This window comes from Desulfocastanea catecholica, assembly GCF_054657295.1.
The window spans coordinates 115343-173013 of the sequence record NZ_BAAHYZ010000003.1; the positions used below are offsets into that span (position 1 = coordinate 115343).

The 57671-nt window shown below is 52.7% G+C and carries 51 protein-coding genes (2 of these 51 running past the window's edge); 33 read left to right on the forward strand and 18 right to left on the reverse strand.

Annotated elements, in window-relative coordinates:
• The 4 genes from ACYQ8U_RS03855 to ACYQ8U_RS03870 form a co-directional block, all read left to right on the forward strand.
• Nucleotides 1–1671, forward strand: the 3' portion of a protein-coding gene (locus tag ACYQ8U_RS03855; RefSeq protein ID WP_459944195.1) for an efflux RND transporter permease subunit. Its footprint begins 1638 nt before the window's first position; the window shows 1671 of its 3309 coding nt (coding positions 1639–3309); the start codon falls outside the window, past its left edge; its stop codon occupies nt 1669–1671.
• An 80-nt stretch (nt 1672–1751) separates the two neighbouring features.
• Nucleotides 1752–3173, forward strand: a complete 1422-nt coding sequence (locus ACYQ8U_RS03860) for a TolC family protein (protein WP_459944196.1) — start codon at nt 1752–1754, stop codon at nt 3171–3173.
• A 45-nt stretch (nt 3174–3218) separates the two neighbouring features.
• Nucleotides 3219–3695 carry an alpha/beta fold hydrolase gene (locus tag ACYQ8U_RS03865; protein ID WP_459944197.1) on the forward strand — a complete coding sequence of 159 codons (477 nt, stop codon included), beginning with the start codon at nt 3219–3221 and terminating at the stop codon, nt 3693–3695.
• 194 nt (nt 3696–3889) lie between these two features.
• Nucleotides 3890–4771, forward strand: a complete 882-nt coding sequence (locus tag ACYQ8U_RS03870; protein ID WP_459944198.1) for a universal stress protein — start codon at nt 3890–3892, stop codon at nt 4769–4771.
• A 13-nt stretch (nt 4772–4784) separates the two neighbouring features.
• Here the strand turns inward: ACYQ8U_RS03870 and ACYQ8U_RS03875 are convergent, their stop codons facing one another.
• The 7 genes from ACYQ8U_RS03875 to ACYQ8U_RS03905 form a co-directional block, all read right to left on the reverse strand.
• A complete protein-coding gene (locus ACYQ8U_RS03875) occupies nt 4785–5579 on the reverse strand; it encodes an ABC transporter ATP-binding protein (RefSeq protein ID WP_459944199.1) in 795 nt (264 codons plus the stop codon).
• On the reverse strand, nt 5576–6463 hold the full coding sequence (locus ACYQ8U_RS03880) for an ABC transporter permease (RefSeq protein ID WP_459944200.1): 888 nt from the start codon (nt 6461–6463) through the stop codon (nt 5576–5578). Before ACYQ8U_RS03880 ends, ACYQ8U_RS03875 begins: the two co-directional genes overlap by 4 nt.
• A gap of 15 nt (nt 6464–6478) precedes the next feature.
• Nucleotides 6479–7441 (reverse strand): ABC transporter substrate-binding protein, encoded by a 963-nt coding sequence (locus tag ACYQ8U_RS03885; RefSeq protein WP_459944201.1) that lies wholly within the window; start codon nt 7439–7441, stop codon nt 6479–6481.
• Nucleotides 7442–7612: 171 nt separating this feature from the next.
• On the reverse strand, nt 7613–8386 hold the full coding sequence (gene gloB, locus ACYQ8U_RS03890; protein ID WP_459944202.1) for a hydroxyacylglutathione hydrolase: 774 nt from the start codon (nt 8384–8386) through the stop codon (nt 7613–7615).
• Between the two features lie 191 nt (nt 8387–8577).
• Nucleotides 8578–9054 (reverse strand): periplasmic heavy metal sensor, encoded by a 477-nt coding sequence (locus ACYQ8U_RS03895; protein WP_459944203.1) that lies wholly within the window; start codon nt 9052–9054, stop codon nt 8578–8580.
• Between the two features lie 302 nt (nt 9055–9356).
• Complete coding sequence (locus ACYQ8U_RS03900) at nt 9357–9761, reverse strand: RapZ C-terminal domain-containing protein (protein ID WP_459944204.1); 405 nt, start codon at nt 9759–9761, stop codon at nt 9357–9359.
• A gap of 80 nt (nt 9762–9841) precedes the next feature.
• A complete protein-coding gene (locus tag ACYQ8U_RS03905; RefSeq protein ID WP_459944205.1) occupies nt 9842–10762 on the reverse strand; it encodes a nitroreductase family protein in 921 nt (306 codons plus the stop codon).
• A 168-nt stretch (nt 10763–10930) separates the two neighbouring features.
• Between ACYQ8U_RS03905 and ACYQ8U_RS03910 the strand changes: the two genes are divergently transcribed.
• Entirely contained in the window at nt 10931–12328 is a 1398-nt protein-coding gene (locus ACYQ8U_RS03910) for an MATE family efflux transporter (RefSeq protein WP_459944206.1), read from the forward strand.
• Here ACYQ8U_RS03910 and ACYQ8U_RS03915 read toward each other — a convergent pair.
• Both ACYQ8U_RS03915 and ACYQ8U_RS03920 read right to left on the reverse strand, forming a co-directional pair.
• On the reverse strand, nt 12319–13491 hold the full coding sequence (locus ACYQ8U_RS03915; RefSeq protein ID WP_459944207.1) for an MFS transporter: 1173 nt from the start codon (nt 13489–13491) through the stop codon (nt 12319–12321). The genes ACYQ8U_RS03910 and ACYQ8U_RS03915 overlap by 10 nt on opposite strands.
• Before the next feature lie 46 nt (nt 13492–13537).
• On the reverse strand, nt 13538–13927 hold the full coding sequence (locus tag ACYQ8U_RS03920) for a response regulator (RefSeq protein ID WP_459944208.1): 390 nt from the start codon (nt 13925–13927) through the stop codon (nt 13538–13540).
• A gap of 211 nt (nt 13928–14138) precedes the next feature.
• On the opposite strand from ACYQ8U_RS03920, the gene ACYQ8U_RS03925 reads away from it, so the two are divergent.
• Complete coding sequence (locus ACYQ8U_RS03925; RefSeq protein WP_459944209.1) at nt 14139–14936, forward strand: fused MFS/spermidine synthase; 798 nt, start codon at nt 14139–14141, stop codon at nt 14934–14936.
• 5 nt (nt 14937–14941) lie between these two features.
• On the opposite strand, the gene ACYQ8U_RS03930 is transcribed toward ACYQ8U_RS03925, so the two are convergent.
• Nucleotides 14942–15949 (reverse strand): serine/threonine protein kinase, encoded by a 1008-nt coding sequence (locus ACYQ8U_RS03930; protein ID WP_459944210.1) that lies wholly within the window; start codon nt 15947–15949, stop codon nt 14942–14944.
• A 395-nt stretch (nt 15950–16344) separates the two neighbouring features.
• Between ACYQ8U_RS03930 and ACYQ8U_RS03935 the strand changes: the two genes are divergently transcribed.
• Nucleotides 16345–17151 carry a hypothetical protein gene (locus ACYQ8U_RS03935; RefSeq protein ID WP_459944211.1) on the forward strand — a complete coding sequence of 269 codons (807 nt, stop codon included), beginning with the start codon at nt 16345–16347 and terminating at the stop codon, nt 17149–17151.
• Nucleotides 17152–17158: 7 nt separating this feature from the next.
• Complete coding sequence (locus ACYQ8U_RS03940) at nt 17159–17809, forward strand: RluA family pseudouridine synthase (RefSeq protein ID WP_459944212.1); 651 nt, start codon at nt 17159–17161, stop codon at nt 17807–17809.
• A gap of 39 nt (nt 17810–17848) precedes the next feature.
• On the opposite strand, the gene ACYQ8U_RS03945 is transcribed toward ACYQ8U_RS03940, so the two are convergent.
• From ACYQ8U_RS03945 to ACYQ8U_RS03955, 3 genes are all read right to left on the reverse strand, one after another.
• A complete protein-coding gene (locus ACYQ8U_RS03945; protein WP_459944213.1) occupies nt 17849–19066 on the reverse strand; it encodes a class I SAM-dependent DNA methyltransferase in 1218 nt (405 codons plus the stop codon).
• 365 nt (nt 19067–19431) lie between these two features.
• Nucleotides 19432–20694 carry an MFS transporter gene (locus ACYQ8U_RS03950; protein ID WP_459944214.1) on the reverse strand — a complete coding sequence of 421 codons (1263 nt, stop codon included), beginning with the start codon at nt 20692–20694 and terminating at the stop codon, nt 19432–19434.
• A 111-nt stretch (nt 20695–20805) separates the two neighbouring features.
• Entirely contained in the window at nt 20806–22203 is a 1398-nt protein-coding gene (locus ACYQ8U_RS03955) for a cellulose synthase family protein (protein WP_459944215.1), read from the reverse strand.
• A gap of 95 nt (nt 22204–22298) precedes the next feature.
• Between ACYQ8U_RS03955 and ACYQ8U_RS03960 the strand changes: the two genes are divergently transcribed.
• Nucleotides 22299–22451: a hypothetical protein gene (locus ACYQ8U_RS03960; protein WP_459944216.1), complete on the forward strand. Its 153-nt coding sequence runs from the start codon at nt 22299–22301 to the stop codon at nt 22449–22451.
• Between the two features lie 212 nt (nt 22452–22663).
• Here the strand turns inward: ACYQ8U_RS03960 and ACYQ8U_RS03965 are convergent, their stop codons facing one another.
• The 3 genes from ACYQ8U_RS03965 to ACYQ8U_RS03975 all read right to left on the reverse strand — a co-directional run bounded on the left by ACYQ8U_RS03965 (nt 22664) and on the right by ACYQ8U_RS03975 (nt 27419).
• A complete protein-coding gene (locus ACYQ8U_RS03965) occupies nt 22664–23842 on the reverse strand; it encodes a hypothetical protein (RefSeq protein WP_459944217.1) in 1179 nt (392 codons plus the stop codon).
• Nucleotides 23843–23894: 52 nt separating this feature from the next.
• Nucleotides 23895–26333 (reverse strand): TRAP transporter permease, encoded by a 2439-nt coding sequence (locus ACYQ8U_RS03970; protein ID WP_459944218.1) that lies wholly within the window; start codon nt 26331–26333, stop codon nt 23895–23897.
• A gap of 87 nt (nt 26334–26420) precedes the next feature.
• The gene (locus ACYQ8U_RS03975) at nt 26421–27419 is read right to left on the reverse strand and encodes a TAXI family TRAP transporter solute-binding subunit (protein WP_459944219.1); all 999 of its coding nucleotides are present in this window, start codon (nt 27417–27419) and stop codon (nt 26421–26423) included.
• Nucleotides 27420–27910: 491 nt separating this feature from the next.
• On the opposite strand from ACYQ8U_RS03975, the gene ACYQ8U_RS03980 reads away from it, so the two are divergent.
• Genes ACYQ8U_RS03980 through ACYQ8U_RS04000 form a run of 5 tightly spaced genes read left to right on the forward strand, consistent with a single transcriptional unit; the run spans nt 27911 to nt 33274 of the window.
• On the forward strand, nt 27911–28543 hold the full coding sequence (locus ACYQ8U_RS03980) for a (2Fe-2S)-binding protein (protein WP_459944220.1): 633 nt from the start codon (nt 27911–27913) through the stop codon (nt 28541–28543).
• A gap of 12 nt (nt 28544–28555) precedes the next feature.
• Entirely contained in the window at nt 28556–30880 is a 2325-nt protein-coding gene (locus tag ACYQ8U_RS03985) for a xanthine dehydrogenase family protein molybdopterin-binding subunit (protein WP_459944221.1), read from the forward strand.
• 3 nt (nt 30881–30883) lie between these two features.
• Nucleotides 30884–31873 carry an FAD binding domain-containing protein gene (locus ACYQ8U_RS03990; RefSeq protein ID WP_459944222.1) on the forward strand — a complete coding sequence of 330 codons (990 nt, stop codon included), beginning with the start codon at nt 30884–30886 and terminating at the stop codon, nt 31871–31873.
• Complete coding sequence (locus tag ACYQ8U_RS03995) at nt 31870–32739, forward strand: XdhC family protein (protein WP_459944223.1); 870 nt, start codon at nt 31870–31872, stop codon at nt 32737–32739. Before ACYQ8U_RS03990 ends, ACYQ8U_RS03995 begins: the two co-directional genes overlap by 4 nt.
• The gene (locus tag ACYQ8U_RS04000; RefSeq protein ID WP_459944224.1) at nt 32702–33274 is read left to right on the forward strand and encodes a nucleotidyltransferase family protein; all 573 of its coding nucleotides are present in this window, start codon (nt 32702–32704) and stop codon (nt 33272–33274) included. Before ACYQ8U_RS03995 ends, ACYQ8U_RS04000 begins: the two co-directional genes overlap by 38 nt.
• A 63-nt stretch (nt 33275–33337) precedes the next feature.
• On the opposite strand, the gene ACYQ8U_RS04005 is transcribed toward ACYQ8U_RS04000, so the two are convergent.
• A complete protein-coding gene (locus ACYQ8U_RS04005) occupies nt 33338–33583 on the reverse strand; it encodes a hypothetical protein (protein ID WP_459944225.1) in 246 nt (81 codons plus the stop codon).
• A complete protein-coding gene (locus ACYQ8U_RS04010) occupies nt 33583–34884 on the reverse strand; it encodes a porin (protein ID WP_459944226.1) in 1302 nt (433 codons plus the stop codon). The genes ACYQ8U_RS04005 and ACYQ8U_RS04010 overlap by 1 nt, the downstream gene beginning before the upstream one ends.
• Before the next feature lie 360 nt (nt 34885–35244).
• Between ACYQ8U_RS04010 and ACYQ8U_RS04015 the strand changes: the two genes are divergently transcribed.
• From ACYQ8U_RS04015 to ACYQ8U_RS04105, 19 genes are all read left to right on the forward strand, one after another.
• A complete protein-coding gene (locus tag ACYQ8U_RS04015) occupies nt 35245–36210 on the forward strand; it encodes a hypothetical protein (RefSeq protein ID WP_459944227.1) in 966 nt (321 codons plus the stop codon).
• 261 nt (nt 36211–36471) lie between these two features.
• Entirely contained in the window at nt 36472–36759 is a 288-nt protein-coding gene (locus ACYQ8U_RS04020; protein WP_459944228.1) for a hypothetical protein, read from the forward strand.
• A 121-nt stretch (nt 36760–36880) separates the two neighbouring features.
• Nucleotides 36881–37294, forward strand: a complete 414-nt coding sequence (locus ACYQ8U_RS04025) for a cysteine rich repeat-containing protein (RefSeq protein WP_459944229.1) — start codon at nt 36881–36883, stop codon at nt 37292–37294.
• A 129-nt stretch (nt 37295–37423) separates the two neighbouring features.
• On the forward strand, nt 37424–37858 hold the full coding sequence (locus ACYQ8U_RS04030; RefSeq protein ID WP_459944230.1) for a DUF3302 domain-containing protein: 435 nt from the start codon (nt 37424–37426) through the stop codon (nt 37856–37858).
• 1 nt (nt 37859) lies between these two features.
• Entirely contained in the window at nt 37860–38807 is a 948-nt protein-coding gene (locus ACYQ8U_RS04035; protein ID WP_459944231.1) for an HlyD family secretion protein, read from the forward strand.
• A 74-nt stretch (nt 38808–38881) separates the two neighbouring features.
• Nucleotides 38882–40261 (forward strand): TolC family protein, encoded by a 1380-nt coding sequence (locus ACYQ8U_RS04040; protein ID WP_459944232.1) that lies wholly within the window; start codon nt 38882–38884, stop codon nt 40259–40261.
• Nucleotides 40262–40359: 98 nt separating this feature from the next.
• Nucleotides 40360–42060: a SulP family inorganic anion transporter gene (locus tag ACYQ8U_RS04045; protein ID WP_459944233.1), complete on the forward strand. Its 1701-nt coding sequence runs from the start codon at nt 40360–40362 to the stop codon at nt 42058–42060.
• Nucleotides 42057–42890 carry a polyphosphate kinase 2 gene (gene ppk2, locus ACYQ8U_RS04050; RefSeq protein WP_459944234.1) on the forward strand — a complete coding sequence of 278 codons (834 nt, stop codon included), beginning with the start codon at nt 42057–42059 and terminating at the stop codon, nt 42888–42890. Before ACYQ8U_RS04045 ends, ppk2 begins: the two co-directional genes overlap by 4 nt.
• Before the next feature lie 150 nt (nt 42891–43040).
• Nucleotides 43041–43529: a rhodanese-like domain-containing protein gene (locus ACYQ8U_RS04055; protein WP_459944235.1), complete on the forward strand. Its 489-nt coding sequence runs from the start codon at nt 43041–43043 to the stop codon at nt 43527–43529.
• 203 nt (nt 43530–43732) lie between these two features.
• Nucleotides 43733–45022, forward strand: a complete 1290-nt coding sequence (locus ACYQ8U_RS04060) for an alpha/beta fold hydrolase family protein (protein ID WP_459944236.1) — start codon at nt 43733–43735, stop codon at nt 45020–45022.
• A 14-nt stretch (nt 45023–45036) separates the two neighbouring features.
• The gene (locus ACYQ8U_RS04065; protein ID WP_459944237.1) at nt 45037–45804 is read left to right on the forward strand and encodes an MlaA family lipoprotein; all 768 of its coding nucleotides are present in this window, start codon (nt 45037–45039) and stop codon (nt 45802–45804) included.
• Between the two features lie 105 nt (nt 45805–45909).
• The gene (locus ACYQ8U_RS04070; RefSeq protein WP_459944238.1) at nt 45910–46569 is read left to right on the forward strand and encodes a DUF3313 domain-containing protein; all 660 of its coding nucleotides are present in this window, start codon (nt 45910–45912) and stop codon (nt 46567–46569) included.
• Between the two features lie 171 nt (nt 46570–46740).
• A complete protein-coding gene (locus ACYQ8U_RS04075; RefSeq protein WP_459944369.1) occupies nt 46741–47280 on the forward strand; it encodes a lipid-binding SYLF domain-containing protein in 540 nt (179 codons plus the stop codon).
• Between the two features lie 137 nt (nt 47281–47417).
• Nucleotides 47418–49772 carry a mechanosensitive ion channel family protein gene (locus ACYQ8U_RS04080; RefSeq protein WP_459944239.1) on the forward strand — a complete coding sequence of 785 codons (2355 nt, stop codon included), beginning with the start codon at nt 47418–47420 and terminating at the stop codon, nt 49770–49772.
• A 101-nt stretch (nt 49773–49873) separates the two neighbouring features.
• On the forward strand, nt 49874–51700 hold the full coding sequence (locus ACYQ8U_RS04085) for an SLC13 family permease (RefSeq protein ID WP_459944240.1): 1827 nt from the start codon (nt 49874–49876) through the stop codon (nt 51698–51700).
• A gap of 237 nt (nt 51701–51937) precedes the next feature.
• On the forward strand, nt 51938–52963 hold the full coding sequence (locus ACYQ8U_RS04090) for an Lnb N-terminal periplasmic domain-containing protein (RefSeq protein ID WP_459944241.1): 1026 nt from the start codon (nt 51938–51940) through the stop codon (nt 52961–52963).
• Nucleotides 52960–54894 (forward strand): esterase/lipase family protein, encoded by a 1935-nt coding sequence (locus ACYQ8U_RS04095; RefSeq protein ID WP_459944242.1) that lies wholly within the window; start codon nt 52960–52962, stop codon nt 54892–54894. The genes ACYQ8U_RS04090 and ACYQ8U_RS04095 overlap by 4 nt, the downstream gene beginning before the upstream one ends.
• 82 nt (nt 54895–54976) lie before the next feature.
• The gene (locus tag ACYQ8U_RS04100; RefSeq protein ID WP_459944243.1) at nt 54977–57466 is read left to right on the forward strand and encodes a mechanosensitive ion channel family protein; all 2490 of its coding nucleotides are present in this window, start codon (nt 54977–54979) and stop codon (nt 57464–57466) included.
• A 121-nt stretch (nt 57467–57587) separates the two neighbouring features.
• Nucleotides 57588–57671, forward strand: the 5' portion of a protein-coding gene (locus ACYQ8U_RS04105; protein WP_459944244.1) for a winged helix-turn-helix domain-containing protein. The gene runs 2664 nt beyond the window's last position; 84 of the gene's 2748 nt are visible here — the first part of the coding sequence; it begins with the start codon at nt 57588–57590; the stop codon falls past the right edge of the window.

Genomic DNA, 57671 nt, shown 5'->3' on the forward strand with positions numbered 1-57671 from the left:
TTCCAGGGCTGGCTGCTGGTGGTCGGCCTGGAAAAACCTGTGGAGTTCTTCCCCGAAATTGACCCGAAAGGCATGTATGTCAATCTCGATGTCCCTGAGGGGGCGGATCTTGATTATATCGACACCATCACTCAGCGCGTGGAAAAGGCGGTCGCCGGGGTGGCGGATTTTGATGATCCGATAAGCCCGCTATCGGCCCTGAGCCCGAAACCGTACACCACCCCGGACGGCGAACACTACTCCGGGCCAAGTGATCTGGAAAACATTAAAAATGTCTATATGAAGGGAATAGTTTCCGCAACTGCCGGGTCGGCCTTTGCCGCAAATACCCCCAATCACGTCGGTGTTCGTTTTCTCGACCTGAAAGATCGCCGCCAATCCTCCCATGACACCGTCAGCGAAATCAGACAGCGAATAAAGAATATTCCCGGCGGAAAGATCACCATCGCCAATGAGGAGGAAGGGCCGCCGACCGGCGCGCCGATTAACATAGAAATCGCCGGCGACAACTTTGCCGTGCTCGGAGAGATAGCCAAACAGGTAAAGGATATCCTGGTGCAGCAGCCCCATGTGGAAGATGTGCGCGATGATTTTGTCGAAGGAATTCCTTCGGTGCAGGTGCTGGTCGACAGACAGAAGGCCGCCTTCTTCGGCCTGTCCACCGACCTCATCGGTTTTGCCCTGAAAAGTGCCTATAACGGCCTGGAAGTCTCCTCCTATCGCGAGGGCGACGACGACTATGACATCACCGTACAACTGGCCGAAGCGGACCGCCGGGTAGTGGACATACTGCACGAGCTGATGCTGCCGACGCCGTCGGGGCAGATGGTTCCGTTATCGACGGTGGCCAGGGTGAGCTTCGTCGGGTCCATCGGCGATATCAACCGGATCAATAACGAGCGGGTGGTGACCGTGAAAGCCAATGTCGATGAAGAAAAAATCCCCGGCCCGGTTGCCCGGGCCCAGGCTGCCGAATTTCTCCAAAATTTTCCCCTGCCGCCCGGCTATAAGATGACCTTTACCGGCGAATTTGAATTCCAACAGGAGTCGGAAAATTTTCTCAGCAAGGCATTTGTCGTCGCGCTCCTGCTTATCTTCCTCATCCTGGTCTCCATGTTCAACTCGGTGAGCCAGCCATTTATTATCATGACCTCGGTCATCTTATCACTCGGCGGCGCTTTTCTCGGCCTGGCCTTGTTTCAATCGCCGTTCGGCATCATCATGACCGGCGTTGGCGTCATCTCTCTTGCCGGGGTGGTGGTGAACAATGCCATCGTGCTGATCGACTACACCAACCGGTTGCGTGAGCGGGGCATGGCCATCAAGGACGCGGTCATCTCGGCCGGGGCCACCCGCCTGCGGCCGGTACTGCTTACCGCGGTTACGACTATTCTCGGACTCATCCCGATGATTACCGGAATTTCCTTCGACTTTCATAAAGGGGCGATGTCCTGGGTCAGCGAATCGAGCCAGTGGTGGCAGTCGATGGCCATCGTCGTGGTCTTCGGTCTCATTGTCGCCACCTTTCTCACCCTGGTTGTCGTACCGACCTTGTATTACCTTATGGAGAGAACCACCACTCGCCTGACAAGATTAAAAGAGACAATCTATCAATTCTACTGGAAACCCTTTCCCTATCTGGCGGGAAAAACACCACCCGAGGACAACTGATGCGGAACAAAATTCTCGTCATTTTCAGCATACTGCTTTTTCCTGCGTCTCTCACCGCAACTTCAACACATGCAGAAATCATGGAAAAGCTTGACCTCAGAAGTGCACTTGAACAGGCCCTGCGCAACAACCTCAACCTGCAGCTTCGGCGCGAAGATGTCAATTCGGCCGAAGGGGCTGTCCTGAGCACGGCAGGGAAATTTGACATCCTTCTTGAGGCGGAAGCACGTGTACAAACTGAGGAACTGACTCCGATCTTTATCGGCGGGGCGGAGCGAGAGGATAGCGGACGGTGGAATGCCGAAGCTTCTAAACTTTTCAGCACCGGTACCACTATCAGTCTCGGCTGGAATAACAGCCGTTTCCAGAGTAATGGGAGTGGTCTTTTTTTTGATTCCGCCCCTATTTCCAGCCTTGAGGCGGACGGCCTGCTGATCAATCCCTCCTACAATTCCGGTATAACCCTCGGGGTGCGTCAACCGTTATTGAGAGGCTTCGGTGAAGAGACCCAGACAGCCGACCTGCGTGCGTCGCAAAAACAGCTGGAGGCAGCGACCTACCAGGTAAACAGTGAGGCGGCCAATCTCGCCGCCAAGGTAAAGATTGCCTATTGGAATCTGGTCTTTGCCCGGCAGGACATCGAGGTACAGAAACTGTCTCTGACGCTTGCCGCAAAACTGCTGAAGGAGACCGAGACAAAAATTAATGCCGGCAGATTAGCCGAAGTGGAAATCTACCAGCCGCGCTCGGAGGTTGTCAGACGTGAGGAGCAGCTCATCTCCGCCGAGCGGGCCATCGGTGTCGCCGAAGATGAGCTGAAGCTTCTCCTCAACAGCGACAGGTGGCTTATGACCTTTCAGCCGACCGACCTGCCGATCACTGACCCGATCGACCTGGACCTGCCGACTATTCTGGACAATGCCCTGAAAAACAGACCGGATGTTAAAGCAGCCGATCTCCTTACCGAAGCGGCTCTCTATGAGCAAGCAAGAGCCCAAGACGCCATTCGTCCGGACCTCTCCCTGGTCGGTGGTGTCGGCCTCGCCGGGACAGCCGGCAGCTATGGTGACTCGCTGGAGAGCAGTGTCAGTGCGCCGAACAACCTCTGGCAGGTCGGAGTGACTTTTTCCATGCCGTTGGAAAACTCAGTCGCCAGAGGCTCTTACCAGCAGGCAAAGGCCGATTATAACCGGTCGAAAACCAATGCCGAACTTCTTCGGCAGGAAATTCGCCGATCGGTGCGCACCACTGTCAGGGACGTGCACCTGGCGACCAAAGCGCTTGAGGCCACGCGAAAAACCAGCCTTGCCACCCTCAAGCGACTCGAAGCGGAACAGGCTAAATTTGCTGCCGGACGATCGACGACCCTCGATGTATTAGCGGCCCAGGAGGCTTATTCTCGAGCGCTCAGTCAGCAGAACCTGACCAGCGTCAATTACGTTGATATCCTGGCTGAGCTCGACCGCATTCAGGGCCTGGTCACCTTTCCACCTTCCCGTTGATGGCGGCGGTATAACAGTAAAATTATTATCTGAAGGTCTACTCTGATGCACAACACAACCTACTTCCTGCATGGTCTGGACTCCTCGGGCAGCGGCACGAAGGGCCGTTTTTTTGCCCGAAACTTTCCCCACGTTGTCTGCCCCGATTTTACCGGGGCTCTGCCTGAGCGGCTGCAGCAACTGGCGAAACTAGTCGATGACCAGCGGCAACTGGTCCTGATCGGCTCAAGCTTCGGCGGCCTGATGGCCACCTGCTATGCCCTGGCCCATCCTGCAAAAGTGGCCAGGCTCATTCTCCTCGCACCGGCCCTCAACTTTGCCGGATATCAACCACCCGCGCAGCTCCTGTCGACTCCCACCTTTCTGGCGATCGGTGAAAAAGACACGGTGACCCCGGCCGATCTCGTCGTTCCCCTGGCCAAAGCCACCTTTGCCGATCTTCACCTCCACATTGCCGACGACGACCATCTGCTGCATGCAACCTTCCCGCAGCTTGACTGGCAAATGCTCCTTGGCGGCTGAAACGAGTACTGCGCGCCTCGACTTCTGTCATGGTTACTGCAGCATAATGACCTGATTACATGACCTGATTGGTTCCAAAACGAAAAACCTTCGTTCCGGTACCAGGAGCTGCCGGGTTGCCTTCGCTGCAAGAGCGCATTATTATGTTGGGTAAGATGCACATCTCTCATCATATTTTATTGGAAACCACTCTTATGAACAAACACTTCCTTGTCACCATCAGTGATGATGTCGAGCACCTTTATGGCGTCCGCTTTATCTGTTCATTTTTCAAAGAGATGTCTGAACATCACCTGACCCTGCTGCATATCTGTCGCCTCGATGTCCATGGCACAGGCACGGCCCTGTCGACTATGTGGAACAACCCCGACGACAAAATCAACGGCAATCTTACCAGTGGGGCAAGGAAATCGATCGACCGGGCCATGGAATTACTCGGCAAAAGCAAAATGTCCATTGACCAGGTGTTGACGAAGACAGTGGCCGAACGCTACGGCAAGGTGAAAGACATCCTCACGGAAGGCTCGAAAGGCCTCTATGACGCCATTGTCCTCGGCCGGCGGGCATCCTATACCCTGCAGTGGGTGTTTGAAAGACCGGCGGACGAGCTGGCACAGTATATGATCAAAGACAACTGCTGCACGTCACCGCTGTGGATCTGCCCCGAGACCGAACCGGGCAGAAAAAACGTCCTGCTCTGTCTCGACGGCTCGGAGAACGCCTACCGGGCCGCAGACCATGTCGGCTTCATCCTCACCGCCCAGGACCACCATGCAATCACCCTGTTCCATGTCGACAATGCGCTCGGGGCACAGCCCGATGAGATCTTTCAGCGTGCCAAAGCCATACTCCAAGGACACGGCGTCAGCGACGCACGGATAAGCCGCAATTCGACGTGGAGCCTCTCCGTCCCTGGTGCGGTGCTCAGTGAGGCGGCAAAAGGCGGCTACGCCGCGGTGGCGGTCGGTCTGCATGGCCAGGAACATGGTCTGATGAAGGATTTCAATATGGCGGGAGGGACGACAGCTAAGCTGATCAACAAACTGGAAAAAACGGCTCTCTGGTGTGTTCCGTAATGCAGCACCGCTCTCAGTTCAACAACAGCGAATCCAAGGCCAGCTCTTCCCCCTGGGCAGTATAGAACTGTTGAAGAAGGTCCTTGACCGTCAGACTCTCTTTTTCCTTGCCGTGCAGATCAAGGAGTATTCGCCCCTGATGCAGCATAAGAAGCCTGTTGCCGAAACTGATGGCATGCTTCATGTTATGGGTAATCATCAATGTTGTCAGCTTCTGTCCCTTGACGATTTCCTGGGTCAGGTTGAGGATCATGTTCGCCGTTTTCGGATCGAGGGCGGCGATATGTTCGTCAAGAAGCAGCACTTCCGGTTTAATCATCGTGGCCATGAGCATGGTCAGCGCCTGGCGCTGACCGCCTGACAGCAGGCCCACCTTGTCAAGCAGACGATTTTCCAGGCCAAGACCGAGCTTGTGCAGTTCTTCGCGAAAGTTTTGCCGGTCGCGGTTCTTCACCCCTCTGGCCAGACCGCGTCTCTTGCCGCGCAGCCCGGCCAGGGCCATATTCTGTTCAAGAGTGGCTGAAGGACAGGTGCCAAGCAGCGGATTCTGAAAGACCCGTGATATCAGTCCGGCCCTTTTATGCTCGGGCCAGCCGGTGACATCGTGACCGGCAATGGTAATCCGCCCGGAATCGGGAAAAAAACCGCCGGCTATGCAGTTCAGCAAAGTCGATTTGCCGGCGCCGTTCGAACCGATCACCGTGATGAAATCCCCCTCATCAATCTGCAGATTGATGTCGTTCAGGGCGAAAACCTCATTGACACTTCCCTTGTGAAAATATTTTACAATGTTGTCTAATCTGATCACCGCTGAATCAATCTCTTTTTGAGGTTAGGTGTGATGAGCGCGCCGATAACCAGCAACGCTGTTATCAGGTTCAAATCACTTGGATTAAATCGAAAGTTACCAAATTCCATCCCCAGGGCCAGGGCAATGGCCAGACGGTAGACAATGGAGCCAAGCAGGGCGGCGATAAAGGCTCGGGGCATGGTCTTACAGCCAAAGACCGTCTCGCCGATAATGACAGAGGCGAGTCCGGCGACAATGGTGCCGATACCCATGCCGACATCGGCGGCGCCCTGATTCTGGGCGACCAGCGCGCCGCTCAGAGCGACCAGGCCGTTCGACAGGCCGACACCGAGAATAATTATGGTGTTGGTATTCACCCCGAGGCTGCGAATCATCTGCGGATTGTCGCCGGTGGCCAGGATTGCCTGGCCCAGCTCCGTGCCGAGAAACCAGATAATTGCAGCGAGGACCAGCAGGGCAAAGGTGCCAAAGATAAGCAGCCCGGCGTAATGCGCAGGAATGCCCAGGTTCGTCACCGAATCAAACACCGTCGTCTGACCTAACAGCGCCACATTGGGGCCGGACATAATGCGGATATTGATCGAATACAGGGCGATCATGGTCAGAATCGAGGCAAGCAGGTGGAGGATCTTGAATTTGGTGTTCAAAAATGCCGTGACCATACCGGCCATGAAGCCGCCGGCCAGGGCGAAAAGCAAAGAAAAATAGGGATTTATGCCACTGGTGATGGCCACCGCCGAGATCGCCGCACCGAGCGGCAGGCTGCCATCGACGGTGAGATCGGGAAAATCAAGGATGCGAAAGGTCAGATAGACCCCGATGACCATTATGCCGTAGACAAACCCCTGTTCTACGGCACCAAGCGCTGCATAGATTGTCATGATAAGAACCTGATCCTACTGGTAAATCTTTGTTGCCTTCTGCAGCAGGGCATCAGGCGGGGTAACCCCCATCCGCTTCGAGTAGACAACATTGATATGCAGCTGCAGATCTTTTTGAAACTGTACCGGGATGGCTTCCGGTTTTTCTCCGTTGAGGATCCTCTCGGCAATGGCCCCGGTCTGATAGCCATGTTTGTAGTAGTCAAATCCCATGGCCGCGACAGCACCTCTTTTTACCGAATCGACGTCCGCGGCAAAAATGGGCAGTTTGTTCTGCACCCCGACCTTGATCACCGATTCGAGGGCGGAAATGATGGTGTTATCGGTGGGAATGAAGATTGCCTCGGCTCTGCCGACCAGGCTTTTTGCCGCCTGATAGACATCAGCTGTCTTTGAGGCGGTGGCCTCGACCGTTTCAAAACCAAGCTTGCCGCTCAAGGCCTTGATCGAGGCAATAGTCGCCTTCGAGTTGGCCTCGCCGGCGTTATAGAGCAGTCCAAGCTTTTTAATATCGCTTTTAAAGGACAGTACCATCTTAATATGTGCTTCTATGGGCAAAAGATCGGATACCCCGGTAATACCGGGATCAGGCTGCTGCAGATCTTTCACCAGTCCGGCGCTGACAGGATCGGTCACCGCCGTGAACAGAAAGGGACGTCGCAGCTCGGCCGGTGCTTTGCTCAGGGCCTGAACACAGGTCTGGGCGGAAGGGGTGGCGATAGCCACCAGTAAATCGGCCTTTTCACCAATCATCTGCTGGGCAATCTGGGTGGCGGTGCCCATATTGGCCTGGGCATTATGGATAGTATAGTTCGCCGCAATGCCTTTTTCCTGCAGATAATCCTGAAAGCCCTGCAGTACCGCGTCGAGGGCTGGGTGCTCAACGAACTGGCTTACGGAAATGGTGACAGCGCCGGCCGCAAGGCCCTGCAGACTGATAAAAGTGCATAACAATGCCGCAGTTAAAAGCTTTTTCATCGTCAATTTCTCCCAAATAATTTTTGCTCGTTTATTGTCCCATGGAGTACAGCAGCGAAACACAACCGATGCAGAGACATCTAGCCGATTATTGTTTGCAGGTCAACGATGCTTTTGGCATTCCCTCCCCTGTGCCATGAGAGAAATGCGGCCGCCACTGCTGACTACCGGCTAAAAACTGTCCTTCAGCCGGCGGAGAGCGGTGAATATCGCCAACGGATCACCTGCTTCGCCGATACATTTTTCGGCAACCGTCCGGACAAGGCCCTCTTCCGCACAGCGCAGAAAAGGATTGGTGTGCCGCTCCAGCTCAAGGTTCGAAGGGGTGGTCAGCTGCCCCTGGTCGCGCTGGACTGTTGTCTGCCGCAGACGCCTGGCGACTGCTTCGTTGCCCGGTTCGACAAAGTGTGCAAACTTGAGGTTCTGCAGGGTATACTCATGACCAAAATAGATTTTCGTTTGGCCGGGAAGAGGTTTGATGCGACCATTCAGCGCGTCGTACATTTGTTTCGGACTCCCCTCAAACAATCTGCCGCAGCCGCCACCAAAGAGGGTGTCACCGGTAAAGAGCGCGTCCTCAACCAGATAACAGAGGCTGCCGCTGGTATGTCCCGGTGTATGCATGACCTGTCCCGTGACAGTGCCGATGCTGATTTTGCTGCCATCGGTCAGGGAATGGTTCATCCCCGGAATCCTTCTTTTGTCGCTCTCATGGCCATAAACGGCGATTCCGGGGAATTCCCCCAGCAGATCTTCCAGGCCGCCGATATGATCGGCATGGTGATGCGTGCAGTAAATTGCCTGCAACCGTACACCGGTTTTTTCAATCTCACGGGAAAGTGGATAAAATTCCGCCGGGTCGACAATGGCTGCCTCTCCGGTTTCTTCACAAAGAATAAGATAGCTGTAATTATCAAAAGAACAGGGGATGGCAACGATTTTCATCTTTCACACCTGCCGGCTGAAGGGATATGACGATACTGGTTTTTACATAGGAGATACCATACACAAAAAAGAGGATCGAATTCCAGAAATAAAAATGCCCCGTGTGCAGCTCTTATCTTCAAGGTACGGAGGAGAAGCTGCACACGGGGGGGGGGAGGAAGATATCTAACCTGTTTGTCGTGGGTCTTTTTTTATTGCTGCGGAGCATTCATCATGCCGCCGCCCATCCCTTTACCGAAACCGGGACCAAACCCGCCGCGGCCCATACCACCCATGCGACCGGGCCCGACATATTGATCAACTCCGGCCTGTTCGGCTTTTTCCTGCATGGTTGTCCGCAGATCAAAGAGTTCTCCGGTAACCTTGGCTACTGCCTGCGGATCCGGGTCTTCACTCCGCATCAGGGCCTGCTTTTCCGCTCTTTTCATCGCCATTTCTTTATGCAGCGGTTGGGTATCTTTAAAAAACTGCTTGATTTTGTCCTTGGTTGCCTGGTCCAACTGCTGGAACATCTGCCCCTGCATCTGTCCCTGCATCTGCGGACAATCACCATAACCACCGTAGCCGCCATAGCCGCCATGACCTCTGCCTCTGCCCCAGTCCGCCGATGCTACGGTTGCCATGGTAAGTCCGGTAATAAGGGCAAGTGCGATAATTTTCTTTTTCATTTCTATTCTCCTTGTTCTGTTTTTCCAGTTGCCGTGAATGGCATTGCATATTGCTTCTCAGCCGCACCTTCTAATAAGATAATCATCGGGTTGGCTCTCATCCTTTAACTTAAATATTGCAACTGTGATGCCAGAACAAGAAAAACATCCATATTATTGATTTTATATGTAAATTTTTTACAAGAGAGATGAGCAGCGCAGGGATACAGTCTGGGCTAGGGAGAAATTACCCAGCCGGCAGGAGAAAACTAGGTAAATATTCCCCACCGTTCTCCGGGGTACAACAGACAATTGGTGCGATATCAGTCATTGATGTCACCATCTTTGGCAATATCCCGGTGAAAGACCGTCAGCTGCACCGGGAGTTTGCCAAGGAAGGCAGCAATTTTCTCGGTGACGGCAACCGACCGGTGCCTGCCGCCCGTGCAGCCGAAGGCTATTCGGAGTGTTTTTTTGCCGGCGGCGCTGTTCTGTTTGACAAGGAATTGCAGCAAGGGCTCAAGGTGGTGAAAAAACGTCTGGGCCTCGGCGCTCTGCAGAACATAGTCGGCAACATCTTTCACCCGGCCGGTCTTTGGCCGTAGCTCGACAACCCAATACGGATTGGGCAGAAAACGGACGTCCCAGACCAGGTTCACATCCACCGGGTCACCGTATTTGAACCCGAATGAGTAGAGCACTACCCTCAATTGCTCCGCATCACCCATTGCCGGCACCTCCGTACACCTTGCCCAGCTTCATTCGCCAGGCAAAATATTTTTCTACGCCATACACCATCGATTATCCTTTATGAAGACGCCTGACCGCTGTCGACCAGATTGAGAATTCTGGGCACGACACCGCGCCGATTTGCCGGGCGGAGATAGTTTACTGCCGGATAGCCAAGGGCAATGACACTATATATTTCCTCGTCGGCAGCAATACCGACCCGCGTTTTTAACGCCGCATCACGACGCATCGCCTCGACGACAAAGCCGATCAGACAACTGCCGAGTCCCATGGCGTGGGCGGCCAGCAGGATATTCTGCGTGGCCAAGAGCGCATCTTCAGCCGGGCAGCTTGCCGCCTTTTTGCCGGTCACCAGAATGGCCGCAGCAGCGCCATGAAACAGTCGATCGCTGCCTTTTTCATCCCAGTCCCGCAGCGCCTCGGCCACTGATGCATAGTAGCTGCGGTAATATCGACCCAAACCGTCACCGCCGAAGATTCGTAGCAAAAATCGCAGCAAGGGGTTTTCCGCAAGCCGGTTCAGTTTTCGATAATAATCGGCCACCATCCCGCCCAGCACCAGCAGATTGGCGCGTGTCGGAACAATAATAAAATTCCACGACTGACTGTTCGTACCGGAGGGAGCAGTCGTACCTATTTTTACCAGGTCTTCAAGCATTGCCATGCCGACGGATTTGCTCCGGTATTTTCGACAGGAACGCCTGGAGCGCATCAGTGCGACAAGCGCGGAGACATTGGTTGTCCCGGGAGGGACAGCACCCTGCTCTTCTGCCATGGTACGAAGCCCTAATTGCAAGGGCCGCTGCGGCAGTTGTACTGCATCTGCCGGACAGACGGCCTGACACTGGCCGCAGAGAAAACAGTCCTTGAGCACAGACACGGCCCGGCCATCCCGCAAAACGATGGCCCGGGAGGGACAGATCTCGACACAGATACCGCAGCCGGTGCATTGTGCCGTATCAATGATTATCTGGTGCATTATCTTGCTCCCGTGCGGTGCTGGCCACCATCTTGTTTGCCGGTGCAACTTCCCTTTCGGAATCAACAACTTTGCAGTGGTTATTGTCTGGGAGTTGGTGTAAAAACTGAATCCTGCCATGGTCTGCTGGTCATGATATACCTTTTTTCACCATAAACACCACAAAAGATGCCGGATTTTCTCAAAAAATTGTTTCGTTACCACCGCCATCGGGAAGTTCTCAGAGTCTGCCTGCCACTGGTTATCAGTCTGTCGGCGACAACGGTGATGGAATTTACCGACCGGGTGTTTCTCGCCAACTACTCCATCGAGGCCATTTCCGCGGCACTCCCGGCGGGCATCACCTCCTACCTCTTTATCGCCTTTTTCGGCGGCGTCGGTGGCTACGCCGGGGTGTTTATCGCCCAGTATACCGGCCGGGGCAATCCCCGGAAAATAGGCGTCGTCCTCTGGCAGGGAATATATTTCACCCTCGCTTCCGGTGCAATTCTCTGGCTGCTGGCCGTTTTTGCCACCAAACCGATTTTCGCTCTGGCCGGTCATAGCGAAGACATCCGTCAGCTCGAAGAGATATATTTTTCCATTCTCTGCAAAGGCTCCATCCTGCATGTGGCGATGGCGACGCTGGCGACGTTCTTTACCGGCCGAGGGCTCACCAGGCCGGTCATGCTCATTACCTTTCTCGGCGTTTTTATCAATATCCCTCTCGATTATGCGCTGATTTTCGGCCGCTGGGGCATGCCGCAACTGGGCATCGAGGGTGCCGCCATCGCCACGGTAGTGGCCTGGGGCATTAATGTCCTCTTTCTGGCCGGCCTGATCTTTAGCCAAAAGAACGACCATCGTTTCGGCGTTTTCTCCAGCTGGCGATTCGACCGGGACATCTTCATCCGCCTCATGCGCTTCGGCATTCCAGGATCCTTGCAGTTTACCATGGATATCCTGGCCTTCACCCTGTTCATTCTGCTCGTTGGCCGCATCGGCACAGCCGAGCTGGCGGCAACGAATATCGTTCTGTCCATCAACGCCCTGGCATTTATGCCTTCGATGGGCGCATCCCAGGGCATGAGCGTGCTCGTCGGCCAGGCGCTCGGCAAAAACAACCCGGCTTTGGCCGCCTCCTATGTCGTCAGCGGCTGCCAGTTGCTCATCGCCTACATTCTGGTCATCGACCTCATCTTTATTTTTGCCCCTGATTTTGTTCTCGCCCCGTTTATGGCTTCTGACCAGGGCACAGCTTCGCAGCAGCTGGTCTTCGGCTATGGCCAGACGCTGCTGAAGATCGTCGCCGCCTACCTTTTTTTCGATGCGCTGTACATGGTCTTCAGCGGCGCCCTAAGAGGTGCCGGCGATACCCGGTTCATGATGCTGGCCATCGGCATGGTCTCGCCGTTCTGTCTTATTCTTCCGGTGTATATCGGCATTGAATTCTTCCAAATATCCATCACCACCGCCTGGCTCTGGGTGCTGCTCTTTATTACCGTCCTTTTTCTCCTCTCCGCTTTACGTTACCGCCACGGCATCTGGAAAAAAATGCTGGTTATCGAGGACGAGTCTCAAAGCTGAGCAGTATCTCGCCCTTCCGAGACTTTTACGGCAATTTTAAGACGCCTGGTTAAAAAGAGGGCCAGACAAATCATCGAGAAAAGCTGCAGCAGAAAAGCAGACCAGCCGAAGCTGTGGAAGATGGCCCCCGGCAGTACCGACCCCAAGGTGCCGCCGGTATAATAGAATGAAATGTACAGGCCGTTGGCGATGGCTTTATTCTGGGAGGCGAGCTTATTGACAAAACCGGACAACAGGGAGTGGGCAGTAAAGAGCCCGGCACAGAAGACAAACATGGTGACAAACATCACCAGGAAGTTTTCGATCAGGAAAAAAAGCAGCCCCACCCCGAAAACCACGATACCTGCGCCGATGGCATCCGATTCATTGCCGAAACGGTTGATAATCCGTCTGGTATTCAACGACACGACAATGCCCATACTGTAGCCGAGATACAAGATACCTATGCCTGTTTCCCCGAAAGCGGGGTTGATCTTTTTCAATTCAAAGGGCAGAAAATTCATCAGCGCGGCAAAGACAAAAAAGAGACAAAAAATCGATGTGTAGAGCCAGAAAAACTCCTTTGCCCGCAACAGGCCGAGGATCTCGCTCAGCTTTGGTCTGGCATAGTGCAACCTGGCATCCCGGACCATGTCTTTGAGCAGATAGCAATTCACGAGCAGCAACAGGCCAAGGATAAAAAAGAAAAATCGCCAGCCGAAAAGATCGGTGCACAGGCCGGAAAGAAAACGTCCGAGAAATCCACCGAGTATAGTCGCCGCAATATACGCCGCTATGGCATGCTGCACCTTTTCTTTTGGCGAAGAGTAGCTGATATAGCTCATCAGCGACGTTAATATTGCCGGGATCATCAGCCCCTGAATAGCCCTGATACCCAGAAGAGTGAGGTAATCCCCGGCCAGGGAAAAAAATATTTCCAGGATACCGAGGAAAAAAAGTGCCCAGCGCACCATCACTTTGGCGGAAAAGGATTCGAGGATATACCCGTAGAAGAGAGGCGCTACCCCGAGGGGGGCCATCATCAAGGTGGTGAACAGAATGGCCTGGAAATCGGTCAGCTGGAATTCCTGTTGAAACAGCGGCTGGATCGGCTGGGCGGCATAGAGCGAACAGAAGGTGATAACCGTGGTGAAATACAGATACTTATTGGCGGAATAGGTCACGAAATGCGTCCTTGTTATCAGTCGTCACGAACAAAGGCGCCGAGCCTCAGGCGACTACAGAGAGCATCTTCTGCATGGCTGCCAGGTCAAAGGGCTTGGCAATACCCCCGGAAAACCCATATTCCCGACAATTGACCATAATCGGATCGGTCGAATAGCCGCTCGACACAAACACCTTCGCCTGACGATCGATAATCAGAATCTCAGTCACCGCCTCTTTTCCACCCATTCCGCCGGGGATGGTCAGATCCATGATCACCGCCGTAAACGGCATACCACTCTCCTGATGTTTTTTATACTCCTCTACGGCATCGAGGCCATCAGCAACATGTACCGCCTCAAAGCCGAGATACTCAAGCATCTGGCAGGCGATTTCTCCAACCATGTCTTCGTCATCCATGACCAGAATCTTTTTCTTCTTCTCCTGTGTTACCAAAGGTGATTCCTCCGACAATATGGACATTTTTTGCCACAATTAGTGTAATGTATTAAACAAGAATGCCAGAAAAAAAACAAGGCCGTCAAGGTATTTGCCAGTTTCACCAAGGACAACTTCTTGGCGGCGCGGCAGGCAACCTTTCTGGTGACTCCTTCTCAGTGAAAAAGGTTTATTACCAATTTCTGTTCTTCATCGTCAACCATCTTATATGTCAAAGAACGCCAAACAGTTGATCTACAGTGATTACTGGAACGACCATCTCGTGGAAATCGAGGATAAAGGTGACCTGCGTTCTCTCTATTTTGGTGATCGTTCGCTGCAGAGCCGCATGTCGCTCTCCACCCCGCATACTCTGGTCTTATCCTACACCTGCCATATGGTCTTGCCGCTGCTCATCAACCCCTCTCCCCGGAATATTCTCGTGGTCGGCATCGGCGCCGGCTCTTTTATCCGTTTTTTTCATCACCATTTTGCCGATTGCCGTATAGATGCCGTCGACTATTCCCCGCAGCTCATCGAAGCAGCCAAAGACTATTTTCAACTGCCGGAAAACAAGAACATCTCCCTCTACTGCGCCGATGGCCGCAGTTTTCTGCAGGACAACCGTTCGAAAGAATACGACCTGGTACTGATCGATGCCTTTGACGATCAGGGCATGGCACCGACGGTCTACTCAGAGCTGTTTTTCAGCCTCTGTGCAGACTCTCTTCGCCCGGATGGCGTTATCAGCTGTAATCTCTGGAGTGACGACAGGGCGCGCCTGCAGGAGATCAAAACATTTCTTGCCGAATATTTCACCAGCTGTCTCTATCTCCCTGTTCCCGATCGCGGCAATATCGTCGCCGTGGCCATGCCTTTTGCAACGCCCTGGTCACGCATCTGTCTGAAAAAAAAGGAGGTGGTCGCACTGACCAAAAAGTACGGCGTCAATTTTCGCCAGCTCATCGAAGGAGCACGACGCAACAACCTGAGCTTATCAGAACGGGTGGCCGCCTGGCTGCGATAAAGGGTTTAGAGCACATTCCCGCTCGGCATATGGCTTTCGGCAATTCTTGTCCGCTGATCGATAAGATCATCAATCTCCCTCCGCCAGTAATCCCGCGAGCCGAAACCGTCAATGGCCCGGGTGATGCCGTCGCCTTGTACCTGATGTGCACACCAGGCCATATAATGGATAAAGCGCATCGCCCGGAGCGGCTCGATCAGCCGCAAGGTTCTTCGGTCAAATCGCCGAAAGGTTTCATAGCCTTCAAGAAAGAGCTCCAGTTCGACAAACGATTCATCCACCTCCCCCGGCAGGAGCATCCAGACATCCTGCACCGGCGGGCCCATGGCCATATCATCAAAATCAATGAGATAAAATGACTCGCCCGGCCGGTGGATGATATTGGCAAAGTGGCAGTCGCCATGGATACGGATACTTTCTGTTTCGGTAAACAAGGGCTGGATGTCAGCGATGATGGCATTTGCCGCCTGCTCCAGCGGTGCCTTCATGTCCTCCGGCACGCAGGGTGATCTGAGCAGGTAGGCGAGCTGCTCACGGGTCGAGCGGTGCGGAGCCATGGTGATTCGATGTTTCGCCTTAACGGTCTCGCCTACCTTGTGCACTCTGCCGAGCAGACGGCCCAGCTGAAGCCACTGTTCGTCATTGAATTCGTCGACGCTTCGTCCGCCGCATTTAGGAAAAACACTGAACAGGACGTTATCGCTCTCGGCAAGGGTCGTGCCATTTTTAAAAAGAAGCGGAGCGACGACGGGTATTTCCTGCGCGGCCAGATCAAGCAGAAATCTGTGTTCGTCGAGGATGGCCTCTTTTGTCCAGCGGCCTGGCCGGTAAAACTTCACCACCATGCGGACCTTGTCGATTGTTTCAATCTCAAAGACCCTGTTGATATAACTGTTCAGTGTGCGAAACAGATTATTACATCGAATCCCGAGCTCCTTTTCGACAAGATTCAGGACCCGGTCCGGGCCCAATTGTTGAAAATCTTCACCCGTTTCTCCCAGCTGACTGGCCATTTTTCCGTTTCCTTTGTTTCTATGCTGCATTATGCGCTGCCCGGATATATACGGCAGTCCGAAGCATCAAGCGTTATGTTTTCAACATAATGTGAAAATTTCATCATCCGATGCATACAGTATGCACTGACCGGCAAAAGAACAGCCAAGCGACAAACGATTGTGATAGTAGCACGTTCAGGTCCTTTCAGGAAGCGACTGCTGCAAATGAGGGTCAACCCTTCCAAAGATTTTCAGGATTTTGAAAAAGGATTGGGCAGATCATTTTCAGCGGTGTATGGTCACATTCCGGCGCGTGGGTAATTTTTCACCCTCGATAACCACGTATCACTACGGGATTTCAGCTATCTTTGTATCTTTTTGCTGACAACAACCAAACAACACTATCGGCCCAGATGAACAATATCCACAAAACTGCCGTCGACGAGTCATCAAGTGTCACGACCGGTGGCTACTGCAGAAGATGCGGCAGGGAGCATCGCCTTGGTCCCGGCAATACTCGGCAGCACTGCCGGGAGCTTATGCGCCGATTCGATGACCTTCAGACAATTGATCTGACATTTGATCCTTCCGCACCCCAAGCGAAACCCCATACAACACTGGGGACCGCGCCGCTCTTCGGTCCAGCCCGGGGAAAGATGTTCGGGGTGCTGGAATGTCTGAGACCGAACGGCACAACCGTCATCCTGTATGCCTTCTCCGGACAATACCACGGCAGCTGGCTGGTTGAAGGGTGGGTACCGCCCCTGTTTGACACCCTCGATTTCCTGTCGCTGACCGTCGAAAAAGAACACCAGATCAAGGAGCTTGGCCGAAAAATCGAGCAGGGTGTAGCGCATTCCGGCGACTGGCTGGCCCAGAGGAAAAAGCGCCGCCTGCTCTCGCAAAACCTGATGCGCGAAATCCACAACCTGTACAGTTTACACAACTTTCGGGGAGAAACAGCCGGCCTGGCTGCAGCTTTTACCGGCAGCAGGGGTATCCCCACCGGTACCGGCGACTGCTGTGCACCAAAACTCCTCAATTTTGCGGCAAAAAACAACCTTCGTCCGCTGGGCATACATGAATTTTTCTGGGGAAGAGAAAACAGAGCAGGCGGACATCGGCATGGTGCCTTCACCTCCTCCTGCGCGGAGAAATGTCAGCCGATCCTCGGCTTTATGCTGTGCGGACTCGACGAATGGGCAGAGACTCCCAGGTGAGCAGCAAATGAACTGGCCGCCGGACATCAAAATTATCTACCACGACAGCGAAATCGTCGTCATCAATAAACCGGGGGGACTGCTCGCCGTGCCCGGACGAGGTGCGGAGAAACAGGACTGTGCCGCCGCCCGACTGCGCCGTCATTTCCCGGAAATGATCCAGCAGCCGGCAGTGCACCGACTGGACATGTACACCTCCGGCCTGATGGTTTTTGCCATGACCACCGCAGCCCATCGATTTCTCTCCGCCCAGTTTGAAAAACGTGCGGTCGACAAAAAATATATCGCTGTTGTTCTCGGGTGCATTGCAGAAACCGGCGGGGAAATTCACCTGCCCTTTCGTCTCGACCCGGACAACCGCCCGCGGCAGATATACGATCCTGTTCATGGCAAAATCGGCATCACCCGGTGGCAAAAACTGTCTGCCGACGAGACCACGACCCGCATACAATTTACCCCTTTGACCGGCCGCACCCACCAGCTCCGTGTCCACGCAGCCCATCCGCGGCCGCTGGGACTGGGCGCGCCGATCGTTGGCGACAGCCTCTATGGCAGCGGCAAGGACGGGGACCAGATGCTGCTCCATGCCTGCTTCCTGCAGTTTCTCCACCCCGTCAATGGGGAAACCGTCACCTTTCACTCCCCTCCATCTTTCTGACGGACCTCATTCCTTCCGGAGCTGGAACCCGTTTTTTCATTATTTTTCTGGGAGTTGGAGAAGCCACAGATCCCCTTTTACCCAGTTGCCCTTTTCTTTTCTCAACAACGTTTTCCGGTTGGCCGCGACCTGCCAGCCGGTCGCCTGGGACACTTCCTTTATATAGGCAGGCGTATGGGCAAATCTGCCGGTGTGCTGCAATTGATAGCCGCAGCCGTCAATGTTTTCCGTCGAAAAACAGCACAGAACGTCCCGACGGGCGCGTTGCCTGAGCAGCGATAAGGTCTCGGCAAGCTCGCCCACATAGGCAAAGACATCGGCGGCAAGATAGAAGTCGTAGCTTTCCCTGGTCGACTTGAGAAAGTTGACGATATTGCCGACATGCAAATTTCGGTAGAGGTCTTTGGCCGCGGCAAAGGCAATCATTTTCTCCGACAAATCTATGCCGTCGAGCACGGCAATGGTGTCCCTGAATGCCTGGCCGCCAAGACCGGTGCCGCAGCCAAGATCCAGTCCCTGGTCATAGGTTTTTTTCCAGGCAGAACCACTGTCCACCACGCCTCTGATCGTCGTCGGTACGCAATACTCCAGCTCGACGACCAGACTTTGTTCGTAGTGCGACGAATAATTATCAAAAACATTCTTGACATACGAATCCGGCGAGCTGGCCGTCCCCGAACCGGTCAGCGCCGCAAGCATATGTTGTGCCGCCTGATGATCCGGCTGGTACTGTAACACCCGTTGATAATAATAGACGGCGCGCTCAGTCTGCCCGGTACGGTGGTAGACATAGGCCAGATTGCTGTTCGCCGACGGATGATCCGGCACCAGCTGCAAGACCTTGAGATAGTTTTCTATGGCGTGGGCGGGTTGTCCACTGTCCTTGTAACAGCCGGCAAGATTGTAGAGCGTGTCAGTGCTCGCCGGCTCCATCTGCAATATCCGTTGATAGGAAAGAATCGCCCCGGCCAGGTCCCCGGTTTTTTTCTGAGTCAAGGCAAGATTAAACAGGATATCCATATCTTCCGGACTGAGAGCAGCGGCTCGGGCAAAAGCATCCCGGCCGTTTTCGTACTCCCCCTGCTCGAAGTGGACCAGGCCAAGATGAAAGTGCAGCAGCGGCGCCTCGGGAAAATAATGCAGCAGACGCTGATAAGCGGCTCCGGCTGAATCGAGCAATCCGTTCTGGTAATCCTCGTTTGCTCGAACAAAAAGCTGATTCATTTCTTCATTGGACGGCTGGTTGGGCATGTTCATGATACGGACATATTACGGGAAGAATGATGGGAATTTTCAGCTTGCCATAGGAGGTTGCCCGAGAATAGCAATTTTCTCTCAGATCGAGGCAAACTTGAAAAAATTAGCGCAGGCATATACTTAATATTCCGAGGATAATTTTTTCGAATTTAACGAAGATATGGGGGAAAAGGGCATTCTCGGACAGCCTCCCAGAAAGCAAACGTGGCTGTGAGGTCGTCCTCTATTCGACCGGATCAGCGAAAAATCTGCATTAAATTGGGCGACATTGTAGTGGATCTTATCTTTTCATACAATATTTTTTGGCTCCATTTTGTCAAGAGGTTTTAAAGCCTTCCAACGCAAACGGCAACGCCCCAATGGTCTCAGCCCTTCCTCTCCTCCGCCGCAGCCTGTCCTTTGCCGGGCAGCAAGAGACTAAGCCCCATCCCGGTCCCAGCCAGAACCGCCGCCAGCAAAAAGCTGGAGGAGAAGGTGCCGCTCTGCTCGGCAAGAAAACCGGCGCAGACCGGACCAATGATCTGGCCGATGCCAAAAAGAAAGGTGACAAACCCAAAGAGGGCGGCGGTCCGTTCAGGGCCGGCATGGTCGCCGACCAGCGCAGCCATGATGGGCGGGATACTCCAGGCAACGAGACCAAAACAGGCGAGAGAGATATAGACGGAAAACATCGGCAGCCGTGCGGCAGCGAGCAGGTAAGCGGTGGTCTGGATGAAAAAGACGGCCGCCAGGGTCGCCTTGCGTCCGTAGCGATCAGAAAGGGAACCAAACAGCGGCCCCGAGGCCAGGCTGAGCAGTCCGACCCAGGCCCAGAGGCTGCCGGCCGCCTGTTCGGTCAGACCGCGTTCCTGGACCAGGGCGGTAACGAAAAAGGTGACGTAAATGACATAGGTGCAGCCAAAGAGAAAATAGATCGCGCCGCAATGGTAAAATATATTTTTACCGGCGACCTGCTGCCCCGACCGGTTTTGGCCCTGCTTTTCAGCCGGGGCTGCCGTCCCTGTCACGGCAGGTGTCGTCGTGCTCTTCGTGCTCTCTCCCAGCTCCTCCGGTCTATTGCGAAACAGCACAAAACTCAGCAGGGCCATGCTTCCGGCAAGGCAGCCAAGAACAACCCAGCTTACCCGCCAGCCCCCCGCCATCTCGTTTAACACCGGAACCCCTTTGCCGGTGACTAATATCCCCAGCCCACTACCCATGACACATAATCCTGCCGCCCTGCCCCGACTCCTGCCGTCGAACCATACCGACATAAGCGCCATAATCGGCACATTGGACAGAGCGCTGCCGACCCCGGTCAAAAAATAGAGCGGAAGAATCAACAGAAAGTGACTGGAAAAACCGACAAGGACCATGGAAAGAGCAACCAGAGCCAGGGCGGCGGAAATAAGCAGACGGGCGCCGAACCGCGCCGTCAGGACCCCGCAGAGCAGGACCGCCAGCAGGTAGCCGCAAAAATTGATGGTGCTGATCAACCCCATCTGACTGTAGGAAAGCGCCAGCGCCTCGCCCATCGACGGCAGCATCATGCCAAGGGAAAACCGCCCCAGACCAAGACTGGCAAAAAGACCGGCAATCCCTGCCAGAACAATGATCCAGCGATAAGAAGCTGTCTTTATACCTGTCACCTTTCGTTCTCTATCCAGCAGGGGGGTTCAGCCAGCATTGGCCTTTGCGTCAAACCGTTCGACAAGGTGCTTGAATTGGTCATTGAACATGACATATATGGGTAAGTTTCCTTACCTGTCTCGCCAGGAGGCAACGAACACCGAACCAAATCCAAGGGCCAGCATCAGGTGAAAGACGAAAAAACTATATTCCTTAAAACGAAAACCCATCAACAATCCTGCACAAAAGAGCAGCGTCAGCAGTCCCTCGATGATCAGATTATTGGAGATTGGAATTTTCTGCCTCCCATCGGTCGTCAGCCGGGTGCGTCCGACGATATTGTATTTGGGCGTGCGGACAAAGGAAGATTTGATCCCCATATAGCCCTCAATCACTGCGATTGAATTATGAAAACTGAGTCCCATGGACATGACCAGCAGGATCGGGAAATAGCCGATAAGCGCCAGGACCTGCTGCAGAGACAAGGGACGGGGCAGGAGCTTGATGTTGGCGTAAAAAAATACCGCGGCTACCCCTGTCAACCCGAGGAGCGAGACACTGAGAATTCGAGTGTCGATCCTCGGGTTATCTAAAAAAGGCAGCAGAGCGATGCTGGTAAAGGCAAGCATCAGCACAGCCACAAAGATTGAGCTGTTGAACAGGTGTGCCAGGGCATGCAGCTTCGTGGTGAGATTGAGATCGCTCCTGAGGATAATCGGGGTCATGCGGCGGGCGTTTTCGGCACCGCCTTTCATCCACCTGAATTGCTGCGACCTTATCCCGTTCATCTCCACAGGCAACTCGGCTGGAGCTTCGACATCCTCCAGGTAGACAATTTGCCAATTTTTCAACTGCGCCCGATAGCTGAGGTCAAGGTCCTCGGTGAGAGTGTCCGCCTTCCAGCCACCGGCGTCGTCGATGGCCTGCTTTCGCCAGATACCGGCAGTACCGTTAAACTGGAGAAAATGTTGTGCAGATTTTCTGCCCATCTGCTCAATGGTGAAATGGACATTCAACTGCAGGGCCTGCAGCTTGGTGAACAAAGAATAGTTCTCGTTGAGGTGGGTCCAGCGTGTCTGCACCACACCGACTTGTTTATCCTGAAAATAAGGCACGGTATTTTGCAAGAATTTTTTATCAGGCAAGAAATCTGCATCAAAAATGGCAACGAATTCCCCTTTCGCCTGTACAAGTCCCTTAGACAGAGCTCCGGCCTTGTATCCTGATCGATCTGTTCGATGAAGAACGTGTATGTCGAATCCCTTTTTGCGGTACTGTTCTGCTTTTTTTTCGCAGAGACGGGTGGTTTCATCGGTGGAATCGTCGAGGATCTGCACCTCAAAACGGTCGCGGGGATATTCCATGGCAACGATGTTATCCACCAAACGTTCAGCGACATAGGGTTCGTTAAACAGGGGCAGCTGAATGGTGACGAACGGCAGGACGAGCTCATCGAGCGGGGGGGGACAGGCCGGTTTCTTTTTTCTGGTGTAATGAAACAGCAGGTTGAGCTGCAGAACATTATACATCAGAATGAAAGCAAGACAAAATATGTACAGTCCGAAAAGTAAATAGATCAAAGAGGATCCTCAAATTAAAAAATAAAACGCTTCCTGGACATCAAATGCGTGAGCAGAATCAAACCCATTTACAAACAGGCGGACTGCAAAAACCAAGAAAACAAAATGACGGCAGAAAAGAATTCTCGGCCGTCATTTCTCAAATCATAAATTTTGCAGGACCTTGTTTCGTACCTCAAGAGGTGGATGGTCTTTGAAAAGGCCTGCCATACCGCTCACTTTGGGTCCGATCGATTAGCCGCTCCATGGTCGGCAGCATACACCTTTTTTCTTAAAAACTACACCACGATAATTGAAGCATAATGTCCAAATGCTCTTTCGGCTAAGAGACAAAAGATTCTTTCACCGCCTCGATGTTCATGCCGTACCATGGCATAGTCTGTCCCCCGTTGTCAGGGAATTTTACCCCTCAAGGAACCTGCAGAAATCCATCAGGTACCAGACTTGTCGCCTGCATGACCATATTGATGGCCCGATGCTCCAACCAGGTATCCGCCTCTCGGTTGACTTTTTCGTCCCAGAATTGTTCGATGTGTTCGCCCACCGACTGGTAATGCATGAGCTTGTCGAGGCGAGTCAGGAGAGCAGCACTTTCTGTAAATGCGTCGGTCTCCTCCAGTATCAGCGCTTTTAGCCTGGCAATCGCATGCAAGCCGATAGACAGGCCGAATTCCCTGAAGGCCAGACGGTAGGATGCAGGCAGCCGCAGAGGGTTCATCTGCAGATAGGTTTCCAGTCCCAGATGGGCGGAGTCAAGCAGGGCCGGCAGCAGGTTGCTCTCGGCAAAGCTGCCTCTGACCATCATCTGCGCCACCTGGAGGGCATTGCATAGCAGGCCGCCGATGCCGAGCGGGTCTTCAGTCGCCCAGCTCAGCCCGCGACAGATGTCTGCCAATTCATTGATTTCCGTGGTGAAGTTCAGGCGAGACGCTTTTTCCGGGGCAGGGCTCCGGCCTGCCTGCAACTGACTGTAGATGATGAAGCCTTCAAGAGGGTCATGAAGCCCCATGGAGGGGACCAGGGGCCGAGTGAGGTCTATACTCATCTTCCAGTGGATATACTTCCGTCCGTTCATAGCCGAGGCAAAGACGAAACCGGCATGGATTTTTTTGGCAAGCTCCCCGGCCCAGCGGTAATACATCTCTGTTGAGGTGGCCTTACCGACGCATTGGAGGGCATGTATCCATTTGAGCAGATAGTGATAGTACTGGCCGTCGCGGTCCCATTCCATTTTCTCGTCATAGGGCTCGTCCAGGCCGCGCTCGTTCATCTTCTTGCCGATGCGCAGGCCGCCCGCCGTAGGATGCAGACGCCCCTGCTCTGCACTGAGACCGCTGATCCAGCCCCGTCTCGGGTCATTTACAGCATAACGGCCAAGGGTTGCATGGACCTGATCGACCAGGGAGAGGGCAAGGGATCTGTACTTGTCCTCACCGGTAAGGCGATACAGCTCGAGGAAGTTGCACACGGCAAAGGCATCGGTCCACAGGTAACGCTGCGGTTGCGTGGAGACTGGCGAAAGCCCGGTCTGCTCGGCAAACTCCGCCATAATTTGTTGTACAAGAGATAATGCCGCGTTCTTTTTCATCGTTTCCAGCTGAGGATGCGCCTAACATCAGTCCAGGAGGTCCTTGTTTATTTCATATCACCGTACCAGCGGCCTTGGCCTCTTCCCGTTTATTTTTGCTCTTTTGCATGTACAAGACCAGGGCGACAACCACCAGGCCGATACCATCGGTGAGAAAGGTCGGCCAGTAGAGCAGAAGGGTCGCCGGGGCCAGCAGCAGCCACTCGACCACGGAGGTGCGGCGAATCCAGAAACCCATCATCAGCGCCGAGAAGGCGATGGTGCCGAGAACTGCCGAGAAGAACGATGAGAAAATCCGGAAGGGTGTCGGGACGATTTCACTTCTGATCAGTGTACCCTCGGAGTTGATCATCGATCCGGGGGCGGCATATACCTGCACAACCTTGGCGTCCCTGCGGGCCTTGATCTCTTCAACCTTGTCACCGATGCGCACCAGGGCGACAACCTCGCCCGCACGATATTCCTGCTCTTCCTTGACGTTGATCTGCATGACGGTTGCGAAAGGCGCCTCTATCTCCGGCATCTTCACCTCAACTATCTTTCCCTGAAAGAGGATCGACGGGGTAAAAGCAAACAGCAGCGGCATGACATAGAGCATCTTGGCAAACTTGAAAGCGGTCCAGCCGGTTTTCCAGGGATCGGAACCGGCAATTGCCGCACCGGCATAGGCGGCAACGCAGACCGGCGGGGTGATGTTGGAATCCTGACTCAGCCAGTAGACGATCTGGTGGGCGACGACTGCGGCAACACCGAAGGCCCCGAGGGCAGGTACCGCCAGGACGGCCACGATAAGGTAGGAGGCAGTCACCGGCACGCCCATGCCGAGCACCAGGGAAGCCAGCGCAATGAGGATGATCGCCAGCAGCAGACTGTTGCCGGCCAGAGCGATGATCAGATCGGAGAACTTCAACCCCATGCCGGTGAGGGAGATAACCCCGACGATAACGCCGATGACCCCCACCGTCGCGCCGATAATCAGCGTGTTTCGCGCCCCGGTCTGGATCGCTTCCCAGATCTCTTTTGGCCCCATCCGGGTCTCTTTATTGACCCAACTGACGGCGACGCAGGAGATGGTCGCCCAGAAGGCGGCAAACCCTGGAGAACGGCCGATAAGCATGAGAACGGTGATGATAACCAGCGGCAGGGAAAAATACCAGCCTCGTCGCAATACCGTCTTCCAGTGCGGAAATTCGTCATCCTGTATACCGACTATTTTCAGCTTTTTTGCCTCGAAATGGATCATGCAGAAAACTGAAAAAAAATAGAGCAGGGCCGGCCCGACCGAGATGATCATGATGTAGGAATAGGGCAGCCCGGTGAGTTCGGCCATGAGAAAGCCGCCGGCACCCATGATCGGCGGCAGAAACATGCCGCCGATGGAGGCGGCCGGTTCGATGGCGCCGGCGACGTGGGGCCGGAACCCGGCCCGTTTCATCAGCGGGATGGTGAATGCCCCGGTGGAGACGGTATTGGCGATAGCACTCCCGGAGACCGAGCCGAACAGGGCCGAGGCGATGACAGCCACCTTGGCGGGGCCACCGGTGCTACGACCGGCGAGGGCCAGGGGTAAATCGATGAAAAAACGCCCGGCCCCTGATTTGTGCAGAAACGCCCCGAAAAAGATAAAGAGGATAACATAGGTGGCAAGAACCCCGGCCATGACGCCGAAAACGCCGTTGGTGGTCAAAAACAGGGCATTACAGATGCGCTCGAAGGAAAACCCCCGGTGAGCGAGCAACTCCGGCAGAAATGGGCCGTAGTAGGCAAAAGCCACCATCGAAGCGCCGATCAGGGTGAGCGACAGACCCAGCACTCGCCGGCACACCTCAAAGGAGACAAGAATACCCGTGATACTGATTAATGAGTCCAGTTCATTTTCCGCCCCGGCACGCCAGTTGAGCGCCTCGAATTGACTGAGCCAGTAATAGACCACTCCCCCCGCCACCATGGCAAAAAGGACGTCGGAGAGCGTCGGGTTGTGGCGCCAACGTTTCTCCAGGAATCCGTCCATAAAAAAAAGACCCGCGGCCATGGCACCGATGGCCAGAAAAAATGGCCAGATGGCTGCTGCCTTCGCTAGGGACTCAGCGAGCCTGTCCATCTTGAAACTGTCGGCCAAGGTCATGATCATCTGGTAGAAAACGACATGATCCCGATAAATAAAGAGAATGGCTATGACGCTTACCAATACGGTCGACAACAGCAGACTGAGAACCACGCGAACGGTTGGCGATCCGGCCGGGTAGAGGAGAAAAACGAGAACATAGGTGATAAACACATAGATACCGAGATGATACTGGGTACCTACTGAAGAAATGCCGGCGGCATAAAAATAAAACAATACCAGGCCGGCACCCAGGAGGGCAATGACCAGTTTCCAGAAGCCGGTTGGATTCCGGTGAGCCTTGGCATCCTTTTCGACCAACTCTTTCAGCTTGTTCTTTTCATCTTTGCTGAGATCGGCAAAATCATTATCAAGATCGGTCGACATAGGCTGCTCCGTTTGGGTGAACTGAGAGGGGGTGGCCCGGGCGGAACCACAGGGGTGTGAGCCCCTGTGGTTCTATGAAACGATAGACTACTTGAGCTGCTGGGCCTCACTCAGCGAGAGCCCTCGCCCGGTCCAGTACTTCTCGGCACCCTTATGAACCGGGGTGACGATACCGCGCAGACCATCGGCGACAGTCATTGACTTGGCGGTGGTGGTGACACTGACCATGAAAGCCAGCCCTTCATCGGAATAAATATCTTCCAGAGCCCTGAAGGCATGGTCTTCGCTGACATGTTTTCCGGCCACCCAGATGGCCGAATCCTGAATGGTGGCGACATCTTTGTCAACACCCTGATAGGTACCGGCGGGAATGGTCACCTCGGTATAATAGGGATTATCGGTGAAAAATCCGGATTCCTTCCCCGTTTCGACCAGGTCGAGGATCTTGATGCGGTTACTGGCTGCGGCCTGGATCACCGAAGAGTTCGGAAAACCGGCAAAGACCCACATGGCATCGATCAGGCGATCGCCCAGAGCCGAAGCGCCCTGGCTGTAACCGATGAATTCGGGGGTGAATTTATCCCAGAGACCGGTGGAGGTAAAATAGCGCTGCGCGGAGGCCGCTGCTCCAGAACCGGCCGGGCCGACGGCGACTCGCTTGCCGGCCAGATCCTTGACACTGTTGATACCGCTGTCTTCAAGAACCAGCAGGTGTGCCGGGGCACCGTAGAGATAAGAAAGTGAATATACATTCGGATACTGCTTGGTGTCGTTGGTCAACTTGCCATGCAGACCGAGAAACAGATCTCCTGCATAGACAATGCCGAAATCGGCCTCACCGGAGTTTACCCGGCGCAGGTTTTCGACTGAACCTGCCGATGCCATGTTGGAAACTTCCATGTCTGCCTGGGTACGGGAAAGACGTGAGGAAACGGCATTGGAAAAATACTGGAAAGTCCCGCCGTCGGGACCACCGGAAAAGGCCAGGCGCGCTTTAGCCGCCTCCGCTTGATGACTTGAAAAGACCAGGATGGTGAAAAACAGCGCCGCTGACAGGGTGGTGATGAGCTTTCTGGTGTGAAACATGAGATTCCCTCCTTGGGTTGTGATTCATGCGTTTAAACGCAAGTAGACAACTTTGTCATAGAGTATCAATATCATATATCTACATCATATACATTATTCATGCAATCTGTTTCCACACCATATGTAAGGTAGAAACATGTCTTAAATGTCGTGAGATACAACAAACATGACAAGGATCGAGACCGGTTTTGGCCTCGGATTAGGCATCAAGCCCACAATGACTGCGGTGTGGAATATGTGTGGCCTCAAGAATAGCAGTGGCTGGCTGTTTTCATCCCTAAAGTTGACTGATAAAATATTTAGCGTCCTGAAATACCGGACAGTCCAGTTAAGCAGGACAATAAAAATCATCTTTTTATTATGTTTTCCTCATAAACAGACCTTGAAAGAAATCGCCTAAATGATGGTATAAAAATTGCTTAAGAAAACAAAACATCCTTATACGAACAATAGATGCATGATTTACATCTCCATTTTTATGAGGAGGCATTATGAGCCACAAGGAAGACGAACAAGATATTGCCGGCTATAGCCGCCGGGGATTCATGCAGTTTATCGGGGTCGGCGCCGGAATTGTCACGACCTCCCTGTTTTCTCCCCCTCTGTTCAAACAGCTGCAGGCCGCCCCGGGACAGGAAACAGTGCCTCAGGCATCGCTACAGCAGATTGAGCTCACCATCAACGGCAACGTCTATAACCTCCTGGTCGAGCCACGTTTTTCTCTGCTCTATGTGCTGCGCGAGATTATCGGACTTGGTGGAACGAAAATGGGCTGCGACAGAGGCGAGTGCGGCTCCTGCACGGTGCTGATTGACAACGTGCCCAGGTATTCCTGCCTGACCCTTGCGGTTGAAGCTGAAAACACGGAGATCACCACCGTCGAGGGCCTGCTGGACGGCGAGGAACTTGGCCCGGTCCAGACCGCATTTGTCGAAGAGGATGCCTTTCAGTGCGGCTACTGCACATCTGGACAGATTATGGCGGTTGAGGGCTTGCTGCGTAAGGTTGACTCGCCTTCTCCCGAGGACATCAGACAGGGCTGTTCCGGAAATCTGTGCCGCTGCGGGGCCTATCAGAATATCTTCGCCGCTGCCGACAAGGCGGCCCGGCTAAAAAAAACGTAGGGAGAGGAACCCATGGCCGCCAATGATGATATTTATTACAGGGAAGGTATAGTCGTTCCTGAAACCCCGGAAGGAGACAGCACCCCCGCCTTCTGGGAAAAAACCGAGGTGGTCGGCAAGCCTCTGCCGCGGGTCGACGCCTATGAGCGGGTCAGTGGTACGGCCCAGTACCCTTCGGACATTCTGCTGCCGGGTATGCTTTACGCGGCAATCCTGCGCAGCCCCCATCCACATGCCACGGTAAAAAAGCTCGATGTATCCGAGGCGGAAAAGATGCCGGGTGTGCGGGCAGTCCTGACCGGAGAATCCAGGGAAGCGAAAGACATCAAATGGAAATACCAGGACCGCGTGGTACCTCTTTTCGATCACCACTGCCGTTTTGAAGGAGAGGTGGTTGCAGCCGTTGCCGCCGACACCTGGTATCAGGCGAGCGATGCGGTAAGAGCAATCCAGGTGGAGTATGAGGTCCTGCCCTTCGTCGTTGACCATGAAAAATCCCTCGATAACGGTACGGTCAAGGTCGATAGTGGCGGCAATCTGCTGAAAGAGAGTAGGTATTCCCGGGGCGATGTGGACAAGGGCTTCAGTGAGGCCGATATCGTCCTGGAAGAGAGCTATCGCACCTCCGCCGAGCTGCATACACCGCTGGAGCTGCACGGCTGTGTGGCCAACTGGGATCGTGATCGATTGACCATATGGGAGTCGAGCCAGGGCGTGTATGCCGTGCAATCACGCATCGCCGAGGCGCTTGGACTGCCGCTGTCTAAAATCCGGGTATCCAATCATTATATGGGTGGCGGGTTCGGCAGTAAACTCCAGCCGGGAAAATATACCGCCATCTGTGCCCTGCTTGCTAAAAAATGTGCCAGGCCGGTAAAAATGCTCCTGTCCAGAGAGGAAACCTTTCTCTGCGTCGGCAACAGGCCGCCAAATACCATGCAGCTGAAGGCAGGGGTTAAAAAAGACGGGACCATAACCGCCTTGGATTTTGCCTGCAGTGGACCGAGCGGGGCCTATCCGGCCGGCGGCGCCCAGCTGGTCGACTGGCTGATCCGCGATCTGTATCTCTGCGCCAATGTCCGCACCACCAGCAGGGATGTGCTGATCAATGCCGGCCCGGCCCGGCCGTTTCGCGCCCCGGGCCACCCACAAGGCTCCTGGGCTCTGGAGCAGATGATGGATGAGCTTGCCCACAGGATCGGCATGGATCCGGTCGAATTCCGGCTGGGCAATATTCCGCAGAACAGTCAGGCCAGAGAGGGTACGCCGCCGTATACCACCACTGGACTGCGCCAGTGTCTGGAGAAGGGCGCAGAGGCGTTCCGATGGCAGGATTCCCTGCAGCAGGCCAGAGAGCATAACCAGCGCAATGCCTACATCAAGCGGGGTGTCGGCGCCGGCGCCTGTCTCTGGATAGCCGGAGACGGCGGGCCGCCATCAACTGTGATTGTCAAACTGTTTAAAGATGGTTCCGTCAATCTCAATATGGGCGCCAGTGACATCGGCACCGGTACCAAGACGGTGATGGCCCAGGTGGCCGCCGAGGAGCTGGGAGTTCATCCTTCAATTATCCAGATTGAACATGCCGATACGGCGACCACCCAGTTCGCCACTCCCAGCGGAGGCAGCAAGACCGTGCCGACCGAAGCGCCGACGGTACGCAATGCCGCCATTGCCCTGAAACAGGAGTTGAAGCGCATGGCTGCTGAAGATCTTGGCGTCGAGGTGGAACAGCTGCGATATATCGGCGATAAAATCGTCGCAAGAGATGACAGTTCCAAAGAAGTGCAGATTACCGAGATACGCGGCCTGCAGAAACGCGGCGAGGTCATCGGCGTGGGGTATCGCGGTGCTAACCCGGCAAACAAGGTGATCAATCCTTTTGCCGCCCAGTTTTGCGAACTCGAAGTCAATATGCGTACCGGCGAGGTGATGCTGCTCCGCTTTCTCGGTGCCCATGACAGCGGGCGTGTTCTCAACAGAGCTACCTTCGACAATCAGGTCTACGGCGGTATTGTCATGGGAATAGGCTTCGCCCTCACCGAATTCCGCCAGCTCGATGAAAATCAGACCGGCAAACTGTGCAACAGGAACTGGCACGATTACAAGCTGCCGACCGCGCTTGATGTACCGCTGAAAACCGTCAGTGTGCCAATCGAAATCGACGACCCCGAGGCCAATAACACCGGGGCCAAGGGACTGGGCGAGCCGGTTACCATCCCCACCGCCGCAGTCATTGCCAATGCGCTGTATATGGCCACCGGTATTCGTTTTACCAAGGCACCGGTCCTGCCAATGGATATAATCCGTGAACTTTCCAAAAAGAGAATGGGGTAAGCCATGCTGCCGAAATTTGCCTACATACGTCCCCTCAAGCTCGATGAGGCCATCAGCCAGCTGCGCCATGAGGGAGCTGCCGTGCATGCCGGCGGCACCGATCTGCTCGGCTGTCTTCGCGAACGAATAATAGACTGCCGGACGGTGGTGAGCATCAGCGGTCTCAAGGAGCTGAAGGGGATAAGAAAAACGACCAACGGCGGCCTGCAGATAGGGGCGCTGACCACCATTACCGAAATCAGTGAGAACAGCCTGGTGAAAGAAAACTTCCCGGGTCTGTCTCAGGGAGCCGCCGAAGTTGCCAGTCCGCAGCTGCGCAATCAGGGAACAATAGGCGGCAATCTCTGTCAGAAACCACGTTGCTGGTACTATCGCGGTGAATTTCCCTGCCTGCGCAAGGGTGGTGAGAAATGTTTCGCCTTAGGCGGGGAGAACCAGTTCCATGCCATCTTCGGACATGAGTATATCTGCGCGATCACCCATCCCTCGGATACTGCGCCGGTGCTGGTCGCCTGTGATGGCGTGGCGCATGTTGCCGGACCGGACGGCGCAAGGAAGATAGCCATTGCCGACCTTCATGTTCTGCCGCAAGACGATGTCGAGAAGGAGACCGTGCTCAAACAGGGCGAGATCATCACCCACATCACCATTCCTGCTCCGGCTGCCGGTCAATATTCCTCCTACAGGAAGATTCGGGCGAGAAAAGCCTGGGATTTTGCTCTGGCCGGGGTCGCTCTGATGCTTACCGCCGAAGGCGGGCGGATAACCAAGGCTGCCGTGGTGCTCTCCGGCGCGGCACCGATACCGTGGCGCAGCAGAGCGGCGGAGGAAGAGCTTACAAACAAACCGCTCAATGCGAAAACTATCACCAGCGCCGCCGCTGCGGCAATTGCCGATGCCGTCCCCCTGAGCAAAAACAGCTATAAAACGGCCATGTTTCAAGGTCTGCTTGAAGAGGAACTTGCCAAAGCGGGAGAAAAGATCGCCTCATGAATAAACAATCGGTAGGAACGGAACGGGTTTTTGAGGAGCTGGTGAAAAAGCAGCAGCGCCAGGAACCTTGCGCCCTGGTGCTGCTCGTTGAGGTCAAGGGTTCAGTGCCTGCCGCGGCCGGTGCCAAGATGGTGGTTTTTGCCAATGGCGAAATTGTCGGCACGGTGGGCGGCGGAACCATGGAGCGAGAAGCCATTGATGCCGCCCTGCTTGCCATGGAGAGAGGTGAGACGGTTCTCCTTCATGTTGATTTGTCGGCAGCGCCGGCCTATGTCTGCGGCGGCAGGGCGACCCTCTATATTGAACCGGTATTGCCCGCCAGCCGGTTGATCATCGCCGGTGCCGGTCATGTGGGCCAGGCCCTCTGTAAGACCGCGGCCACGGCGGGGTTCTCCGTGATAATCGTCGACGATCGTCCCGAATTCGCCGACCCCAAGCTGCTGCCCGAAGCCGCCCAGGTGATGACCAATGATTTCGAGACGCTTTTCGATCGGGTAGCGGTAAGCTTTTCCACCTCTATCGTCTGTGCAACCCGCGGGCATGCCCACGACTATACGGTCATCCGCCAGGCTCTGGCTACTCCGGCTGCCTATATCGGCCTGGTGGGCAGCCGCAGCAAACGCTCCTCTTTATTCAAGCGGCTGCAACAGGAGGAAGGGATCGGTGAAGAAGCGTTGACCAGGCTCTATACGCCGGTCGGTCTCGATATCGGGGCCCGTTCTCCGGCCGAGATAGCGGTGAGCATTACCGCCCAACTTATTCAGAAAAGGAACAGTCATGCGCGGCAAGACGGCGTTCATATTACTCGCAGCTGGGGCATCACGTCGCATGGGACGGATAAAGCAGCTGCTGCCGCTGCAGAATGAGCCGGCCCTGCTTTTTTGTTTAAACCGCATCCGTATGGCTGGAATCGACGATATAATTGTCGTGCTGGGCCATAATCGACAAAGGATTATGCCGTTTCTTGCCGATATGCCTGTTGCGGTTGCCGTCAACGATGCCCCTCTGAGCCAGATGGCCGATTCGGTACAGGCCGGTCTGGCCATTTTACCCGGCGGGGTTAGCGGCATTATGATCGGGCTTGCCGACCACCCGCTGGTTCGACCTTCCAGCTACAGGCTCCTGCTCGAGCAGCATCAACACCATCCACATCAGATCCTCATGCCGACCCATGCCGGTCGCGGCGGTCATCCCACACTCTTTCCCGCAGCGATTTTTTCTCCTGGTACGCCGATAAAGCCGATGAATCAAATCATTGCCGAGCATCAGAACAATGTACTGCGCCTGCCTGTCGATGATCCTGGAGTCTGCCTGGACATGGATCATTTCAGCGATTATCAGCTTCTTGCTTCCCTGGCCGCACAACAGAATACCGATACCCGAAAGACAATCAGTTCATAGTCCACGCTACCCGGACAAATATCCCCTAAACGTCAGCTGCGTTATTGCCTGGCAAGATAGAGTTCATTCAGGTTTCTCTGCCCCTTGGCCATCTTCCTCCGGTTTTTTTTCGCCGGCAGTCGGCGACAACGGAGCGACGATAACGAACTCGCCGCCAGGACCGCTGAAGATGCCGCTTTCCGGGCCTTCTTCCCGATTATTTCGCAGCTTGCCGTCAGGGGTGATGCCGGAACAGCCACTGCCGAGCAGTACCACAACAAAGGCTGTGATACACAGCAGCTGACACCTGCGCTTTTGAGAGCGGCCCATCAGAATTTCACCCGCGCGCCAATGGTGCCGACGTTGATGTCCTCGACATCAGCGGAGGCGTCACGATCCAGGGAGTATTGCCGGAACTGAAAATACAGCTCGGTGCCATAGTCGGCAAAACTCTGCACCATTGCCAAACCGATCGAGTAGCCTTCGTCACCATCAGCCGGTAAATTTTCCGAGATACCATAATCAACGCCGAAAGATGTCTTGCCGACCGAGAAGAAGGTTGTCTGCCAGCCGAGCTTGCCCCACACATTGTACGGGTCATCGTTCATATCGCTGTCCTTGGTACCGGCAGAGAAGGTGAAGTTCAAGCCGGTATCTTCATGCAGCACGGACAGGGAACCGTCATATTGATAATCGGCATCGGCAGTATTGATATAGACCACGGCTGCTGCCGCACCGGCTTTGAAACCGTAGCCGGAACCGCTCCAGCGAAGAGCGGTATCCCATCGACTGTCAGTGATCACCGAACCGGCGAGGCCGAACCCGTAGAAGGTGGGCAGATCATAACGCAGCCGAGTTTTGCGGCTCAGGCCATCAAAGTCATTAAACGCATCGGACACGGTGATGCCTGTCAATGCATCATCAGCCGAATCCCGAAATTTCATCCCCCCGGCAATATCAGCGTAGCTGGCATACTGGACCACGTCGGTACCGGACAGGTCAACCTCGGCGGTACCGTCGGAGGCGGTACTGCCCTTGCCTAAATACAGTGCGCCGTAACGCTTGCTCAAAAGAAAGAGTTCAGCGACACGTTCATCAAAAAAGTCCCCGGACTCCTGGTCTTTCTGGCTGACATCACCGGAATAGTTCGGTGCAAAGGCGATTTCAAATTTTGACCCCAGCGTCAGATCATCGTCAACCAGTGCAGTACCGACAAAGCGGAGACGGCTATTGGAGTTGGCATTGTCGACGAAGTAGACATCCGTCTCGTCTCCGTCATCAACAACATTCACGGCCCTGTTGATCTGCCCCGATACAGCAAGTTTTACCCGCTCTTGTCCCGAGGAAACGATTGGACCTTTACCGACCGTTGTCTGCACCGTCGATTTCGCCTCTTCAGCAACCGTCTTCGCCTCCTCGGCCTGGGTCTGGGCGGCCGTGGCCGTCTGCTGAAATTCGTCCACCTGTTTCTGGAGCTTGTGCAATTGCTTCTGCTGATCGACAAGCATCTGCTGCAGTTGCTCCAGGACCTGAGCGTCGACCATCACCTGTTTGCCTTCCGCCAGGTCAACCTGACACACCTGTCCGGCTATCAAGGCGACAAAGCACATGAGCAAAGCTCGTTTTTTCATGATCATTCTTTTCTCCTGTTTTTTCTGCCTGTTAATGAAATACCGATTCCACGTCTTCACATGGGCAAGCAATACCCATTTCCCCTGCCGAGACCACCTACGCAAACAACACATCGATTTATAGAGCGTATCTTTCCAACATGTTACCTGATCAATACAGAACCCGGCGTCTGACTTTAATCTAATCGAGCAAGATAAACGAGAATATGCTTTTTGCATATTGAAATGATAGATGCCCTTATGGCCGGGCAAAATTATTTTTAAGCACCAATTGACCTCTATCCCGAAATGAGCATCATTTAACGTTGGAGTGCTCCTTCCGAATATGGATATAACCGGCTCTTCCAGGAGGATTATAAGATGCAGCAAAACCCTCGTTCTTCACCTTCAATATCAGAGCGCCTGACAAAATGGTACAGGGATCGCCAGACGGAAACTCAGCTTATTGAATACCTGGTTGAAACCGTGGAACCAAAAATTCGAACTGTAAGCGGGTATCGCCGACGATTGCGCATCCCGTTGCGGATCTGCCTGCAGCACTGCAAGGCCATGGTGGCGCAAATCCCCGGACCAATCCATCTTACACGCTCCAATTACTATAGTGACCCGCTCATCAAAGCGGCTTTTGTCGGCTCGACAAAGATAGAGGATCTTCTGGCAAGCCCTGAGGCGCAAATGGTGCAGCACAACCGATCAGATGCTCAACGGTTCGCCCTGCTCACCATGACCAGCACGGAAAAGACGATATTTGGCCCTAAAAAACAGGGTGAGATGATTGTCGGTGACGCAGCGATGCAAACAATCACTTTTACCGACCACAAGATTGTTGGGCTGGGCGCAACGCTGGAATCCTCCCGAGATGAATTGGAAAAATTGAGTCTCGAGGTTATAGCCGAGGCTACCGCAGGACAGCTTGCCGCACGGAAATCGCACCTTGCCGAAGTACGTCATCAGCACGAGAGCCTGCGTGCCATGTCACGAATGTTCGGCGGTGGAAGCCGGGCCAGAAGTGTTTTTGGCGTTTATAATCTGGAAGAGCAGGAAAAACTTAAAAAGATCGAGCATCTCCTGAAAGAAACCGAGCTGGAGCTGGCTGCTGTCAGCAAGGAAATTGAAGCGCCAAAAGACCGGCTTGCCATGCTGGAAAGCTCCCTGAGTACACCGGAAAAAATACTGGCCATGCGCCGTATCTCACTTCGCCTGGATTGGAAGAATGTTATAACCCCTGATGCCGAAGAAGAAGCCCAGGCTTTTACCCTGGCGCATTTTTCACTCACCGACAAGTTGCAGCGTGAGGGCGTGCTCATTGCTTACGAGCAGCGATAAAATCAGACCTAGGCCTCTTCTCCCGCAACCATCATTACCTCGTCCTTCCCTGACTATTTTATACAACTACGTTTACAACTTTCGGGTGATGGCATTGCTGACTTTTAGAAGCATATTGGAGTGTAAATAAGGTCCGCCCGGTAATGATGGCATTGCTCTGTGTATGTGTCTTGCCAGAACAACAAATCTTAACAATTCGCCGTTGCAAAACAAAATATTTCAAGCTAATCTTGGATGATTTTCCTTTAATAACGAGATGATATGACAAGACAGCAAAGGAAAAACGAAACCGAATTGTCCAGCATGGAATCCAGAGGGAATGTATCCTTTGAATCTGCCGGTATCTATCGCATCCGCGTGCGAGGCCACATTGACGAAAGCCTCGCTGATCAATTGGGCGGCATGGTTATCACCAGAGCATTCACCTCCGAAAAAGATCCAATGACGATCTTAATTGGTCATCTAAGAGACCAAGCCGCTCTGTCCGGTGTCCTGAATGAATTATATGAGCTGCATCTGCCTTTGCTGACCGTGGAGTTATTGCCATAGCTTGCCGGAGGAATCGATGATGCTGAAAAATTTCATTTTAACAAAAATACCTTGTACCAATTTGCAGGTCAGTAGAGGAAAATAAAAGCAAAATCATAAAAACAACAATGAGGAGAGGATAATGAAGAAAATGATCGTTTTTAGTATCGCTGTGTGTATGACCTTTTTATTGACGCTTTCCGCGCATGCTGAAGAGAGTCTGGTGGAATCCGTACTCAATGGATGCAAAACCGAACTGGAGACCTATTGCAAGGATGTCACACCTGGCGAAAGCCGTGTTCTCGCCTGTCTCTATTCCCGGAGCGACAAATTGTCCGGCAAATGCGAGTATGCCCTGTATGATGCGGCCGTTCAGTTGGAACGTGCCGTGGCCGCATTATCATATCTGGTCAATGAGTGTGCGGATGATTTGAATAAGTTTTGTCAGGATGTACCCGCTGGAGAAGGCCGGTTGTTAGACTGTCTCGAGAAAAACGCCGCAGATATTTCAACACGCTGCAAGGATGCAATAAAAGAAACCGTATCGAAGGAATAGGTTTTTCCGGTGGCCATGTTGTCGCCGGGAATCGCTGAGAGAAACGGGTTATTTGCGGCGCCACTTGGTTGACTCAGCGATTGTTTTGTAAATATCAGCTCTGCTAGCTTTGTCAAGAGGGAGGACAGAATGGATGGACGTGCTCTAGATTATGTAGCTTTGGGGATTTTAATTTTTGTCTGTATTACCTTGGTCTACGCGGTCATCGGAATTCATGATATTCCCTACGAAATGGCGAAAAAAAGAAATCATCCCCACCAGGATGCGATCCATACTGCCGGATGGGTCAGTCTGTTCCTGATGCATGCGCTCTGGCCGTTTCTCTGGATCTGGGCAACCCTGTACCGACCTGACCGGGGGTGGGGTTTAAACCAGACTGCAGCCACTACGGAAAGTGCCGGAACCAGTTCACCGACGACGACTGCAGAGGCATTGCAGGAACGAATAACCGGCCTCGAACACGAGCTGACCATGCAACAAAAGGAATCAACAGCGACAATGACCAAACTCACCGAGCGTATCATTCAGCTTGAAAGGCAAATTGGCATGGAGGCAGAGAAATAAAATGGAACTCCTGTTAATCCTCACCTATCTTTCTCTCTGTTATGGGATCTTTAAGCTCTTCAAAATCCCTGTGAACAAATGGTCGCTGACCACAGTGGTTCTTGGCGGAGTCATCATGCTCGGAACTCTGCTGGGCGGTATGGCCTACTTTCACCCGGCATCACATTCGGCGCGATCATACTTTTTCACGACCCCGATCGTCTCCAATGTGCGCGGCAAAATTATCGAGGTCAACGCGGTCCCAAACGTTCCCTTACAAAAAGGCGATGTTCTCTGCAAAATTGATCCGGTTCCCTATCAGGCCAAGGTAGACAACCTCAAGTCCCAATTAAACCTTTCCCGGAAAAGGCTGCAGCAGAACCGGGCCTTGGTTGAGGCAAAGGCCGGGAGCAAGTTCGAAGTTGAGCGCTACGAGGCGGAGGTTCTCAGTCTCGAGGCGCAATTGGTCGACGCCCAGTTCGATCTCGACAGCACGACAATCATGGCGCCAACGAACGGTTTCATCACTCATTTGCGGCTGCGCCCCGGCATGATGGCAGTGCCGTTGCCGCTTGCGCCGATTATGACCTTCGTGCACAGCGATGATAGTATGTTCATTGCCGGCTTCAGTCAGCAGCCGATGCAAAATATCAAAGTCGGCAATGAGGCGGAAATCCTCTTCCCCGGTATTCCCGGCCGGATTTTTCCCGGCCGGGTTGCCCAGATCATAGATGTTCTTGCAGAAGGGCAATTGGCTCCTTCCGCTTCGATGGTGAAGCTTTCATCAAATTACCCCGAAGGCACAATTATGGTGCGCATCGAATTTACCAAGGACATGTCCAGCTATTACCTGCCGGAAGGCAGTATCGGAACCGTCGCCGTCTACAGTAAGCGCTGGCACCACGTGACAATTCTCCGTAAAATCTTGCTGCGCATGGCCAGCTGGCAGAATTTCGCGAGATTCCACTAAGCGCACCGTTGTGAAAAAATAACATGGCCGGTGGAATGCCCGGAACACACTATTACCTAGGATCAGGATTACTTATGAACCAAAAATATATAATCGGACTTCTGTTTACCGGCTGCTGTCTGCTGTTGAGCGGTTGTGCCGGCAAGATAGCCAGTCATGAAGAAGCTGTTGAGGGGATCACCGCCGGAAAAAGCGACGCGAAGCTGGTCGCGCAACAGTGGTCGTCTGGTGAATCCACCGGCCTGGTCGACGACGGATGGCTGAAGAGCTTCCAGGATCCCCAGCTGTCTGCCCTGGTCGATGAGGCGGAAAAGAACAACTTCGGACTGAAAATCGCCGCTGCCCAGGTCGAACAGGCCAGTGCGCTTGCCGTCAAGGCGGGTGCCGCTCTAAAACCGACAGTTGGCCTTTCCGGCGGATATGCCGGTCGTGACACCGAGGCCCTGAGCGAACTCTACGGAGGGAGCCTGGCTGTCTCCTGGGAGGCCGACGTCTGGGGTCGAATACGCTCAGGTGTGGCGGGTGCGGAAGAGACTCTGGCGGCAACCCGTTCCGACTTTGAATTTGCCCGGCAATCCCTGGCGGCAACGACGGCCAACGCCTGGTTCTTTGCGATCAGCAGCAAACTGCTCGCCGACACTAGTAACGAGATAGTCGAATTACTGCAGGAAAGTGTGCGCATTGTCGAAAGCAAAGAGACCATTGGTCAAGGCACCATGACCGATGTGCACCTCGGCCGGGCAGAGCTGGCCACCGCCCAGGAAGCCGCTCGGCAGACCTTGTCCGCCGAAGAAAACGCCAAGCGCAGTCTGGAGTTACTGCTTGGTCGCTACCCTTCGGCACAGATCGAGACAACCAAGACGCTCGTCGCCGTGCCGCCACCGGTGAGCGCCGGTATCCCGTCGGAGTTACTTGAGCGGCGCCCTGATCTGATCGCCGCCGAACAGCAGGTAGCCGCCGCCTTCTACCGACAGAAAGAGGCGGAACTCCTTAAATTACCGAGATTCTCTTTCTCCATTGGGCTGAGCCTGAATAATCTGACAGATGCCGCCAGCAGCCTTGCCGCCGGCGTGTTCGCACCGCTCTACACCGGCGGTGCTCTCGAGGCGGATATTGCAAGAGCCACGGCAGAACAGAACGAGGCCATTGCCGCCTACGCCCAGACCGCTTTGCAGGCCTTCAAGGAAGTGGAAACAGCACTGGCCAACGAAGAGCATCTGATGAAACAAGAGGAGTATTTACAGACGGTGGTGTCGGAGAACTACCAGGCCTATGATTCGCTGAAAACGCAGTATGAAATAGGCGTGGCTGAATATCTCGATGTATTGACGGTGCAGAACAAATGGATCCAGGCCAGAATCGCCCTGATCAACACCTCGACGCAACGGTTGCTCAACCGAGTGCAGCTGCACCTGGCCCTTGGCGGAAGTTTTGAAGAGTCGGTGCAGAGTTAAGCCATTGTATACTATGGCCAACTGTACATTCGGTACGGCCCCTCGGCTGATCACCGGTACTGCAATAGGTCCTGTAAGAGGTCCTGAGGAGGATGACAATGGATCAGCCGACAAAGAAAAATAAGTTGTTCGCAGCAGCGTCCGGGACACTCCGTCTTGATACCTTTGCAGGACTTACCGCAGCGACTGTCGTACTGCCTAAGGCCATGGCCTACGCAACCGTCGCCGGGCTGCCGGTCGAAGTCGGCCTGTATACCGCCTTCCTGCCGATGGCCATTTATGCGCTCCTCGGCACATCACGGGTACTCAGCGTCAGTTCTACGACAACCCTGGCCATCCTGACTGGTACACAACTGGCATTAACCGTTCCGGATGGCGATCCGGTGCGGTTAATGACGGCGGCGGCAACACTGACCTTACTCGTTGGCGTTATACTTGTACTGGCATCTTTGTTGCGCCTCGGTTTCGTGGCAAACTTCATCTCAACCCCAGTCCTCACAGGGTTTAAGGCCGGAATTGGTCTCGTCATCGTCTTTGATCAAATCCCCAAACTGCTTGGTCTTCATATCGAAAAAGAAGGTTTTTTCCGTGATATAGTCTCCCTGCTCCAGCATCTGCCGGATACCTCAATGCTCACTCTTCTGATAGCAATAATCACCCTATCGGTTCTGATCGGCTTCGAGCGGTTTTTCAAGCACTCGCCCGCCCCATTGATTGCTATTGGCATCTGTCTGTTCTTATCCTGGATGTTTGATCTGCAGAACAGTGGTGTCTCGACAATAGGTAGAATACCGCAGGGGTTGCCGGCCCTGATTTTGCCGGATCTTATACTGATTGGACAACTTGCCCCAGGGGCGCTGGGCATCGCGCTGATGAGTTATACCGAAACGATTGCGGCAGGGAGGGCTTTTTGTCTGCAGAGTGATTCTCCCATTCGGCCCAACCGGGAACTCATTGCGACGGGAATGGCCAATATAGGCGGGGCTATTATGGGCGCAATGCCGGCCGGCGGCGGTACCTCGCAAACAGCGGTTGTCCGAGCCGTCGGAGGACGTTCACAAATTGCTTCCTTGGTAACAGCGGCAATCGCAGTGGCGACAATGCTGCTGTTTGCACCGCTCCTCGGTCTGTTGCCGCATGCGACACTTGCCGCGGTGGTGATCGTCTACTCGGTGGGTCTGATTCAACCCGGCGAGTTTGCTGCAATTCGCCGGGTTCGAACAATGGAGTTTCGCTGGGCTTTTTTAGCCTGTATCGGTGTCCTCATCTGGGGCACCCTGCAAGGCATCGTCGTGGCGATCATCGTCTCTCTCATCGGCCTTGCCGGCCAGACCACTCACCCCCGGGTATCGGTTATCGGCCGTAAGCGAGGCACCGATATCCTCCGACCGCTTACTCCTGCGCATACAGATGATGAGACATTTGACGAGCTTCTGATCCTGCGGCCGGAAGGCCGGATCTTCTTTATTAATGCCCAGAACACCGGCGAAAAAATGCGCCAATTGATCGCCGAATATAAGCCCCGTGTGGTGGTGCTGGATATGAGCCGGGTAATTGACATTGAATATTCCGCACTGCAGATGCTCATTGAAGGAGAAAAATCCACCATGAAAAATGGTTTCACCTTGTGGCTTGCCGGATTAAATCCTGATGTGCTCACGGTCGTCCGCCGGTCTGGTCTTGCCGATCAGCTCGGCGAAAATCGCCTTCTGGTCAATGCACGGGAGGCTATCAAACAATTTCAGGCTGGGCCGGACCTCTCTGCCGCCACATCACCAGGTACAAAGGAGCAATTATGACGAAGAAGAAAAAGAAAGGATCGGGTGTTGTTGCCAAGGAAAATAGTTCCCAAAAGCTCAGCAAAAAGACCTACGAAAAAAAGCTGCTGGAACTGCAGGGAGAACTCTGTGCTTTGCAGGAATGGGTGAAAGCCACTGGCCAGAGAGTGATAATTATTTTTGAAGGTCGAGATGCCGCCGGCAAAGGCGGCTGTATCAAGGCTATCACCCAGAGGGTCAGCCCGAGGGTGTTCCAGGTTGTCGCTTTACCCGCGCCGACGGAACGTGAAAAAACCCAGATGTTCATCCAACGCTACATCACCCACTTTCCTGCAGCCGGTGAGATAACCATCTTCGACCGCAGCTGGTATAACAGAGCCGGAGTGGAATACGTGATGGGCTTTTGCAGCAAGGAGGAACACAGCAATTTTCTCGAGTTGTGTCCTTTTGTCGAAAAGCAGATAGTTCGCACGGGAATCATCCTGCTCAAATACTGGCTTGAAGTCAGCGATGAAGAACAGGAACGGCGATTCAAAGCACGAATTAATGACCCGGTTCGTCAGTGGAAACTGTCGCCCATGGATCTGCCGTCCCGTGAACGCTGGTATGAGTACTCAAAAGCGCGGGATTTGATGTTGCAGGCGACGGATACTGATTTTGCACCGTGGCATATCGTTCGTTCAAATGACAAAAAGAGGGCACGCTTGAATTTAATAAGCCATCTGCTTGAACACATTCCGTATGAAACCATACCGGCAAAAAAAGTAAAGCTGCCCAAACGTTCTCAGAAAGAAGCGTATGATGACGAGGCAACCATGATGGAACGACATTGGATCGAAGAGAAATTCTGAGCCCTTGATCGATGCAGCGAATTTCTCTTCTCGCTGCATGCCGTAAGAGAACTTTAAGCGGCTGCGGTAGCAGCACCTTACGAAATATTTATGCAGTTTTGTCCACGTTGACCTGGGTGTGACTGACATTTTTCTTGAAGGAAAAATACTATGACCAGAAATATCGTTATCCTTGCTGCCTTTATTAGCGGATTATTGAGCGTCGCTGCTGCCGGCGCGGCAGAACCTCAATGGATGCAGACAAAATCCAGGGAGCTGGTTGACCGGGCACGGGCCGAAACAAAACACATCTCCATCCAGGAACTGAAACAGGCCATAGATGATGAGGCAGATGTGGTTATTCTGGATGTCCGCACTCCGAAAGAATATGAAGTCGCGCATATTCCTGAATCTATCAATGCCCCAAGAGGGCTGCTTGAATTCTCCATATGGTCTCTCGTTCCGGATCAGCAGGAGACGATATATGTCTATTGCAAGACGGGGGCGCGAGCGGCACTGGCGACGAAACTCCTCAACGACCTTGGGTATACGAAGGCCATTGCCGTGGACACCGGCGGTGCGGAATGGGTAAAAGCCGGCTACCCGGTGCAGACTTCCATTTCCGATGAGACCTTGATATTGCAGCCTGGCCCTCAATGACCATCGATAATACCGCTTGATATATGTTCCCATGGTGGTCACAGAATTGCTGATCATGATACTTTTGATTGTCATCCTAAGCTGGATTTTGATCTCTACTTAGAGAATGTACTACCCGTTATTGGTCTTGGCGCAGGAGTCTTGCTCAGTAGCATGAGCGAGGAAGAAATGCGTAAAACACGCTAAACGTTGAAGGAGATACGATGTTGAAACAATTCTATCTATTACTGAGTGCCTGTATCTGCCTGCTGCTGGGGTGCAGCATGGCGATTGCTTATGATTATCCATTAACCGACCGCTATGCCGCGACGGTAATTGGTACACCCGAGGAATTTGCCGCGGTTTTGCCAAAAGACATTCCCACTAAGGTCGACACAATCAAAATGTTTCCGGAGCGCACGGTTCCCGATGTGCTATGGAACATGGACGAGCTCTACTATTCCTACCAGCAGCAGGACGGCCCGGCACCTCTGATCTTCCTGGTAGCCGGAACAGGAGCCAGCTATAAAAGTGCAAAGATGCAGCAAATGCAGCAGGCCTTCTATCATGCGGGGTTTAACGTAGTCTCGCTGTCGTCACCGACCCACCCGAATTTTATTGTCTCGGCGTCCACCAGCGGCGTGCCGGGTCATCTGCAGGAAGACTCCGCCGACCTGTACAATGTCATGAAGGCGATCTGGCAGAAACTGCAGGGCAAGATGAACGTGACGGAATTTTATCTGACCGGCTACAGCCTCGGTGCTGCCCAGTCGGCCTTCATCTCCCAGATCGACGAGCATGAAAAGGCATTCAACTTTAAGAAAGTACTGATGATCAATCCGCCGGCCAGTCTCTACAATTCAGTGGTGATTTTTGATGAGATGCTGGAGAATAATATCCCCGGTGGTCTTGAGAACTTTAACGATTTCTATAAACGGGTGATAAAGGCGTTTAGCGAAACCTACAAACATGGTGACAAAATCGAGTTCAACGATCAATTCCTCTATGAAGTATACAAGTACAAAAAGCCGCAAAGTGACGACCCCCTAGAGGCACTGATTGGTTTAAGCTTCCGGATTTCTTCCGAAAACATGGTTTTTGCCAGCGATGTCATGACCAAGGCCGGCTACGTTGTTCCCAAGGGCCTTGAACTCAAACGGCATGATCATATTACCCCGTATTTAAAAGTACTCTCGAGGCTGACATTTATCGATTATTTCGAGGGTGTTTTCATGCCTCACTTCAAGGCTCTTGACCCGAGTGTTACCGAGTCGGATATGATCGGGCAGCTCAGTCTGCGTTCGATTGAGAATTACCTGCGCAGCTCATCAAAAATAGGAATGATTCATAATGCAGACGATATCATCATGCGCCCAGGAGAGATCGATTACCTGCGGGACGTTTTCGGCAGCCGTGCAACGATTTACCCACACGGCGGCCACTGCGGTAACATGGCTTACCCGGACAACGTTGAAGCCATGATCGGATTTTTCCAGACCACTCAACAGAATTAATGGAGGCGATGACCATGATGATATCGAACAACAGGACCATACGTATGGCCTTTTTCTCCTTGGCCCTGGCGGCAGTACTGTTTTCTGCAGGCTGTGCCACCCAGCAAACCATCAACCTTGAGCCGCCGCTGCACACACCTGAGAATACTCTCAAGGAGGATGTGGAGTACGCGGTGGACGTCTATGATCCGCTGGAAGGAATGAACAGGAGGATTTATACCTTCAACTATTATTTCGACAAATTTATCTACCTGCCGGTGGTAAATACCTACGCATTCATCACTCCGGACTATGTCGAGGACCGGGTGTCCAATTTTGTTGATAATATTTTCGAATTCAATAACTTCACCAATAATCTATTGCAGTTGAAGTTTGAGGCCACCGGGATCACACTGGGCCGTTTCCTGGTCAACACCACTATCGGTATCGCCGGTCTGTGGGATCCGGCTACCAGCATGGGTCTGACGCGTCAGCCTGAGGATTTTGGCCAGACACTTGGGCACTATGGAGTTGGTAATGGACCGTATATTGTACTGCCGATCTTCGGCCCTTCGAATCTTCGTGATACCACCGGCCTGATTACCGATACCGTGGCATTCAGCGTTGCTGGACCACCGGCATGGGTAGACGATGATGACACGACCCTGATCTTCAATGTTGTTACCGCAGTCGACACGCGGCATCGTCAGTCATTCCGATACTATAAGACCGGCTCGCCGTTTGAATATGAAATGATTCGTATGTTGTATGTTGCCAAGCGGGATATTGAGATCGACAAGTAGCAGCTCGTCAACAGACATCCCTATAAGGCTTTACAATCAATTTTCCTGAAGAGAAATAGATTTCTCTCGCATATGGACACATAACAACTAAAAAGAGGTGAAAAAATGAAAAAGCTATTTGTTTTGATAATGGGATTGTTGTTTCTTTCTTCCTGTGCCGGGAACACCCCAAAAGTGCAACAGGACTCGGTGTTTCTTGGGGAATACTACCAGAAATTACAACCCGGTACTGAAGAAACCGATCCTAAACTCATGTGGATGAAGCCGGGGGTTGACTACAAAATGTATGATAAGATTATGGTCGATTATGTGATTTTCGCCTTTGCCGAGGATTCCGAATACAAGGGAATCGATGCGAATGAGTTGAAAGAACTCGCAGATTCCGCTTCCGAGGTATTTGTCAAAACGATTGGGAAGGATTTTCCGGTAGTTTCCGAACCGGCACCGGATGTACTTCGCGTTCGTGTTGCCATAACCGACCTGAAGCAGAGCAGCCCGGGCCTGAGTGCCGTAACGACCATTGTCCCTGTTGGTCTGGCAGTCAGCCTCGTCAAAAAAGGATCAAGTGATTCCTGGACCGGTTCAGGAGCGACAACCGCGGAAATGCTGGTTCTCGACTCTATGTCCAACGAAGTTCTCGCTGCCGGACAAGACACCCTCCAGGCAGAGTTTGAGGACAGATTCTCCAAATGGGGATCTGCGGAAGAAGCCTTTACCTTCTGGGCCGAGAGATTTACCAAAAGACTCAATACGTTGTTGAACTAAGGGAACCGCTTCGGTCGGTGGCAAATTGGCACCGCCAACAAAAAACCGACCGAAGGAAAAAAGGCGTCAATATATGGAGACAACATGCCCAAAATGTCAGACAAAACATGGAAAAGGAGATTTCACATGGAGACACAAACCTTAGGATATATCATGAAAAGAGCAATTCAGATGCCAATCGTGTTGTTGCTGGCAGTCTTCGTTCTGACCTGTCCCCGGATGTCGCAGGCCGCGACTGCCGCAGAGATCAACCATGATGTGGACGGTGCCTTACAGTCTTTGTACCAAACCGCGCCAGCTGCCAAAGACTTGGCTGAGGTTGCCACAGGCATTTTAGTATTTCCCAATATAATCAAAGGTGGTTTGGGCATTGGTGGTCAATATGGCGAGGGTGCGTTGCGGGAAAACGGCAAAACCACCGGCTATTACAGAACCATGGCGGCATCATATGGTTTGCAGGCGGGAGTACAAACCTTCGGGTACGCACTTTTCTTCATCGGCGATGAAAGTTTGGCTTATCTCAAAAAGAGCAAAGGGTGGGAGCTTGGCGTTGGGCCCAGTTTAGTTGTTGTGGATAAAGGAACGGCGACCTCACTCACCACCAGCACCATCAAAGCAGGCATCTATGCTTTTATCTTCAAACAGAAGGGGTTGATGGCCGGTATCGGCATTCAGGGCAGCAAGATTACGCAGATAACACCAGATAACTAAGCTTTTAGACAAAAGATTCCGCCGAAAATGGCCTATCGGCCAGCGAACTGAAGGAACTGGCCGATGCCTTTCATATTAGTGCGATGAATGTATCGTCAGCGCCACAACAAATTACCCCATCGGGAGCGGGTGCCGCCATGAAATGGCAAGTCGTCAGCCGTTGTTTTGTTTTTTTCTTGCTTACCGCAGTTGTATCTCTTCTACCGCTGGCCTCTCAATCTGAAGAGGGACCACCGGCGCAGGCGGAAATGTCCCTTGAAAATGCAAGCCCGGAGGAAATTGCTTTCCATGTGGCAAAATTAAATGATGAGCAAGCTCGCAGTTTGCTCATCAGCGGCCTGCAAAAAGAGGCGAATATCGAGGTAACTGATCGCTCTGCCCAGACAGGACTCTTCTCCTTTGTTGTCAATTGGCTCCATCTTGTAGATATTCACAATGACAAAGATATGGCATCCAGACGCCAAAGCAACATTGGTGATTTTTCTCAAATACCCTCGGACCTGGCCAACACTATTCGCATATTCAGCGAACATGGCAGTGGCTTCTCCATTTGGGGGAATTTTACTCTTATACTTTTTGTCTTTCTTGTCGGTTTTGCTGCTGCAAGTGTCTACAAAGCTGCAACAATCACTTGGCACAGGCAACTGCGGGACCAGGCTGTACCGGAACTCGGAGGATGGTTGCGATTTTGGGCCGGTTTTTTGTATGTCTTGCCGTCACTGATAACCCTGATAATCTTTGGTGCTATTTCGCTTCTTACCTTTCTCTTGTCTCCTCTCAGCTCTTCGCCGCCATTCTGCCTGCTGTTTATGGCGATTCTCTTTGTAATTTCCTTTTGCCGTCTTGTCTCGATAGTCTCTAGCATTATCTGTGCGCCGCAACAGTCTTCCCTGCGATTGCTGAACATAGACGACACTGCTGCCCTGAAGCTCAAATGGATCATTCAAATACTATTTTCCTATGTGGGAATTGCATATTGCGTCCTCGCCCTACTTAAAGAATTGGGATTAGCTGAAAATTCCCTGGTTCTGTTGACCATTATTGTGGGTTCACTGTTTCTTCTATTGGTAGCATATTTTATTATGCACAATCGCTTTGTCGTCGCAAGTCACATGCTTTCCAGTCAAAGTTCTGACGGACAAAGAAACTGGTTGGCACGTCAATTAGCCCCAATCTGGTATATCCCGGCTTTGCTCTACCTTTTTGCAGTCTGGGTGAACTTTCTCTATCTTCAGATTTCCGGAACAGGACAAGAAAATAGTGCCTTATTGTTGAGCATGTTGGCAGTGCCTCTTTTCCTCGTGTTTGATCGTATCGGTCAATGGTTTGTCCGGACAATAGTCAGTGCGCTGCAAATACAGAATACCGACAAAAAAAATGAGGTGGAACCAGGTCAGCTGGATTCGATCTCTCTCAGCCACTCTAAAAAAGAGCAGCTATTGATATCCCGCCTCTCCGTGGTTGTCAGAAGTGCCATCTTTTCTGCCATTACGATCTGGGTCCTTACCCTTTGGAATTACAACCTTCCCTATGCCACCGCCATTACCCGGGCTGTCTTCGAGTCATTAGTTACCCTGGCACTCGCTTTGTTTTTCTGGCGTATCGCATCTGCATATATTGAAAGAAAAATCAAAGAGATGTCTCCCGAAGCATCGGAAACAAAAGACTCTGAAGAATGCGATTGGGGGGGCGGAGCCCAAAGGGGCCGCAGCTATACACTGCTCCCCATGGCGCGAAAATTTATAGGAACGGTTCTTGTCGTAATGGTCTCCATGATAATCCTCTCGGCAATCGGAGTGAATATTGGTCCTCTTCTCGCCGGTGCCGGGGTAGTCGGGCTTGCCGTAGGATTCGGCGCCCAGAAGCTTGTCAGCGATGTATTGTCGGGCTTCTTTTATCTTCTGGATGATGCTTTCCGGGTTGGTGAATATGTGGAGGCAGGTGGCTTATCCGGTGCAGTAGAAAAAATCACCCTGCGCAACGTCATGCTGCGCCACCACCGTGGTATGCTGCAGATTGTACCCTACAGCGATTTGGGTCCTATCACCAACTTCATGCGCGGCGGGCTTGTGGTTAAATTCAATCTAGAATTTCCCTATGACACGAATGTCGATCAAGTCAGGAAGGTAATCAAGAAAGTCGGGCAAGAGCTGTTGGAAGAGGAAGAGTATAAAAATGATTTCATCCACCCTATCAAGTCTCAGGGTGTTCGCGAAATTACCAATTCGGTCATGACTATTCGGGTGAAGTTTACAGCGAAACCCGGCGCCCATTTTCTCATTAGGCGTGAAGCATACAGAAGAATTACCGAAGCTCTGATGGCCAAAGGCATTCACTATGCCCACCGCAAAATCATAGTTGAGTTACCTCAAGACACCCAAATGTCGAAAGCAGACCAAAAGAAGTATGTCGAGGCCGGTGCGGCAGCCGGTTTAGCGGCTATGGATGAAGGTGAGAAAAATAAAGAGCCAAGAGGCAGCAATGAGCCATAAATTTGTATTGACATAACGGCCTTTTGTGAAAAATAATTTTGCGGCTATTTATCACCTTCCAGCATACGACCAACAGAGGTTAGTTAATTATGGATGTACCCGTGCTTACACTAGAAATGACAATCGTGTTCGCTATTCTCGGCATGGTCATTATTTTACTGGTGTTCGATCTGCTCCGAGTCGATGTTGTCGGGCTGCTGGTTATGGCCTCATTGCCGCTTACCGGGATTCTCAAGCCTGGCGAGGCCACAGCCGGATTAGGTTCAACGGCTGTTGTCGTTCTTATCTGTGTCATGGTGATCGGTGCATCCCTCAATAAAACAGGTATCATGAGCATTGTCGCCCAGAAGATCCTCAACCTGGCGGGTAACAGCCAGTCGAGAGTATTGAGTCTGGTGGCACTGGCGGCAGCATTGCCCTCCGCGATTATGTCGAATGTCGGCGCAGCGGCTCTGATGCTCCCAGCAACCTTACAGATCGCCAAAAAAATCAAAATATCCCCTTCGAAACTGGTCATGCCCATGGGTTTTTGTGCCAATATGGGGGGTAATTTAACGCTGATCGGTTCTACACCTTTTATTATCTTGAACGATGTAATGGGGCAGTGGTGGAAGATAAACCCCCGGGCAGGTGATGAGCCCTTTATTCCGCTTGGCCTGTTCGCCGTCACGCCGATAGGTATCGCACTGCTGGTCGGTACCTTGGCCTATTTCTTACTGATAGGCTGCAGACTTCTCCCTTCGCAGGAAGTTACTGATGACGGGCGCCTGGCCAGCAGTAAATTACGTTCACTATATGGTGGCGAAGTTGGCCAGGGAGTTGAGTTTGTTATCCAGCAGGACTTTCCCGGAAAAACCCTTGGTCAGCTTGATCTACGGGCAAAATTCAAGGCTTCATTGGTAGCTGTTGCCAAAGATGCTGGAAAGACAAAGATTCTCTCGCCGCTCAGTACCACTGTGATAGAGCCCGGTGATGTCGTTCTGGCAATTGGTAATGAGAAAAGTATTCAGAAAATCATTACCGAGCTTGGGTGGCAGCCGAAAGCCGAGGTGAAGACCTTCAGTGCTGAAACCTCTCGGGAAAAGTCAGGTGTGCTTGAAGGCATTGTAACTTCCCGTTCTGGCCTGAACGGTCATACCATGGGAGAACTGCAACTTAAACAGATGTTTACCATCAACCCTCTGGCGGTAATGCGGGGGGAAGAAATACACATCGAGAAACTTGACAGCATCGTTTTGAAGCCTGGCGATGCGGTTCTTTTAGCGGGAGGCTGGGAAAACCTGAGATATCTTCAGGAAAAAACAGAAATTGTTTATACGGAAAAGCTGGAAGGGGTGGTGGTGAAGGAAGAAAAAGCCTCGTTGGCCCTGGCGGCTTTAGCGGCTTTTCTCTTGCTTTCCATTTTTCTGAATGTCTCTCTGGCGATATCCGGGCTTGTGGCACTGCTGATCCTGGTTATTGGAAAAGTTCTGCACATTGACGAGGTCTACCGGGCAATTGAATGGAAAACAGTGTTTCTGGTGGCTGGACTTATTCCGCTTGGGGCAGCATTTGAGAAAACCGGTGCGGCAAATTTTCTGGCAATGTCCATTCTTCAACAGATAAGTGGGATAAGTCCCCTGCTTCTCTATCTGGTGCTTGCCCTGACCACTTCATTTTTCGCACTCTTTGTTTCCAATGTAGGTACCACCGTTTTACTTGTGCCCCTGGCAATGACTCTGTCCAGCCAGGTCGGAGCTGACCCCAAAATTGCCGGCCTGGTTGTGGCAATATCCTCAATCAACACCTTTATTCTGCCAACACATCAGGTCAATGCTCTGATCATGCAGCCCGGAGGCTATAAAACGAGCGACTACATGCGCGTCGGCAGCGGCATGATGGTGCTTTTCTTGGTTATCCTGATGGCAATGCTTGCCATTTTTTATTAGCGACGTGGGCATTTCTGCCTTCGTCCAGTATAAACGAACTGATTTCAGCTCTGACCGTCCAGCCGGTCTTTCGGTGGGCACCGTCTGTATGATTGATAATATTTTTATATAACAATACCTTATCATCTGCTTTCGGCGGCTATCCGAAATAATCGCACTATAAAAGAGAGGCATTGAAAAAAATACCTCTTTAAAACATTTGATGCCAATTTTTGCATTTCGCAATCTACTGCCAATATGAAGAAATCCTTGCTGCAATCCACGACAAAAAGGTCAAAAAGAAAAATTCTGGGCGTGGGTATCCTCGCTATGGTTCTGGGGCTGCTGACGCTGTGGGCTTTTCTTGCCCTCTATTTCACCTTGCCGATGAGTCCATGGCGGTTGCCGCTTGCGATCGCTTACGGCCTGTTCTCTTTGATGTTGCCGCTGGTCATTCGTCCTCACCGCTATGGCATCCTCGCATCCGCCGGCCTGTTTATTCTGGTCGTTGGCTGGTTTCTTTCGCTTCCTGCCTCCAACACCCGGAACTGGCAGGCAGATACAGTAAAACTGCCCTCGGCCGAGATCAAAGCCGACACGATAACCCTCCGCAATATCCGCTCCTGCGACTACCGAAGCGAAACTGATTTCACCTGCCGTTACTACGATAGAACCGTGTCTCTTCTCGATCTGCGGACAATTGATCTCTTCATGGTCTACTGGGGTTCACCCAATATCGCCCATACCATGATGAGCTTTGGCTTCAAGGACGGGGGCTATGTCTGTTTCTCCATCGAAACCCGCAAGGAAATAGGCGAAGAGTATTCGGCAATCAAAGGTTTTTTCCGGCAGTATGAACAAGCCTATGTTATGGCCGATGAGCGGGATGTCGTCCGCCTGCGGACAAATTATCGCAACGAAGATGTCTATCTCTACCCTCTCAAGGTTACGCCGGAGACAGCGAGAAAGGTCTTTCTCCATTATCTCGCCACAGTAAACAGTCTGTATCGGCAACCGGAGTGGTACAACGCTCTCACGGCCAACTGTACCACCAGTATACGTCAGCACACCTTACCCTATAACCCCGAGGGGAAGTTTGACTGGCGGATGATTGTCAACGGCTATCTTGACGAAATGATTTACCAGCGTGACGTGGTCGACACCAGCATGCCCTTTGCCGAATTCAAAAAGCAAAGCTTCATCAATCCCAAAGCCGTAGCGGTACCTGATGACCAGGATTTCTCACGGTATATTCGGCAAGGACTCCCAGGAAAAACCCTATGAAAAGTGGTAGCGCAGGTTATCCAGACAGGAAAAAAGCATATCGCGGCTACGGCGCACCAGGTCTTGCCTGCATCGGACTACTGCTCCTCGTGGTATTGTCAGGTTGTGCCAAACCGGTGGGCGTGCAGCGCATCTCTCCTCAAACATCCTATCAGCTGAACATCACCAACCCAATGGGCAGCGAAGAGCTGAGTAACGGGTGCAGGACCGTCCTGCATCGCTACAATCTTCAGGGAACCTCGGTCGCGGATTTACAGAAAAACATTGAATATCTCCGTGACCTGATCAGCAAAGATGATCGCCGAGATATTTTTTTCGCTCTTGCTGAATTGAGCTATCTGCAGGGCACGAAGCTGAGGAAAAGTGACGCCGAAGACCTGAGGTTACGTGCGCCGAATGTATTTTTGCAATCAGCGGTATACGCATATCTCTATCTCCTCGGTGACAACCCTGAACCCTTACCTTCCGCCTACGATATCCGCTTCAGACAGACCTGTGATCTGTATAATCGAGCCCTATGGCAGGCATTCCCGGAAAATCCCGATCATAGCCTGAATATCTCGGGTGGCTTGAGAACTCTTCCCGGCGGGGGTAGATTGCAATTGTCCTTGAAGATAAAAACCATGGGCTGGGATATAACGAATATTTCCGGTATCTTTCCCGCCGATGCCTACAAGATTCATGGCTTTGCCGTTCGCAACCGTACTCCGGGACTTGGCCTGCCACTTGTCGTCAGGACCAAAAAAACCAAGGAATCGCCCAATGGCGGAGCCTTGCCGATAACCGGATTCCTCCGCATTCCTGCCGGAATCGATGGAGTTTCGGCCGAAACTACCACCGCTGAATTAGAGCTCTATTCAGCCTTTGACACCACGGATGTCGAAGTGAATGGTCGGCAGGTTCCCCTGGAGACCGACACAACAACCCCGTTGGCCCATGCTCTTCATTATGCCGATGCATGGAACGTTGGGGTAAAGCGTTTTCTGAGCGGTGAGCAGGTGAGTAACAACATTCTTTTCATCCAGCCTTATAAACCTGGGCGAATCCCGGTTGTCTTTGTCCATGGCACCGCCAGCAGTCCGGTCTGGTGGGCGGAAATGTTCAATACCCTTCGTGCTGACCCGCACATCAACAAAAAATTTCAATTCTGGTTCTATCAATACAATACCAGCAATATGATGGCCTTTTCCGCCGCCCAGATGCGAGCAACTCTGATCGACAAAATTCACCAACTCGATCCCCAGCTGCAGGATCCAGCCTTGCAGGATATGGTTGTCATAGGTCACAGTCAGGGGAGAATACTGACCAAAATGAGTGCTGTGCATTCCGGAGATGTTCTGTGGAATGCAGTCAGCGATAAGAGTCTTGAACAGATGGATCTTGACCCGGAGGATGAAAACTCGATCAGGTCGATGCTTTTCTTCGAGCCGCTTCCTTTCGTCAAGCGGGTTGTCTTCATTTCCACGCCGCACCGGGGAAGCTATCTGACCAAGGCTTGGGTACGCGAATTGATCCGAAAAATCATAGATATTCCTGTCAGCATATTGACTGTTGATATGGACGAATTACAGAGAATTACCTCTCAGATGAAAGTTGCCGGCTTGTTACAGAACAAAATTCCTACCAGTATAGACGGCATGTCGTCGGACAACCCGTTGCTTGAGGCCCTGGCCGATTTACCCCTGGCACCGGGGGTAAAGGGACACTCAATTATCGCCGTGAAACCGGGAATGGACATCGAAAGCGGAAATGATGGGGTCGTTGAATATACCAGCGCTCATCTGCCGGGAATGGAATCTGAATTCATTGTCCGCGACGAGCATTCCTGCCAGGGGAATCCTTTTACCATAGAGGAAGTCCGTAGAATTCTGCTCAAGCACATTGGCTCGGATATCGATAAACCGTTGCCACTTGAAAAGCTGGCGCAATAGATTTTCTGTTTGATACAATGCGAAAGAAGTGTTTTTACGACGCCATCTCTTTTGAAGATAAAACCTTTTATAGGTTCCACCCATGCTGATGACAAGACAGGGATGTGTTGCTCTGGGGTTCCTCCTCGTTCTTCTCTTTGTTGCTCAAACGAAGGTCGGCGCCGAACCACAGGATCCGCCATCGTCGACGGCGACATCTCCTCCCGAGCAGACATCTGCGCCCATGGTTGGTCAACCCGATTCGCTGGTTATTCCGATGGCGGATATTTCAATGCAGGCTGCACAGGTCTCGGACCTTCTACGCACCTTTGAGGAATACCTGGCCCCCGGCGCCCAACTTGACGCAATAATCAATTCATTTTCCGAATCAACCGCACAGATCGAGAGTGATTTGAATAAATCAATGTCTGTCCTTGATGGTCAGCTGGTTTTGACAAAGCTTCAGGCCCAAGGGCAGCTGTGGCAGCAGTGGCAATCCAAATATACGGGATGGCTTAAAGTGTTCAGCAAGCGATCCACGCAACTACAGATGAAACTGACAGAGTTGGACGACCTGGACAAAGTATGGGCAGAAACTCTGGTAAGCGCCCAGAATTCCGAGGCTCCTGAACCAATTATTCAGCAGATAAGCGCCACGATCGATAGTATTCGTGGTCTGAGAACTTCCGTGAAAAATCAGCTTGACCTGGTGTTAGACCTGCAAAGCAGGGTCGGCGGTGAACTCGAGAAATTTACCCCGGTATTGGCAAAAATAGCCCGGATGCAGCAGTCCTCCGTGTCCAATATTCTGGTGCGGAACAGTTTGCCCGTCTGGAGTGTCGGATTCTGGGGGGATGCAAAGACGATTTTAGTCAGGCAGTTTCGTCATGCCGGGGGGGCTTACCTGGAGGATATCGGTAATTATTTTAAGGTATCTTTGGGGCACATGTCCTTCCATGCTACTCTCTTTGTTGTGAGCGCCTTCCTGTTTCTGCGGGCCCGTTGGCGAATCCGCAGGTGGACAACTGCTCATGAGGTGATCTCACCATTTGTCAAGGTCTTCGAGTATCCTCTCGCTGCAGCCCTCATTGTCGTTCTGCTTGTCGCCTCGGCGCCTTATCGCTCGCCGTTACCAGCGACCATGAGAGCGACAATTCAGGTTCTTGCTCTGCTTCCAACGATACTCCTGATCCGGCCATCGGCTCCAGGCAGGCTGGTGCCGGGACTGTATCTGCTTGTTTTGCTGTTTATGCTCGACACGTTTCGAGAAATATTTTTTCCTGAACAGCCGATTGGCCAGATTTTCCTCATGGTGGAATCCTTCATCGGCATGGCGGTAACGCTCTGGTTTCTTGGTAAATTTCGATCAGACCAAGTTGCTGATAGCAAATTATCCGGTTTTCCCCTGATCTGCCTGCGAAGTGTCCTTGTGCTCGTCCTTCTGCTCCTTGCCTCCGGCTTAGTCGCCGCCGTGACCGGACATATGCGTTTTGCCCGGGTAATCATTCCCGGCATTCTGGCTTTAGGAATGGTCGCAATCCTCATGTATGTTGCTTTGCAGGTTGTTATGGGTTTCATCGCTTTCTCTTTTCTCGTCTGGCCGCTCCGGTTGCTTCAGGTTATACAACAGCATCGAAAACCGGTCGAAAAATACTTTTATCGTCTTCTTTTCTGGCTTGCAATTTTCGGCATTATTGGTCGTTTTCTTAACTATATCGGCCTGCTGGAGCTGGTGCTGAATTTGGCAAGGACCGTTCTCAACACAAAACTAGAGCGCGGTGCTCTCAGTATCTCCATCGCTAATATTGGTGAATTTCTCCTCACAGTTTGGGTGACGTATTTTCTGTCAAGTCTGATCCGTTTTCTCCTCCGGGAGGATGTCTACCCGAGAATGCGCATTGCTGAAGGTAAATCCTACGCAATTTCCCGGCTGCTGCATTACCTGATTCTCGCCCTCGGTTTCACCGTTGCCATAGCCGCTTTAGGCGTCGACCTTACCAAGTTGACCGTACTCACCGGTGCTTTGGGTATCGGCATCGGCTTTGGGCTACAGGGGGTGGTGAATAATTTTGTCTCCGGCTTGATACTGTTGTTTGAGAGGCCGATCCAGGTAGGCGACACAGTGGCGGTGGGTGAGCTTGTCGGGCAGGTCAGTAAGATAGGAATACGGGCCAGTACGGTCCATACCAGGCAAGGTTCCGATATTATCGTTCCCAATGCCGAGCTCATCACCGAGAAGGTAACCAACTGGACGTTCAGTAATCAGCTGAGGCGCATTGATCTGCCCGTGGGGGTAAGTTACAGTTCCTCACCGGATTCGATGATAGCCTTGTTAGAGTCCGTTGCGCATGAACATCCGCATATTCTGCCTCATCCGAAACCTACCGGCTTGTTTGTTGGGTTCGGTGACAGCTCCCTCAACTTTGAGTTGAGGGCATGGACGGATCAGTTCGACGACTGGCCGATTGTTCGCAGTCAACTGGCGTCTGCCGTCTACGATGCGGTACATAAAGCTGGTATGAAATTCCCCTTTCCGCAGCGGGAGGTTCGCCTGCTGCATGATTTTCCAGGAGATGACCCGGCAATCTCCTGAAACCAGGCAGACAACCGTGTTCGGACAAGCTCTTAATACAGATGCAAAGTGTTGAAAAACATTCTCTATCGGCGTATATTAGCATACGCATTGACAATAATTTATTGTACCTAGAGGATGTATGCCGAGCGCAACAAGAGAAGAGTTTATTATTCGTACCAAACTGCACCGACCGATGGTTTCGAAGGATCATCTTCACCGTGAC

Excerpts from the sequence above, each read along its gene's own strand:
- ACYQ8U_RS03860 (WP_459944196.1), top strand. The coding sequence starts at position 1,752 with ATGGAAAAGCTTGACCTCAGAAGTGCACTTGAACAGGCCCTGCGCAAC.
- ACYQ8U_RS03865 (WP_459944197.1), top strand. The coding sequence starts at position 3,219 with ATGCACAACACAACCTACTTCCTGCATGGTCTGGACTCCTCGGGCAGC.
- ACYQ8U_RS03870 (WP_459944198.1), top strand. The coding sequence starts at position 3,890 with ATGAACAAACACTTCCTTGTCACCATCAGTGATGATGTCGAGCACCTT.
- ACYQ8U_RS03880 (WP_459944200.1), bottom strand. The coding sequence starts at position 6,463 with ATGACAATCTATGCAGCGCTTGGTGCCGTAGAACAGGGGTTTGTCTAC.
- ACYQ8U_RS03885 (WP_459944201.1), bottom strand. The coding sequence starts at position 7,441 with ATGAAAAAGCTTTTAACTGCGGCATTGTTATGCACTTTTATCAGTCTG.
- gloB (WP_459944202.1), bottom strand. The coding sequence starts at position 8,386 with ATGAAAATCGTTGCCATCCCCTGTTCTTTTGATAATTACAGCTATCTT.
- ACYQ8U_RS03895 (WP_459944203.1), bottom strand. The coding sequence starts at position 9,054 with ATGAAAAAGAAAATTATCGCACTTGCCCTTATTACCGGACTTACCATG.
- ACYQ8U_RS03900 (WP_459944204.1), bottom strand. The coding sequence starts at position 9,761 with ATGGGTGATGCGGAGCAATTGAGGGTAGTGCTCTACTCATTCGGGTTC.
- ACYQ8U_RS03905 (WP_459944205.1), bottom strand. The coding sequence starts at position 10,762 with ATGCACCAGATAATCATTGATACGGCACAATGCACCGGCTGCGGTATC.
- ACYQ8U_RS03910 (WP_459944206.1), top strand. The coding sequence starts at position 10,931 with ATGCCGGATTTTCTCAAAAAATTGTTTCGTTACCACCGCCATCGGGAA.
- ACYQ8U_RS03925 (WP_459944209.1), top strand. The coding sequence starts at position 14,139 with ATGTCAAAGAACGCCAAACAGTTGATCTACAGTGATTACTGGAACGAC.
- ACYQ8U_RS03930 (WP_459944210.1), bottom strand. The coding sequence starts at position 15,949 with ATGGCCAGTCAGCTGGGAGAAACGGGTGAAGATTTTCAACAATTGGGC.
- ACYQ8U_RS03935 (WP_459944211.1), top strand. The coding sequence starts at position 16,345 with ATGAACAATATCCACAAAACTGCCGTCGACGAGTCATCAAGTGTCACG.
- ACYQ8U_RS03940 (WP_459944212.1), top strand. The coding sequence starts at position 17,159 with ATGAACTGGCCGCCGGACATCAAAATTATCTACCACGACAGCGAAATC.
- ACYQ8U_RS03945 (WP_459944213.1), bottom strand. The coding sequence starts at position 19,066 with ATGAACATGCCCAACCAGCCGTCCAATGAAGAAATGAATCAGCTTTTT.
- ACYQ8U_RS03955 (WP_459944215.1), bottom strand. The coding sequence starts at position 22,203 with ATGTATAATGTTCTGCAGCTCAACCTGCTGTTTCATTACACCAGAAAA.
- ACYQ8U_RS03960 (WP_459944216.1), top strand. The coding sequence starts at position 22,299 with ATGCGTGAGCAGAATCAAACCCATTTACAAACAGGCGGACTGCAAAAA.
- ACYQ8U_RS03965 (WP_459944217.1), bottom strand. The coding sequence starts at position 23,842 with ATGAAAAAGAACGCGGCATTATCTCTTGTACAACAAATTATGGCGGAG.
- ACYQ8U_RS03970 (WP_459944218.1), bottom strand. The coding sequence starts at position 26,333 with ATGTCGACCGATCTTGATAATGATTTTGCCGATCTCAGCAAAGATGAA.
- ACYQ8U_RS03975 (WP_459944219.1), bottom strand. The coding sequence starts at position 27,419 with ATGTTTCACACCAGAAAGCTCATCACCACCCTGTCAGCGGCGCTGTTT.
- ACYQ8U_RS03980 (WP_459944220.1), top strand. The coding sequence starts at position 27,911 with ATGAGCCACAAGGAAGACGAACAAGATATTGCCGGCTATAGCCGCCGG.
- ACYQ8U_RS03985 (WP_459944221.1), top strand. The coding sequence starts at position 28,556 with ATGGCCGCCAATGATGATATTTATTACAGGGAAGGTATAGTCGTTCCT.
- ACYQ8U_RS03990 (WP_459944222.1), top strand. The coding sequence starts at position 30,884 with ATGCTGCCGAAATTTGCCTACATACGTCCCCTCAAGCTCGATGAGGCC.
- ACYQ8U_RS03995 (WP_459944223.1), top strand. The coding sequence starts at position 31,870 with ATGAATAAACAATCGGTAGGAACGGAACGGGTTTTTGAGGAGCTGGTG.
- ACYQ8U_RS04000 (WP_459944224.1), top strand. The coding sequence starts at position 32,702 with ATGGGACGGATAAAGCAGCTGCTGCCGCTGCAGAATGAGCCGGCCCTG.
- ACYQ8U_RS04005 (WP_459944225.1), bottom strand. The coding sequence starts at position 33,583 with ATGGGCCGCTCTCAAAAGCGCAGGTGTCAGCTGCTGTGTATCACAGCC.
- ACYQ8U_RS04010 (WP_459944226.1), bottom strand. The coding sequence starts at position 34,884 with ATGAAAAAACGAGCTTTGCTCATGTGCTTTGTCGCCTTGATAGCCGGA.
- ACYQ8U_RS04015 (WP_459944227.1), top strand. The coding sequence starts at position 35,245 with ATGCAGCAAAACCCTCGTTCTTCACCTTCAATATCAGAGCGCCTGACA.
- ACYQ8U_RS04020 (WP_459944228.1), top strand. The coding sequence starts at position 36,472 with ATGACAAGACAGCAAAGGAAAAACGAAACCGAATTGTCCAGCATGGAA.
- ACYQ8U_RS04025 (WP_459944229.1), top strand. The coding sequence starts at position 36,881 with ATGAAGAAAATGATCGTTTTTAGTATCGCTGTGTGTATGACCTTTTTA.
- ACYQ8U_RS04030 (WP_459944230.1), top strand. The coding sequence starts at position 37,424 with ATGGATGGACGTGCTCTAGATTATGTAGCTTTGGGGATTTTAATTTTT.
- ACYQ8U_RS04035 (WP_459944231.1), top strand. The coding sequence starts at position 37,860 with ATGGAACTCCTGTTAATCCTCACCTATCTTTCTCTCTGTTATGGGATC.
- ACYQ8U_RS04040 (WP_459944232.1), top strand. The coding sequence starts at position 38,882 with ATGAACCAAAAATATATAATCGGACTTCTGTTTACCGGCTGCTGTCTG.
- ACYQ8U_RS04045 (WP_459944233.1), top strand. The coding sequence starts at position 40,360 with ATGGATCAGCCGACAAAGAAAAATAAGTTGTTCGCAGCAGCGTCCGGG.
- ppk2 (WP_459944234.1), top strand. The coding sequence starts at position 42,057 with ATGACGAAGAAGAAAAAGAAAGGATCGGGTGTTGTTGCCAAGGAAAAT.
- ACYQ8U_RS04055 (WP_459944235.1), top strand. The coding sequence starts at position 43,041 with ATGACCAGAAATATCGTTATCCTTGCTGCCTTTATTAGCGGATTATTG.
- ACYQ8U_RS04060 (WP_459944236.1), top strand. The coding sequence starts at position 43,733 with ATGTTGAAACAATTCTATCTATTACTGAGTGCCTGTATCTGCCTGCTG.
- ACYQ8U_RS04065 (WP_459944237.1), top strand. The coding sequence starts at position 45,037 with ATGATGATATCGAACAACAGGACCATACGTATGGCCTTTTTCTCCTTG.
- ACYQ8U_RS04070 (WP_459944238.1), top strand. The coding sequence starts at position 45,910 with ATGAAAAAGCTATTTGTTTTGATAATGGGATTGTTGTTTCTTTCTTCC.
- ACYQ8U_RS04075 (WP_459944369.1), top strand. The coding sequence starts at position 46,741 with ATGCCAATCGTGTTGTTGCTGGCAGTCTTCGTTCTGACCTGTCCCCGG.
- ACYQ8U_RS04080 (WP_459944239.1), top strand. The coding sequence starts at position 47,418 with ATGAAATGGCAAGTCGTCAGCCGTTGTTTTGTTTTTTTCTTGCTTACC.
- ACYQ8U_RS04090 (WP_459944241.1), top strand. The coding sequence starts at position 51,938 with ATGAAGAAATCCTTGCTGCAATCCACGACAAAAAGGTCAAAAAGAAAA.
- ACYQ8U_RS04095 (WP_459944242.1), top strand. The coding sequence starts at position 52,960 with ATGAAAAGTGGTAGCGCAGGTTATCCAGACAGGAAAAAAGCATATCGC.
- ACYQ8U_RS04100 (WP_459944243.1), top strand. The coding sequence starts at position 54,977 with ATGCTGATGACAAGACAGGGATGTGTTGCTCTGGGGTTCCTCCTCGTT.